This window comes from Allobosea rubneri, from assembly GCF_032464875.1.
GTDB classification, from domain to species: domain Bacteria; phylum Pseudomonadota; class Alphaproteobacteria; order Rhizobiales; family Beijerinckiaceae; genus Allobosea; species Allobosea rubneri.
On the sequence record NZ_JAWDID010000017.1, the window covers coordinates 1 to 54248 of the forward strand.

Consider the following 54248-nt stretch of genomic DNA (forward strand, 5'->3'; position numbering starts at 1 on the left):
GCGTCGCGGCGCCTTCGAACTCGCGAAACGCGGCGAAGCTGTCGGCCAAGGCCGGCTCGACGCCGAGCCGGCCCAGTGCCAGCGCCGCGCGCCGCGCATCCGGCGCCTTCAGCGAAAGCTCGCCACGAAAGCCATTGTCGCCAAGATCGCCGGTCGCTTCCAGCGTCGCATTGGCGATGCGCACATTGGCGCTCCCGCCCGAGACCCCGGTCTCGCTCAGGCGTCCGCGCAGGGCAAAACCGCTCAGATCCTCGCCGCGCCAGGCGATCTGGTCGAGATCGAGCGTAAGATCGAGCGCCCCCGGCAGCGCCTGCAGGGCACGCTCGAAGCCCGGCCTCTGCCCGAGCGCCTCGATCAACGCGTCGGCGTCGATCCGCCGTGCCCGCAGTTGAAACCCGCCGGAGCCCGTCGCCGGCAGCAGGCGGCCCTCGCCCTCCAGCCGCGCCGCCCCGCCGGCGATCTCGACCGCGAGTCCGCTGAAATCGAGCTGGCGGTGCCCGCCGCTGACTGTGCCGGAAAGGCTGAGCGCCCCGCCTGGCGTCAGCGTGAAGGCGCCCTGGAGCGATGGCTGCAGTTGCCCGCCAGCCAGCGGCAGGGCGAGCGCGCCGTCGAACGAAACCTGGTTCTGCTCGCCGGTGACGAAGATCTTGGCGCGCAGGCGGCCGTCAGCCTCGGCCTCGCCGGTGGCGAGCCGCAGCGAGGCCCCCGCGACCTCGCCCTCGACCCGCCAGGGCCCGCCGAGGCCGGCTGCGGCGAGATCGACCGAGATCGGCGCCAGCACCTGCGCCGGCTTGTCGCCCTCGCGCCAGATGATGGCCGAGCGGCGGATCGCGAAGTTGTCGATCGCGGTCGCCGCCGGCAGTCCCGTGCCATGGCGGGGCGGCATCAGCACCGCCCCATTGGGGTCTGTAACCAGGGTGAGCGCCATGCCGTCGGCTTCCGCCTCGGTCAGGCGGAAATCGCCGCGCGCCAGTGCCGACAAAGCGAGCTCGACCGTGAGGCGCTCGATTGTCGCCGCGCTGCTCTCGCCATCGGCAGCACCCAGCTTGACCCCGCGCAAGGTCAGGCGCGGCGATGGCAAAAGGCGCAGACCGATATCGCCGGCGATGCGCGTCTCCAGCCCGAGCGCCGCGCCGATGCGCTGCTCGAAAAGGTTGCGATACTCCCGCCAGTCGACAAAGCCGGGCCCGAGCAGCGCCGCCAGCAACGCCGCCACCAACAGCCCGGCCAGGAAGGTCAGGGCCTCACGCACGCTCTTGCAACATTCTGTTCATCACGCGCGCGATCATGCACCCAAGTCGCGGCAGGATCACGACCTCCCTGAAGAGATAACCCTCCTGCCGCCACCGATATTTTCACAACGTGACGATTTTACCCGGATTGAGGATGTTCTGCGGGTCGAGCGAACGCTTCAACAGGCGCATCACCGCCAGCGCCGGCGCGCCATGCTCGGCCTCGAGGTACTTCATCTTCTTCTGGCCGACACCATGCTCGCCGGTGCACGTGCCGCCCATGGCGAGCGCGCGCTTGACCAGACGGTCGATGAAGTCCTGGCAGACCGCGACTTCCTCGGGATTGGCAAGGTCGACCATCGGCTGGGTGTGGAAATTGCCGTCGCCGACATGGCCGACGATGGGCGCGATCAGCCCGAGCGCCTCGATGTCGCGCTTGGTCTCCTCGACGCAGTCCGCCAGCCGCGAGATCGGCACGCAGACATCGGTCGCGACCGATTCAGCACCCGGCCGGAGCGTGCGCGCCGCCCAGTAGGCGTCGTGCCGTGCCTGCCAGAGCTTGCTGCGATCCTCCGCCTTGGTCGCCCAGTCGAACGGTCCGCCGCCGAACTCGGCGGCGATTTCGCCGAAGCGCTCGGCCTGCTCCTTCACGCCCTCCTCCGAGCCGTGGAACTCGACGAACAGCATCGTCGTCTCCGGCAGGCCGAGCTTGGAGTGCAGGTTGACGCCGCGCATCATCACGTCGTCGACGAGCTCGATCCGCGCCACCGGCAGGCCGGACTGGATGGTGACGATGGTCGCGTCGCAGGCCGCCTTGACCGACGGGAACGGGCAGACGCCGGCCGAGATCGCCTCGGGGATGCCGTGCAGCTTCAGCGTCACCTCGGTGACGATGCCGAGCGTGCCTTCCGAGCCGACGAGCAGCCGCGTCAGGTCGTAGCCGGCCGAGGTTTTCCGGGCCCTGCTCGACGTCTTCACGATCGCGCCATCGGCCATCACCGCCGTCAGCGCGACCACATTGTCCTTCATCGTGCCGTAGCGCACGGCATTGGTGCCGGAGGCGCGCGTCGCCGCCATGCCGCCGATCGAGGCGTCGGCGCCCGGATCGATCGGGAAGAACAGGCCCTGGTCGCGCAGATGCTCGTTCAGTTCCTTGCGCGTCACGCCGGCCTCGACGACGCAGTCGAGGTCCTCCGCATGCACGGCCACGACCTTCTTCATCTGGCCCATGTCAATGCAGACGCCGCCATAGGGCGCGTTGACATGGCCTTCGAGCGAGGTGCCGGTGCCGAACGCGATCACCGGAACCCCATGCGCCGCGCAGAGTTTCACGATGGCGGACACCTCGTCGGTGCTCTGCGGGAAGACCACTGCGTCCGGCGGCTGGTTCGGAATCCAGGTCAGGGTGTGCCCGTGCTGCTGACGAACTGCCAGACTGGTTACCAGACGGTTACCGAAGCGAGCCGCGAGTTCCTGCGTGACAGCCGCAATTGCCTGGGCCGAAGGCGGCAGCTCTGCGGCAGGGACAGGGGGGGTCTGAGCCATCGCGGCGGGAGAGTGCATTGTCATGACCTGAAAGGATCGCCTAGTCTGGAATCGTTCGGCTTTCGAGCAGCCGCCATGGCGCTGTTTTCCCGCGCGCCGTGAGCAACGGCAAGTGCCAAGCTGCGAAGCCGGGCAGGTCTGTAGCGCAGGGCTCCGGGGCAGGCTCGCGATTGGTGAAGCGAGAGCAAGAGGAGGCGCCCATGCATGACGAACCCCGCACGACCGCCCTTTTCTTCGCGCCCTTTGTCTCGTCGAACATGCGCGTCGAACCGCAATGGATCGATTACAACGGTCATCTCAACATGGCCTATTACCACGTCCTGTTCGACCGGGCCGTGGACGAGCTGTTCTCGCTCATCGGCCTCAACCATGACTATGTCGAGACCCGCAACGCCTCGGTCTTCGCGGCCGAATGCCACATCCTCTACAAGCGCGAGCTGACCGAGAGCGACCAGGTCCGGGTCACCGCCCAGCTCATCGCCTTCGACGAGAAGCGGCTGCATTTCTATCTCGAGATGCGCCATGCCAGCGAAGGCTGGCTGGCGGCCACCTCGGAGAACCTCTCGCTCCATGTCGACATGGCGAGCCGCAAGGTCACGCCCTTCCCGGCCGACATCCTCGCCGGCCTCGCCTTGATGAAGGCCGCCCATGCCCGCATGCCGCTGCCGGCCATCGTCGGCCGGATGATCGGCATGCCGGTGAAGACTGCGATCACCGTCGAGTCGATGAGCGGCGAGCGCGAGAAAGAGACGCGCCACTAGGCCATCGGGTGTTGCCTCGAACTCGGCACAGCGCTCCGATCGTGCCATAGTCCCGGGATTGTCGATCCTGGACAGGTTTGCATGCCGGCTGCGGTCAACACATTCCTGATCGTGCTCGCGGCCATCTTTCCCGTGGTCAACCCACCGGGCTCGGCCCTCGTCTTCCTTGGGCTGACGCGCGGCGCAGCGGCCGAGACCAGGCGCGTTCTCGCGCGCCGCATCGCCGTGAACTCGCTCTTCGTCCTGATGGGCTCGTTCCTTCTCGGCTCGCTCGTCCTCCAGTTCTATGGAATCTCGATCCCGATCCTGCGCGTGGCAGGCGGTCTGATCGTCGCCGTCTCCGGCTGGAAGCTGCTCAACGAAGGCAGCCAGAAGGATATCGAGACAGCGGACGCTGTGCCCCGCACGGATCTGATGTCCCAGGCCTTCTACCCGCTGACCCTGCCGCTGACGACGGGCCCCGGCACGATCGCCGTCACGATCAGCATCGGGCTGTCGCGCGCGACCTTCACCGGCTCCTCCGGCGAACTCATCTTCGTGCTGGCGAGCCTGCTGGCGATCTTCGTGATCGCGCTCAGCATCTGGTTCTGCTTCGCCTATGCGGTGCGCGTGCAGAAGCTGCTCGGCAAAGGCGGCACGGAAATCGCCGTCCGTCTGTCCGCCTTCATCCTGTTCTGCCTTGGCGTCCAGATCCTCTGGTCGGGCGTGAGCGAACTGCTGACGTCGACGTTCGCGTCCCGCTGAAGCCGGCTGGACAGAAAGCCCCCTCGCCCCCGCGCCGAACCGGCCGAGCCGGGAACAAGGGCAGCCCGCTCCTCAGTCGTCGTGGTCCGGGATCTTCAGGATGTGGCCGCAGGCCTTGCAGTGCACGGCGTCCGGCTCGTGACGCTGGAGCGCGCATTGCGGGCAGGGAAAGGTCACCTTCTGCGGCCGGAACACCGCCTGCGCCAGCCGCACGAACAGCGAAATGCCGACGATCATCACCACGATCGAGGTCAGCTTGCCGCCGATGCCGGGCAGCGTGATGTCGCCGAAGCCGGTGGTCGTCACCGTGGCGACGGTGAAATAGAGGGCCTCGACATAGCCATCGAGGCCAGGGCGTCCCATGAAGAAGAAGGTGTAGACGAAGCCGGTGACCACGAAGAGGAAGGTGACGAGGTTGATCAGCGCCCGCGAGACATCCTCCCATTCGCGATAGCGCGTCTCGCGCAACTGCCCCCAGAGCAGGTTACGCTGCGACAGCGACCAGAGCCGCAGGATGCGCAGAAAGCCGAAGTTCTCCAGCCATTGCGGCGCCAGCAGCGTCGCCAGGATGAACAGGTCGAGCAGCATGCTCGGCTGCCGCAGGAGCCTCGGCACGTTGGACGAGGCCAACATCCGCGCCACGATCTCGATCAGGACGATGGTCGCGACGGCGTAGTCGAGCCAGAGAAAGGCCGGTTTGCCGCGCAGCAGCGGCGTCGCGATGAAGAAGCCGATGATCAGGAGATCGACGATCAGCGTCGCGAACTGGAAGCGCAGCGCCGCCGGGGTCCGGCCGTGATAGAGCTGGCGCAGACGGTCGCAGGTGCGTTCGAAACGCTCCGAGGGCCCAGCCTGATCCTGCGTTTCGCTCATCGCGATGGCGTATCAGGCCAAGGGCGGCGCCGTCCAGATGGCTCAACCTCGCCGGGTCGCGAGCCCTTGCACGGCATAGCCGTTATAAAGCCGCCGCGTGCTGCCACTCGCGTCGCTCTCGGTGCAGAGCTGCTCAAGTTCGGCGCCGAGCTCCGGTCGCGGCGTGACGTGGAACAGCGCCAGCCAGCGGTTCAGCAGCGCCTTGAACGGGGCCGGCAGATGCGCCTGGTCGCCGAAGTCGACGATGTGGAGCGACCCGCCGGGCGCCAGCGTCGACAGCGCCCGCGCCAGCACCGCGCGCCAGGGCGGGATCATCGACAGGGCGTAGGAGATCACGACCCGGTCGAAATCGGCCCGGCCGAACAGCGCTTCCGGCTCGAAACTCGTCGCATCAGCCTGCTTCAGGGTGATGCGGCCGGAAAGCCCGGCCTTCGCCACCTGCTGGCGCGCCGTCGCGAGCATCTCCTCGGAAACGTCGAGCCCGTAGCAGCGCGCCTGAGGATAGGCGCGCGCAATCTTGATCAGGTTTCGCCCCGTCCCGCAGCCGACCTCGAGCACGCTGCCGCCCGTCGGCGGCTGCAGGCCGTCGACCAGCCCATCGCGGCCGAGCAGGTAGAATTTGCGGGTGGCATCGTAGATGTGCCGCTGGAAGCGGTACATCCGGTCCATCAGCCCGGCTGCATCCTCGCTGTGCCGGACCGCGCTCACGCCTGCGCCCCGCCCTGCGTATAGAGATGGAAGGCGCCATAGATCGATGAGCGATCGCGCGCGCCGAGCTCGCGGCTGCGCATCTCGTGATACTGCCACTGCGACAGGATCGCGTCCGGCACCCGCCCCGGCAGCAGCCGCTCATCGGCGGCGGTGCGGAAGATCACCCGCGCGCCTGGTGCCGCCGTGCGGGTGATCTGAGACCACAGCGCCGTCAGCTCGGCATCGTTCATCCAGTCTTGCGCGTCGAGCAGGACATAGCCATGGCAGCTCGCCGCCGGCTGCTGCGCGAGATAGGCGGTGACCGAGCCCTGATGGTAGCCGACCCGGCCGGCCCGTTCGCGCACCGTCTCGAAATGGTGCGGCTCGAGATAGGGCGGGACCGAAGCATCCGGCCCCGGTCCATAGCCGCGGCCGAAGGCCTGCCAGGCGAAGTAATTGGTCTTGAGATCGAAGCCGCAGGCCAGTCGCTCCAGCCGGTGGCGCAGCACGTTGCGTATGCCGGCATCGCCATCGGCGGCCAGCGCCTCATATTGCGCCGGCGGGATGCCGAGCCCGTAGAGCGAGGCCGGCTGGCGCACCAGCCAACGCACCAGCCTCTTCTCGAAGACCGGCGCGAGATGGGCCTCGAACAGCGCCCGCTGTTCCTCCATCGACTTCGCCTCCAGCATGATCCGCGGATCGCAGCCGAGCCGGCGGCCGAGAAAATGACCGGCGCCGATAAAGCGACCGAGCAGGCCGTGGCGGTAGAAATTGCGGGCGAACGCCTCGATCCGCCGCCGCCCGGTCAGGCTCCGCCCTTCCCAATAGGCGCGACTGACCGCGTCGAGCCGCGGCGCGATGGCGCGGTCATAGAGCGCGACATTCGCCTTGGACTGTGCCTCGCCGAAGAAGCGCCGGAAGGTCGGCTGGTCCTCGATCTCGGCCAACGCCGCGAGCTTGAGGTGGCCGAGCGCGATATGGGCACCGTTGAGGTCGACGGCGCTGATCCTGGCCGGGTCGGCGGTGAGATAGGACAGGATGTTGCAGGAGCCCGAGGCGATCGCGACGAGATGGTCGCCCGGTTGCAGCGCCAGCGCCTCCATGTCGACGACCGGGTCCTCCCAGATCTGCGGGTAGACCAGACCGGAGAAGGCGAGCGTGAACATCCGCTCCAGCAGACCGGCGCGCGAGAGCGCCTTGCTGCGATGGACTGCGTTGTTGAGCCCGAGGCTGGTGTTGCGCTTGACCGCCCTGACCGTCTGCGTCACGCCTGCCTCGATGTCACGATTGCAATGGCGAGCCGACTAGAGGAGTCGCGTGACGGTTGGGTGACGCGGGACGGCGCCGGAGAAGAACTCGGTCTCGGCCGAACGCGAACGTGAAGCGGGCGACGCGCCGCCCCCCTGAAATCAGGAAGACAAATCCCCATATCTCGCGCCACACTCCCGATGAGACAGCGCGGAAAGGAGCCTTGCATGGGCCTGATGGACATGTTCGCCAAGACGGGGAAGCCGGAGCGCGAATTCCCCTTCCAGCTCAGCGACGCCGAATGGCGCGAGAAGCTGACGCCCGAGCAGTATTACGTGCTGCGTGGCCACGGCACCGAGCGCGCCGGCTCCTGTGCCCTGAACTTCGAGAAGCGTGCCGGCACCTTCTCCTGCGCCGGCTGCGACCAGCCGCTGTTCAAGGCCGGCAAGAAGTTCGAGAGCGGCACCGGCTGGCCGAGCTTCGACCAGCCGCTCCAGGGCTCGGTCGAGGAGAGCGAGGACTACAGCTTCGGGATGCACCGGGTCGAAGTGCACTGCGCCAATTGCGGCGGCCATCTCGGCCATGTCTTCCCCGACGGCCCGCCGCCCACCGGCCTGCGTTACTGCATCAACGGTGTCGCGATGAATTTCGCGCCTGAAGTGGGGTAAGCACACTTGTCGTCATGGTCGGGCTTGTCCCGACCATGACGACAAGTGCCAGCCGATAGCCCATTCTCTCGTCATCCTGTAGCTTCGCCCGAGCTGTTGCCGGAGCGCCAGGATGCGGCCACCGATCGATACCGACCTGCTCAAGACCTTCGTCACGATCGTCGAGACGCAGAGCTTCACCCGCACCGGTGACCGGCTGCACCGAACGCAGCCGGCGATCAGCATGCAGATCCGGCGGCTGGAGGAAGCGCTCGGCAAGGAGGTCTTCGACCGAACCAAGCGCCAGATCCAGCTGACGCGCGAAGGCGAGGTCCTGCTCCACTATGCCAGGCGCATCCTCCCGCTCAGCGACGAGGCAATGAGCCGCATCGACCAGGCCGGCCTGTCGGGGATCGTCCGCATCGGCACCTCCGACGACTACGCCAACATCCTGCTGCCCGAGATCCTCAGGCGCTTCGCCGAGGCGCATGCCGGCGTTCAGGTCGACATCGTCTGCGACAACGGCGTCGCCATCGAGCGCAGGCTGAAGGATGGGCTGGTCGACCTCGCCCTCGTCGCCTGCCGCGGCCCGGTATCGGAGCATGAATTGATCCGGACGGAAGAGCTGGTCTGGATCGCGGCGTCTCCATCCCTGGCCAGGGGCCGCCCCCTGCCCCTGGCCGTCTTTCCCGAGGGCTGCGTCTGCCGGACGACGATGGCGGAGGCTCTCGATGCAACCGGGCGCGATTGGCGGATCGCCTTCAGCAGCGACAATATCGGCGCGATTCATGCCGCGGTCCGCTCCGGCATGGGCATTAGCGCCGTCGAGCGCAGCCTCGTCCCGGCCGGAGTGCGGATTCTGAATCGCGCCGAGGGTCTGCCCCTGCTAGCTCCCGTCCATCTCTGCCTCAAGCTCAACCGGCACAGCGCTTCACCGGTCCTCGATGCGCTCGCCGACGAGATCCGGACCGGCCTCGCGCCAACGGCATTCCGATACGAGCCGCAAGCCATCATCATGCCTGAGGCGACACTTCCCGCTTGGGCTCGCGCGGCACCACCGCGATCGCGCTCAGGATGATGATCGCGAGCCCCACATAGGCCCAGCGATCCGGCACGTCGCCGAAGACGAGGATGCCGAGAATGGTCGCGGTGATCACCTCGGCATAGGTGAACGGCGCGAGCAGGCTCGCCTCTGCCCGCTCGAACGCTTTGATGATCAGGAAATGCGCGATCGCGGCGATGCAGCCGGTCGCCATCAGTTGCAGCCATTGGATGGCGCTCGGCGACTGCCAGACGGGGATGACCGCAATGCTGGACAGGACGCAGCCGACCAGCCCGGTCTGGTAGACCGAGACGACCGCCGGAATCCGGCTCTCAACCACCCGCGTCAGCAGCAGGAAGACGGCATAGCCCATGCCTGCCGCAAGGCCGATCAGATAGCTCCATTGCCAGTTGTCGGCACTCGGCCTGATCGCCAGGACGATGCCGAGGAAACCGACCGCTATCGCCAGCCATTGCAGCGGCGTGACCTTCTCCTTGAAGACGAGGAGCGCCAGCAGGGTCAGGAGAAAAGGCTCCACGAACCACAAGGTCAGCGCCGTCGTCAGCGGCATATGGTGGATCGCGACATAGAACAGCGCGACCGCGAGAAAGAGCGCAGCGCTCCTGGCAGTCAGCGTCCAGGACACGGTCGGCAGCAGCATGTGGGGACCGTATCGCCAGGCGCTATAGAGCCCTGTCACCAGGCAGTGGAAGAAGAAGCGCGCCCAGATCACCTGTAGGACAGGCAGCGACGCCGACAGATATTTCGCCAGCGTATCCGAGATCGGCAGAATCTGGAGCGCGATCACGAGCAGGAGAATGCCGGTCAGTTGCCGCCTGTCCATATCCGAATGCCTCACATGACATGCGGCACAGGCTCGCAGAATGGCCGGCGCTGGAGAAATCCAGAGTTTGGATGCCAGGATCAGCGGCGCTTATGGAGCCAGCTCCGGCACCGCCCTTCGCGCCAGGGCCGCCGCATCCACGCCATGGGGCAAATCTCCGAAATGGCCGGACCAGCGCCCGGCGAGCCGCGTCGCGACGAAGGCGTCCGCGACCGCATGCGGCGCGTGGCGGATCAGCAGCGCGCCCTGCAGCATCAGCGCCAGCCGCTCGGTCAGCCGTCTCGCCTGGCCCTCATGGCGGATGAGCTCGGGCAGATCGCCCTCAAGCGCCTGCAGCGCCGCGTCATAGCGCCGGTCTTGGCCCGAAACCGCGTGCAATTCCTTGAGCAGCGCCTGCAGCGAGCCCGGCTCGCGCTCGAGCGAGCGCAGCACGTCGAGGCAGATGACATTGCCCGAGCCTTCCCAGACCGAGTTGAGCGGCGCCTCGCGATAGTGCCGCGCCATCGGGCTCTCCTCTATGAAGCCGTTGCCGCCATGGCATTCCAGCGCCTCGACGATCACCGCCGGCGTGCGTTTCGCCACCCAGTACTTCGCCAGCGGCGCGCCGATCCGCGCCAGCAGCTTTTCACTCTCGGACTGCTCCTGCCGGTCGACCGCGGCGAACAGCCTGAACGCGAGCCAGGCCGCGGCCTCCGCCTCGATCGCGAGATCGGCGAGGACGTTCTGCATGATCGGCTGGTCGATCAGCAGGCGCTGGAAGGCGGTGCGGTGCTGGGCGTGATGGCCGGCGAGCATCACCGCCTGCCGCATCAAGCCGGCCGAGGCCGCGGCAATGTCGAGCCTTGTATTGTGGTTCATCGACAGCCCGGTCCGCAGGCCCCTGCCGGGATCGCCGAGCATATGGCCGATGGCACCGCGGAACTCGACCTCGGAGGAGGCATTCGAGCGGTTGCCGCATTTGTCCTTCAGGCGCTGGATCGCGATGCCGTTGCGCGCCCCGTCGGGCAGCCAGCCCGGCACCACGAAACAGGAGATGCCCTCCTCATTGCGCGCCAGCGTCAGGAAGACGTCGGAATGCGGCACCGAGAAGAACCATTTGCTCCCATGCAGCGAATAGGTTCCGTCGCGATTGTCATAGGCGATGGTCTGGGTCTGGCGGAGATCCGAGCCACCCTGCGTCTCGGTCATCGCCATGCCGACGGTGGCGCCGGTCTTGCCTGCGGCGGGGCCCTGACGCTTGTCATAGGCTGCGGACGAGATCAGCGCGCCCCACTGCGCCCAGCGCGCCCGGTCCTGCTTCAGCACCGGGATCGCCGAATAGGTCATCGAGATCGGGCAGCAGATCCCGCTCTCGCAGCCATACCAGAGATATTGCAGGGCGGCCCGCGCCACCTGCGCCCCCGGCCCCGGCCTGTTCCAGGCCAGCGCATGCGTCTCCTGGCCGATTGCCCGGCTCATCAGCGCGTGCCAGGCGGGGTGAAACTCGATCTGATCGATGCGGTTGCCGTAGCGGTCATGGCTGCGCAGCTCCGGCCCATGCCGGTTGGCGAGCCGCGCCATCTCGATCGTCTCGGCGGCACCGACCGTCCGGCCGGCCTCGTGCAGCCGCTCATCGGCCCAGCCGGCGTCGAAGGCCCTGACGGCCGCCTTCAGCACGGGATCGGCGGCGTAGGCATCGTAATCGGCCAGCGGCGGCACCTGATTGGTGACCTGGTGGGCGTGCGATGCCTGGGCCATGAGCTTCCCTTCCGATCCGCGAACCGCCCCGTGATTAACCACCAGACTATGTCGGCGCCCCGGAATTGCGAACCTGCCCGATTGCCGCCCGAGTTCGCCCGGCACCTCGCCGCGCGCGCCATGACCGGCGCGGGCCTATGAGAGAGCCTTCACGTGCTGCGACGCGTCCTGAATACCCTGGTCATCCCCCTTGTCGCCGGCTTCGGCCTCGCCGCCATGCCGGCGAACGCCCAGCCTCAATCGACCGCGAAGGCGCAGCCGGGCGAAGGCCGGCCTTATGAGGTCGCCGGCAGCGAGGTCTGGGACGTGCCCGATCCGGTCTCCGGCCGTGGCTACCAGGTCTTCGTCGCCCTGCCGCCTTCCTACGCGAAGGAACCGCAGCGGACATATCCGGTGCTGTACGTCACCGACGCGGATTACGCCTTCCCGATCATCCGCCAGATCAGCCGCCGCCTGAACCTCGACGGCCCCAAGCTCGAAGAGTTCATCCTGGTCGGTCTGTCCTATGCCAAGGGCGAGGATGGCGCGGCCAGCCGCCGGCGCGACTACACGCCGACACCGAACGGGCCGAGCAGTGCGCCGGCCGGCACAGTTCATGGCCAGGGACGAGCCTACCAGACCTATCTGCGCGATCAGGTGAAGCCATTCATCGCCGCCCGCTATCGCGCCGATCCGTCCCGGGCGCTCTTCCTCGGCCATTCCTATGGCTCCCTGCTGGGTGCGCAGATCCTCTTCACCGAGCCCGGCCTGTTCAGCGGCTACATCCTCGGCAGCCCGTCGCTTTGGTATGACAAGCGCCACGCTCTGGGCCTCGAGGCGAGCTATGCCGCCCAGAACCGCGACCTGCCGGCCAAGGTCTTCCTCTATGTCGGCGAGTACGAGGCGCTGCGCAAAGGCGACCGGCGCTACAGCCAGAGCGTCGACATGGTCGCCGACAACCGGACACTGGAGACGGCGTTGCGCGGCCGGAAGTACCCCAATCTGAGCCTGAAATCAGTGGTCCTGAACGACGAGGACCACCTCTCCGTTGCGCCGCGCGGCTTCACGCAAGGGCTGAGATACCTGCTGCCAGCGCGGTGAGCGGGCGGGTTTAGAGTGCCCCGGACGCCGTCGCGGAAAACCGTCCGCGGCGGCGAGCAATCCAGACCGCCTGCCCCTATATTGACCGTGAACGAATCACGATCACGCAGCGAACCCAAGCCAGCCCCTTGTCAGACCAGTTCACCTCCGCCCCCCTGCCCCGTCCCGGCGGCCTCGCCGCGCGCGCCGCCGCGCAGCCTGCGGCCAGCTATCTGCAGGGGCTCAATCCGGAGCAGCGCCAGGCGGTCGAGGCGACCGACGGGCCCGTGCTGGTGCTCGCCGGCGCCGGCACCGGCAAGACCCGCGTGCTCACCACCCGCATCGCCCATCTGATTTCGACGGGCCGCGCCTATCCCTCGCAGATCCTCGCCGTGACCTTCACCAACAAGGCGGCGCGCGAGATGAAGGAGCGCGTCGCAAACCTCGTCGGGCCGGTCGCCGAGGGCATGCCCTGGCTCGGCACCTTCCATTCGATCTCGGCCAAGCTCCTGCGCCGCCATGCGGAGCTGCTCGACCTGCGCTCCGATTTCACCATCCTCGACACCGACGACCAGATCCGCCTGATGAAGCAGGTGATCCAGGCCGAGGGGATCGACGAGAAGCGCTGGCCCGGCCGGATGCTGGCCGGCTTCATCGACAGCTGGAAGAACCGCGGTCTCAGCCCCAAGGACGTGCCGCCGGGCGAGGCCGGCGTCTTCGCCAACGGCAAGGGGGGCAAGCTCTATGCCGCCTATCAGGACCGACTGAAGACGCTGAACGCCGTCGATTTCGGCGATCTCCTGCTGCACTGCCTGACGCTGTTCCGCGAACATCCCGACGTGCTCGCGAGCTATCATGAGCGCTTCCGCTACATCCTGGTCGACGAGTACCAGGACACCAACGTCGCCCAGTATCTCTGGCTGCGCCTCCTGGCACAGGGCCGGCGCAACATCGCCTGCGTCGGCGACGACGACCAGTCGATCTATGGCTGGCGCGGCGCCGAGGTCGACAACATCCTGCGCTTCGAGAACGATTTTCCGGGCGCGGTCGTGGTCCGCCTCGAACGCAATTACCGCTCGACCGGGCATATCCTTGCTACCGCTGCCAAGCTGATCGCCCGCAATGAGGGCCGGCTCGGCAAGACGCTGCGCACCGAGGACGAGGCCGGCGAGAAGGTCACCATCACCGGCGCCTGGGACAGCCAGGAGGAGGCGCGCCTGATCTCGGACGAGATCGAGGCGATGCAGTCCAAGGGCGAGAACCTCGCCGAGGTGGCGATCCTGGTCCGCATCTCCGCGCAGATGCGTGAGATGGAGGAGCGGCTCATCCATGTCGGCGTGCCCTATCGCGTCATCGGCGGCCCGCGCTTCTACGAGCGCGCCGAGATCCGCGACGCCATGGCCTATCTGCGCTGCGTGGTGAGCCCGACCGACGACCTCGCCTTCGAGCGCATCGTCAATGTCCCGAAGCGCGGCCTCGGCGACGCCACCATCCAGATCCTGCACAACCATGCGCGGGCGACCGGCTTCTCGCTGATGCAGTCGGCCCGGGCCATGGTCGAGACCGATGAACTGAAGCCCAAGGCCCGCACCGCGCTCCGCGAACTGGTCGAGGCCTTCGCCCGCTGGTCGGCCCGGACCGAGAGCATGCGCCAGGGCGAGCTCGCGGAGCTCGTGCTGGAGGAGAGCGGCTACACCGAGATGTGGCAGAAGGACCGCTCGGCCGACGCCGCCGGACGGCTGGAGAACCTCAAGGAGCTGGTCCGCTCGCTCGACGAATTTCCCGACCTGCCGGCCTTCCTCGAGCACGTCTCGCTGGTCATGGACGCCGATGGCGGCGAATCCGGCGCGCGCGTCTCGATCATGACCCTGCACGCCGCCAAGGGGCTTGAGTTCGACACCGTCTTCCTGCCCGGCTGGGAGGAAGGGCTCTTCCCCAACCAGCGCGCCCTCGACGAGAGCGGCCGTGCCGGCCTGGAGGAGGAGCGCCGCCTCGCCCATGTCGGCCTGACCCGCGCCCGCAAGCGCTTGAAGCTCTATTTCGCCTCGAACCGGCGCATCCACGGCCTCTGGCAGTCGAGCCTGCCCTCGCGCTTCATCGACGAGTTGCCGGAAGACCATGTCGAGGTCGTCCAGGCGCCGACCGCCTACAGCCAGGGCGGCTACGGCGCCTCGCGCTTCGAGCGCATGGAGAGCTTCGGCTCCTCCTACCAGACGCCGGGCTGGCAGCGGGCGCAGGAGAACAAGGCGAAGTTCAATTCGGGCGGAGGCTCGGGCTTCTCCGATTCCGGCCAGCGCGGATTCGGCGGCAAGCGCGGCCCGCTGATGATCGAGGGCGAGCTGACGGCGAAATCGACCGGCGGCTCAGCCTATGAGCCCGGCGCCCGCGTGTTCCACGTCAAGTTCGGCCCCGGCTCGGTCGCCAGCGTCGACGGCAACAAGCTGACGGTGGATTTCGACAAGGCCGGGCGGAAAATGGTGCTGGACAGCTTCGTGCAGAAGGCGGGGTAGTTTTACATTTTGGAGCAAGCAATGCATGAATCGCCTGCAGCTATAGCGTCGCTAGCCGCCATGCGTGAACTGCTTGTTCTTTTAAAGAACAAAGGCATCCTGAGTTCTAATGAAATTGTAGGCATGCTCAACGCGACTGATCCAAGCATCGCCGCTGAGAACGAATTCGATCAAATGTTGTATAAAGCTTATCTTTGGCTAAAAGAACCGCATTTGGCCGATAGCCTTCTTGAGACGTTGACCAGCCGCAAAGATCCGTAAACTATCGTACTGCGCACCCAATATGCATCACAAGCGCAAACGTCCGAAGAGCGCCCGCGCCGGGTGCCTGCTCTGCAAGCCGCACAAGGCGAATGGCTACTGCGCTGATCACAAGAACATGCAGCACGGCAATCGTCGGCGCTACGAGGGCGGCCGTGATCAATTGCGCTGCGAAGGCTTGGCTGCGCACTGACCCAGCTCGTCATGCTCGCTCTTGTGGCGAGCATCCACGTCTTGACCACCGCGATCGATCAGCGAAGCGAAGACGTGGATGGTCGGGACAAGCCCGACCATGACGGAGAAGGCGGCATTCGAAGCGGGAATAGCCTACCCCTCCTCCCGCTCCCGAAAGACCCGCCGCGCCGCCGAAACCTCGGCATGATAGGTCTCCGCCCAGGTCCAGACCCCGCAGAAGGCCGCGCTGAGCTCGCGGCCGAGCTCCGTCAGCGTGTAGTCGACATGCGGCGGGATCACCGGGTGGACGGTCCTGACCACCAGCCCGTCGCGTTCCATCTCGCGCAGCGTCTTGGTCAGCATCTTCTGGCTGATCCCGCCGACGATCCGCCCGCATTCGGTGAAGCGCAACGTGCCGTGCTCCTCCAGCGCTTCCAGCACCAGCATGGTCCATTTGTCGGCGACCTGCGCGATCACCTGCCGCACCAGCGATTCCACCGCTCTCGAGACCGGCGGAATCTCCTCGCTGCGCTTGTGCATCGTCGCCATCGCCTCGCGGATCGCATGCATGCCGACACTCTCCTTTTGGTGCGTATCGAACCTTTGGGCGCCTTCTTTCCGTTGGAGAGTAGCGACGCCAGCTGATGTCTCGCAACCAGGAAAGGGATCTGCGATGAACATCACCGGCAACACCATCCTTATTACCGGCGGCGGCTCCGGCATCGGCCGGGCACTGGCCGAAGCCCTGCACAAGGCCGGAAACCAGGTCGTCATCGCCGGCCGGCGTGAGGCGCTGCTCAATGAGGTGACCTCAGCCAATCCTGGGATGGAAGCGCTTCTGCTCGACATCCAGGACAAGGACGATGTCGCCGCCTTCGCTCGGCAGGCGGTCGAGAGCTTCCCGGCGCTCAATGTCGTCATCCACAATGCCGGGATCATGCGCAGCGAGGCGGTCGCGACCGGCGATTTCCTCGCTACCGCCGAGGACACCATCGCGACCAATCTGCTCGGGCCGATCCGGCTTACTTCGGCACTGCTGCCGCATCTCCTGAAGCAGCAGCGCGCGGCGATCCTGACCGTATCCTCCGGCCTCGCCTTCGTGCCGCTGGCGACGACGCCGACCTATAGCGCCAGCAAGGCTGCGATCCATTCCTGGTCGATGGCGCTGCGCGAGCAGCTCAAGGCGACCTCGGTAGAGGTCATCGAGATCGCGCCGCCTTACGTCCAGACCGAACTGCTCGGCCCGCAGCAGGCGGTCGATCCGGCGGCCATGCCTCTGGCCGAGTTCATTGCAGAAGTGATGGCGCTGCTCGAAAGCCAGCCGGAAACGGGCGAGATCATCGTCGAGCGTTGCAAGCCGCTGCGCTTCGCCGCCGAGAACGGCCAGGTCGCCGCGATTTTCACTCAGCTGAACGCGCAGCACGGCTGAACGATCGGTTGCCCGTCGTCCCGGGGCGCGCTGCGCCCGGGACGATAGCTGACTGAGCTGCCTCCCAAGCCTGCCTCGAATCTCCAGCCCTCGTCCTGAGGAGGCCCGAAGGGCGTTCCAGCGGACTCCGGAGCCTCCTGGAACATCCTTCGAGACGCCATTCCTTCCGGAATGGCTCCTCAGAATGAGGGCTCAGGGAATTCCCGGTCAGACCCTAAGCCGCCTCGCGCCCGAATTGCAGCGCCGCCAGCCGGGCATAGAGCCCGCCCTTGGCGACGAGGGCGGCATGGGTGCCCTCCTCGACCACCCGGCCCTCCTCCATCACCAGGATACGGTCGGCCGAGAGGATGGTCGCGAGCCGGTGGGCGACGACCAGCGTGGTGCGGCCCTGCATCAGCCGGTCGAGCGCGTCCTGCACGGCGCGCTCGCTCTCGGAATCGAGCGCCGAAGTGGCTTCGTCGAGCAGCAGGATCGGCGCGTCCTTGAGGACGGCGCGGGCGATGGCGAGGCGCTGGCGCTGGCCGCCGGACAGTGTCACGCCGCGCTCGCCGATCACCGTGTCGTAGCCTTCCGGCAAGGCGCGGATGAAATCGTCGGCGGCGGCGAGCTTCGCCGCCTCCTCGATCTCGGCCCGGCTGGCGCCGGGGCGGCCATAGGCGATGTTCTGCGTCACCGAGACGCCGAACACCGTCGGCTCCTGAGGCACCAGCGCGAAGCGGCTGCGCCAGTCCGTCGGGTCGGCCTCCGGCCCGGCGACGCCGTCGACGACGACGCGCCCGGCGAACGGATCGTAGAAGCGCAGCGCCAGTTGCAGCACCGTGCTCTTGCCGGCGCCGGACGGGCCGACCAGCGCGATGCGCTCGCCCGGTCGGACGCTGATATCGAGATCGGCCAAGGCGAGATTCGTCCGCCCGGGATAGCGGAAGGAGACGTTATCGAAGGAGAGCGCCCCGACCGCCGGCTGCGGCATCGGCTTGGGATGGGCGGGGGCCGCGATCGCCGGCTTCGTCGCCAGGATCTCGCCGAGCCGCCCGGCCGCGCCCGCGGCGGCGGAGATGTCGCCATAGACCTCTGAGAGCTGGCCGAGCGAGCTCGCAGCCAGCACCGCATAAAGGACGAACTGCGACAGGCGCCCGCCGCTCATCCGCCCGGCGAAGACCTCGGTCGCACCGGCCCAGAGCACCATCACGACGCTGGCGCTGACCAGGAAGATCGCGAAGCCCGAGAGCCAGGCCCGCGAGCGGGTGGCATCGCGCGAAGCGGCATAGGCATCCTCGGACGCATCCTGGAAGCGCTTCGCCGTGTCGCGCTCGGCCCCGAAGGATTGCATGGTGCGGATCGCGCCGACCGCTTCCGAGGCGAAGGCCGAGGCGTCGGCCAGACGGTCCTGCGCGGCGCGCGAACGCTTGCGCACGGTGCGGCCGGAAAAGACCAGCGGCAGCACGACCAGCGGGATCGCGCCGATCACGATCGCCGAAAGCCGCGGGCTGGTCGCGACCATCATGGCGAGCGCGCCGAGGAACATGATGGCGTTGCGCAGCGCGATCGAGGCCGTCGAGGCGAAGGTCGACTTGATCTGGGTGGTGTCTGCGGTCAGCCGCGAGACGAGATCGCCCGCCCGGCTGGCATCGAAGAAGGCCGGCTCGAGCCGCGTCAGATGCCGGAACACATCGGCGCGCAGATTCGAAACGATGCGCTCACCGACCGTCATGACGAGATAGAATCGCGCCGAGCTCGCCAGCGCCAGCACCGCGACGACGCCGATCAGCAGGGCGAAATAGGAGTTGGCCAGCTGCTGCTCACCGCCGGAAAAGCCGGCATCGATGACCCGTCGGACCGCCAGCGGCAGCGCCAGGGTCGCCCCGGACGCGACGACCAAAGCCAGCAGAGCGAAGGCGATCCGTCGCTTCTGCGCCTTTGCATAGGGCCAGAACGAACGCAGCGCGCTGAAATCCGGGCGCTGCTTGCGGTCTTCCATCACTTCTTTCGCCACTCTCAAATATCCCGAAAAGCTTGCACCGCAGCCAAGGCTGCGCTATGGCCACGCGACTTCACGACAGGCTCGTACGAATTGTTCGAAGAGCCGGCGATGCGCGCCGCGTTCCGGCCGCCCGCTTTTCGAAACTTGAGGAATTCGCCATGAAGACCGGCATTCATCCCGACTACCACACCATCAAGGTCGTCATGACCGATGGCACCGAATACTTCACGCGTTCGACCCTCGGCAAGGAGGGCGACACGCTGAACCTCGACATCGACCCGAAGACCCACCCGGCCTGGACCGGCGGCACCCAGCACATGCTGGATCGTGGCGGCCGCGTCTCGCGCTTCAATTCGCGTTTCGGCGCCCTCGGCGCCCTCGGCAAGAAGTAATTCCCGGTTTTCCGGCCCCAACGGGACCGGATGCTCGAAATCGAAAAGCCCGGCCTCGCGGCCGGGCTTTTTGCATTGCGGCGACGAATGGCCGCGGGCGAATTTGGCCGGATTGGCCGCCGCTGCGCGCCGAGAAGGACGCGCCAGCGCCCCTCGCCCGGCGGCAGGGGTATGCTGGCGCCGGCAGCCTTCACGTCTCAGGATTTGGGAGCGGCTCCGCTCAGCCCTGCAGGGCGAGCCGGGCCTGCAGATTCGCGAGCTGTCCGCGCACCGGGTTGGCCGCCGTCGCAGGAGCCGCCGTCATCTGGGTCTCGATACGGGAAATGCGGTCCTGCAGGCGCATAGAATGGGCGATCAGGTCGCGCAGGCGCTCCGGCAGGCGGGCCGCCTCGGCGCTGGTCGGCTGCAGCATCGACTCGGCGATGCGGACCTTGTTGTTTTCGGTCCGCGCCTGCTCGGCCGTCATCTCGCCCTCGGCGACGGCGCGCTGCACCAGCAACCAGGAAGCGATCTGCATCAGCCGCGTCGTCAGCCGCATGCTCTCGGTCGCATAGATCAGCGAGACCTCGCGCGGCAGGGCCGCCGACTCCTGCCGCCCGTCCCCGTCGAGATAATTCGCCGTCGACTCGACCAAGCCCATGCCCTCGCGAAAGAGCTGCATGAAGGCGTCGGACTTGACGAAGTTGCGCGCGAACGAGATCGCTCCGTCTTCGGCCGGCAGCCTCAGCATGGGGAAATCGGTCATTGCAGCGTCTCCATTCGGCACAATGGCGTGCGTAAGCGGGACGCAGCGCCGGTTCGTGCCAGAAGCCCCGCAAGGATAGCGCCATAGCATTTGTCGCGGCCGCGGTAAGGCCTCGTTAACCTTAATAATGGCAGGTTCACGGCCGCCCTCGCAGCGAGTACCGCTTCGGAAGGCCCGAACAAAAAAGAGCCGCCCCGAAGGCGGCTCGAAGGTCAACAGGGAGGCGTCAAACAGAGTGGGCAGGAGCCACTCGACATCCAGACAAACTGGACGATCAGATTCATACTTTGGAATCGTTAAGGGCCGGTTAATGCCGCGGCCCGCATTGACGCTTCCTCGGCGCCCGCGCGCCTTGCCGCGACAGGCCACACAGCGGGCCAGATCCGGAACGAAAACGTCAGAAATCGGAACGTCGTCCCTGCCCGATCGGCACTCGCGACGGCATGCGCCGGCATCGGCGCGCGCGCCTGCTCGCAGCGATGACCGCTTGTCTTCGAACGATCTTCCGGTCTGCGTCGTGCAGCGCTGCGCGATGGACGTTTTGCGCCGCCACTTCAGGGGTCGGGCGTGCCTTGTCGCTTCAGCCCCGCTTCTGGAAGAAGGCGTCGGCGGCCGAGCGCGAGGCGTTCTTCTTTTCCCTGGCCTCGCGCAGCCGCACGATCTCGGCTTCGAGCAGGACGATGCGCTCCTCGAGCTCCGCGACGGAAAGCTGGGAGAGATCCTGTCCGATCTCATGGGCGCGCCTGGGCGCCGGGCGGTCGTCCTCGAGAAATCCAGCCATCGCAGCCTCGCCTTGCATCGGTTGCGGCGCGCAGACTAGACCATCGGCCGGAAAAATGATGCCTGTTTAAAGACCGAACGCGCGCGGACACCGCGAACGGTTGCGTATGCCAAGGCCGACCGACACCCTACCAGGAGAGCGCCATGACCGCCCTGCCGCAGACCATGACCGCAATCGGCTTCGAGGCGCCAGGCGGCCCGGAGGTCCTGAAGCCGCAGCAGCGCCCTGTGCCGCAACCCGGCCCCGGCGAGGTGCTGGTGGCGGTCGCCATCGCCGGCATCAACCGGCCGGACGTGCTGCAGCGCATGGGCGGCTACGCGCCGCCGCCCGGCGCCTCCGACATTCCGGGCCTCGAGATCGCCGGCACCGTGGTCGGCCTCGGCGAAGGCGCCTCGCGCTTCCGGCTCGGCGACCAGCTCTGCGGCCTCATCGCCGGCGGCGGCTATGCCCAATACGCCGTCGTTCATGAGAGCAACGCCCTGCCGATTCCCGCCGGCCTCTCGATCGAGGAGGCCGGCGCCATCCCCGAGACCTATTTCACCGTCTGGACCAACGTCTTCCAGCGCGGCGGCCTGAAGAGCGGCGAGAGCTTCATGGTCCATGGCGGCACCTCGGGCATCGGCACCACGGCGATCCAGCTCGCCAAGGCTTTCGGTGCGACGGTGCTGGCGACCGCCGGCTCGGAGGAGAAGTGCCGGGCCTGCCGCGAGCTCGGCGCCGACCACGCCATCAACTACCGCAGCGAAGACTTCGTCGCCGCCGCCAAGGCAGCGACGGCCAAGCGTGGCGTCGACCTGATCCTCGACATGGTCGGCGGCGACTATATCAACCGCAACTACGAGGCTGCGGCGGAGAGCGGCCGCATCGTCCAGATCGCCTTCCTCAACGGGCCGAAAGCCGAGGTCAATTTCAGCCGCCTGATGATGAAGCGCCTGACGCATACCGGTTCGACCTTGCGCCCCCGCACGATTCCCGAGAAGGCAGCCATCGCGGCAGAGCTGGAGGCCAAGGTCTGGCCCCTGCTGGCACAGGGGCGCTGCAAGCCGGTGATCCATGCCCGCTTCCCTCTGGCCCAGGCGGCAGAGGCGCATGCGCTGATGGAGAGCAACGCCCATATCGGCAAGATCGTGCTGACGGTCTGAGAATTCGCAGCCGGGCAACTGGCTCGCAGCCCATGGTTTCCATGGACAGCGATCACGGCTTTCCCTATAACGCCGCAATCCTGTTCATCGTCGATGATTTGGATGACCGGCCGGGGCGGCCGGTCGGCGCATGAGAGCTTTTGCCCGCGACACTTCAGGAGACGAGCCCGTGTCTACATCGCCGCTGATGCCGAAGGCCACCGCGGTCTGGCTGGTCGAGAACACCTCCCTGACCTTCGAGCAGATCGCCGAGTTCTGCAAACTCCACCCGCTCGAGGTGCGCGGCATCGCCGATGGCGAAGTCGCCGCCGGCATCAAGGGTCTCGACCCCATCACCTCCGGGCAGCTGACCCGCGAGGAGCTTGAGCGCGCCGCCAAGAACCCGAACCACCACCTCAAGCTCGCCGAGCGCAAGGTCAAGGTGCCGGAGATCAAGCGCGCCAAGGGGCCGCGCTACACCCCGGTGTCGAAGCGCCAGGACCGGCCGAACGCCATCCTCTGGCTGCTGCGCAACCATCCCGAGCTGAAGGACGCGCAGATCATCCGCCTGGTCGGCACCACCAAGTCGACCATCGCGCAGATTCGCGATCGTACCCACTGGAACGCCCAGACGCTCAGCCCGGTCGACCCGGTCAGCCTCGGCCTCGCCTCGCAGATCGACCTCGATTTCGAAGTCGCCCGCGCCGCCAAGGACCGTCCGGCCGCGCTCGCCGCCGAAGCCGGCTCGACCCTGCTCTCGGCCGAGGAGACCACCGCTCCCGAGCCGGTTCCGGCGAGCCAGCCCTTCGCCGACATGAGCAAGCCGAAGCGCGAGGAAGAGGCGGCGATCGACGTCGACTCCGTCTTCGCCAAGCTGAAGCAGATGAAGCGCCCGGTCGACGAGGACGACGACGAGCTCTGAGCTCGACGGAAGTGAAAGCGGGGGCGAGTGACCGTGACGACCGATCTCGCCTTCACCTTCCTCGGGACCGGCGCACCGCCGGTCAGCCTGCGCCGCGCCGGGCCAGCGCATCTCGTCGAGGCCAGCGGGACCAGCGTCCTGATCGATTGCGGCTCCGGCGTCAGCCAGCGCCTCGTCGCTGCCCGCCATGCCGGCGCCCGCATCGACGCGCTGATCGTCACGCATGAGCACTCCGACCATCTGGTCGATTTCTACCAGCTCGTCGTCTCTTCCTGGCATCAGGGCCGAGACCGGCCCTGGCGCGTGCTCGCCCCTGCCCCGGCGCTCGCCAATATGCGCGGGCAATACGAGGCCTTCGCCCGCGAGCGGGCCCTGCGCATCGCCTTCGAGAAGCGCCCGGACGCAACTGGACTAGAAGTCGTCTTCGAAGAGCTGCATGAAGGACCGATCGCCGGCCTCGGCGGCCTTGAGGTCGAAGCCTTCCTGGTCGACCACAAACCCGTCGAACCCGCCTTCGGACTGGCCCTCACGGCGCGTGCAAGCCGCATCGTCTTCTCCGGCGACACCCGGCTGACGCCTTCGTTGGCGCAGGCGGCGCAGGGCTGTGACCTCCTGGTCTGCGAGGTCTTTGTCGACAGCCAGATGCCGGTCGTCGCCGGCGTTCGCTCGGCTGAAACTGTCGCCTCGGTGCAGAGCTATCACATGACGCCGACGGTCGTGGCAGGGCTCGCCTCGCGCTCCGGCGTGAGGGCCCTGGCCCTGACCCATCTCGTCCCGCCCGGCGCCGACACCGCCGCCCTCGCCGGCGAACTCCGCGCCGGCGGCTATGCCGGCCCGCTGATCATCGGCGAGGACCTGATGCGGGTCGAGCTGCCCGGCCGCCTGCTGCGCTGGAACGGCGCGACCGTCGGTTTCTAAGTCTCCGAAGACCGCTCTCGGCCCTCATCCTGAGGAGCTGCTTCGCCAGAAGCAGCCTCTCGAAGGATGTTTCAGAAATCTCCGGAACCATCTGGACCATCCTTCGAGACGCGCCTGCGGCGCTCCTCAGGATGAGGATCCAAGCTCTGGAACTGGTGTGGCTTCAGCCCAGCCCCCGCCCTTTCAGCGCGGTTCCGATCTCGTCCAGAACAGCGAGGTCTTCGATCGTCGCGGGCACCGCATAGTCCTCGCCATCGGCGATCTTCTTCATCGTCGCGCGCAGGATCTTGCCGGAGCGCGTCTTCGGCAGGCGTCCGACGGTGATCGCGATCTTGAAGGCGGCGACCGGGCCGATCTTGTCGCGCACCAGCCCGACCAGCTCCTTCTCGACCTGATCCGGCGCCAGCGTTACCCCCGCCTTGAGCACCACGAAACCGCAGGGCTGTTCGCCCTTCAGCGCATCCTTGATGCCGACCACGGCGCATTCGGCGACGGCCGGGTGCGAGGCCAGCACCTCCTCCATGCCGCCGGTCGAGAGCCGGTGCCCGGCGACATTGATGATGTCGTCCGTGCGTCCCATGATGAAGACATAGCCGTCCTCGTCGATGAAGCCGGCATCCGAGGTGTTGTAGTAGCCGGGGTAGGCCTCGAGATAGGCGCTGCGGAAGCGGGCGTCGTCGTTCCACAGCGTCGGCAGCGCCCCGGGCGGCAGCGGCAGCTTCAGCACGATCGCGCCCATCGTCCCCGCCGTGACCGGCCTTCCGCCCTCGTCGAGGCATTGCACGTCATAGCCCGGCAGAGGCACGCTCGGCGAGCCGTGCTTGATCGGCAGCAGGCCGAGCCCGACGGGATTGCCGACGATGCAGGAGCCGGTCTCGGTCTGCCACCAATGGTCGACGACCGGCACCTTCAGCACCTCCTCCGCCCACTTCAGCGTGTCGGGATCGGCCCGCTCGCCGGCGAGGAAGAGCGTGCGGAACTGCGAGAGGTCGTAGGTCTTGAGATAGGTCGCCTGCGGATCCTCCTTGCGGATGGCGCGGAAGGCGGTCGGCGCGGTGAACATCGCCACGACCTTGTACTCCGAGATCACCCGCCAGAAGGCGCCGGGATCGGGCGTGCCGACCGGCTTGCCTTCATAGAGGATCGAGGTCGCGCCCTGCAGCAGCGGGCCGTAGACGATGTAGCTGTGGCCGACGACCCAGCCGACATCCGAAGCGGTGAACATCACCTCGCCGGGCCGGACGTCGTAGAGCTGGCTCATGGTCGCGAGCAGCATGACCATGTGCCCGCCATTGTCGCGGACCACGCCCTTGGGCTTGCCCGTCGTGCCCGAGGTGTAGAGCACATAGAGCGGATCGGTCGCGGCGACCTCGACGCACTCCGCCTTGCGGTCGTTGGCGCGGGCGACGGCGACGAGCGTGCGCCAGTTCTTGTCGCGGCTGACATGCATGGAGGCGTCGACCTGCGGCCGCTGAAGCACGAGGCAGGCATCCGGCTTGTGGCTGGCGAGATCGATCGCGGCGTCGAGCAACGGCTTGTATTCGACCACGCGCGTCGGCTCGATGCCGCAGGTCGCGGTCAGGATCAGCTTGGGCTTGGCGTCATCGATACGCGTCGCCAGCTCCTTGGCGGCGAAGCCGCCGAACACCACCGAATGCACGGCGCCGATCCGGGCACAGGCCAGCATGGCGAAGGCCGCTTCCGGGATCATCGGCATGTAGATGATGACGCGGTCGCCCTTGCCGACGCCCTGGTCCTGCAGCACGGCGGCGAGCGTCGCGACCTCGTCGAGCATCTGCGCGTAGCTGTAGGTCGCCTTGGTCCCTGTGACCGGGCTGTCATAGATCAGCGCCGCCTGTTCGCCCCTGCCATCGCGCACATGCCGGTCGAGGGCGTTGAAGCAGGTGTTGCAGCTCGCATCCGGGAACCAGCGCCCATAGATGCCGGCCTTGGCATCGAAGATCTGCTGCGGCGGCCTGATCCACTCGATCCCCCCGGCAATCCCGCGCCAGTAGCCCTCCGGGTCGCGCTGCCAGGCGGCATAGGCTTCGGCATAGCGGCTTGCATGGCTGGCAGTCATGAAATGCGTTCCTCTTCGCCGGATTTTCGGCCTAGAGCTTGGCTCCGGGCGGGCCGTCTGGGGGCCGGTTTTGGCGCGGGGGATCGTGCCCACTCTCTCCCCTCCGGCGCAAGCGCCCGGATGTCAGACTTTCAGCGCACCCCGTATGGGACGCGCTGCACCCGCCGGCCGCCCGGCCGCAGCTGTCGGTAGGCCATGAACTTCGCCCCATGAACTTCGATCTCACCTTCTTCGCCGTCATGGTCCCGGCCGTCATCCTGATGGGCCTGTCCAAGGGCGGCTTTTCGGGTCTCGGCCTGCTCTCGCTCCCCCTGATGGCGCTGATCGTCTCGCCGGTGCAGGCCGCCGCGATCATGCTGCCGATCCTGATCATCCAGGACGTCGTCACCGTCTGGTCCTATCGCCACGAATTCGATCGACGGAATCTCGCGACCCTGATCCCAGGCATGCTGCTCGGTGTCCTCGCCGGCTATCTCCTGGCGGCAAAGGTCTCCGACGCTGTGGTCGGTTTCGCGGTCGGGGTGATCTCGATCGGCTTCGCGCTTCGGCGCCTGCTTGGCGGCAAGGCCGCATCTGCACCCGTGACCAAGGCGAACTATGGGGCCGGCAGCTTCTGGGGCGTGATCTGTGGCTTCACCAGCATGATCGCCCATGCCGGCGGTCCGCCCTTCCAGATCTACGTGATGCCGCAGCGCCTGCCGCCGGCGGTCTTCGTCGGCACCGGCGCGCTGTTCTTCGCGCTGATGAACTGGATCAAGGTGCTGCCCTATTTCATCCTGGGCCAGTTCAGCCCGCAGAACCTCACCGCCTCGGCCGTGCTCTTCCCGGTCGCGATCCTCTCCACCCTCGCCGGCGTCTGGCTGGTCCGGCGCGTCCCGGCCGAGCGCTTCTACACCCTGATCTACTGGCTGCTGGTCGCGGTCGGGGTGAAGCTTGTCTATGAGGGCCTGCGGCCGCTCTTCGGCTGAGCGGCCTCCCCGCCCCCACTTTCCGAGCCGGACATTGCGCCGCATCGGCAAAAGGGATGGATTACATGGCTGCGCCGCGGCGGCTAAAGCTGCGGCGACTTTCCGGCAGAAGAGCGCCCCGATGACCGCATCGCCCTACGATACCGATCTCGACCGCAACCCCGCGAACTTCCAGCCGCTGTCGCCGCTGCCTTTCCTGGAACGGGCGGCGAGCGTCTTCCCGGAGCGGAACGCCGTGATCCATGGCCCGCTGCGCCGCAACTATGCCGAGCTCTATGCCCGCACCCGCCGGCTCGCCTCGGCACTGGCGAAGCACGGCATCGGCAAGAACGACACCGTCGCGGCGATGCTGCCGAACACGCCGGCCATGCTCGAATGCCATTACGGCGTGCCGATGTGCGGCGCCGTCCTCAACACGCTCAACACCCGCCTCGACGCGGCGATCATCGCCTTCTCGCTCGACCATGGCGGCGCCAAGGTGTTGATCGCCGACCGGGAGTTCTCGAAGACGGTCAAGGAGGCGCTGGCGCTCTGCAAGGTGAAGCCGCTGGTCATCGACTATGACGACCCGGTCTATGACGGCCCGGGCGAGCGCCTCGGCAGCGTCGAATACGAGGACTTCGTCGCGCAGGGCGATCCCGATTTCGATTGGGTCATGCCATCCGACGAATGGGACGCGATCGCGCTGAACTACACCTCCGGCACCACGGGCGATCCCAAGGGCGTGGTCTACCACCATCGCGGCGCCAACCTGCTTGCGACCTCGAACGTGCTCACCGGCGGCATGGGCCGACATCCGGTCTATCTCTGGACTCTGCCGATGTTCCACTGCAATGGCTGGTGCTTCCCCTGGACGATCTCGCTGCTCGCCGGCACCCATGTCTGCCTGCGCCAGGTCCGCGCCAAGGCGATGTACGACGCGCTCGCCGACCATGGCGTCACCCATATGTGCGGCGCACCGATCGTCATGTCGGCGCTGCTCAACGCGCCCGCCGAAGAGCGCCGTAGCTTCGCTCAGAAGGTGAACTTCTTCACAGCGGCCGCGCCGCCGCCGGAAGCCGTGCTCGCCGGCATGGCGCAGGCCGGCTTTTCGGTGGTTCATCTCTACGGCCTGACCGAGGTCTACGGCCCCGCCGTCGTCAACGAATGGAATAGCGACTGGGACGCGCTGCCGGCCTCCGAGCAGGCAGCGCTGAAGGCCCGCCAAGGCGTGCGCTACCCGGCCCTGGAAGGGCTCGACGTGCTCGCCCCCGAGACGATGAAGCCGGTCCCGCGCGACGGCCAGACTCTCGGCGAGGTGATGTTCCGCGGCAATGTCGTGATGAAGGGCTATCTCAAGAACCCGAAGTCGACCGCGGCCGCCTTCGAGGGCGGCTGGTTCCATTCCGGCGATCTCGGTGTCATCCACCCCGATGGCTACATCCAGCTCAAGGACCGCTCCAAGGACATCATCATCTCCGGCGGCGAGAACATCTCCTCGATCGAGGTCGAGGACGCGCTCTACAAGCACCCTTCGGTGCAGGCGGCGGCGGTCGTCGCCCGGCCCGACGAGAAATGGGGCGAGACGCCCTGCGCCTTCGTCGAGCTCAAGCCCGGCAAGACCGCGACGCAGGACGAGATCATCGCCTGGTGCAAGACCCTGCTCGCCTCCTTCAAATGCCCGAAGACCGTGGTCTTCACCGAGGTCCCCAAGACCTCGACCGGCAAGATCCAGAAGTTCAAGCTGCGCGAGATGGCGCGGGCGCTGTAGCGCCCCGCCGCACGGCACCGAGAGGCTGCCGTGATGCTCACCACTTCACGCCCAGAGGCGCTACCCCCTCGTGGGAAGGGAACAGCGGCAGGACCTCTTCGGCGAGCTCCTGAATGATCTCCGCGGCCGGGCGCGCGGCGAACTGCATGCCGAGCGCGCCGTGATTGACGCCGGCCTCCCGCCACTCGCCGAGCAGGTCGATCAAGCCATTGCGCCCGGTCCTCAGGACAAAGCCGCCCTGCATCGGCGTTCTCGGGAAATGCGGGTCGTCGACGAGGTCGAGCCATTCATTCGTCACATGCGGCCGGAAGCCGCCGTCCGGGACGAGATCACGCCAGGCCTTGATCTTCTGCGCGAGTTGGCGTGGTCCTTCCGGCGTGTGCGTCGCATGCGGATAGGTCAGCCAGCCATCGGCGTGTTCGGCCACCCATGACAGCGGCTGCCGACTTGAGCCGGTGACGAGGAGCGGAATGCCGCCGGCGGCCGCCTTGGGTAGAAAATCGACGCCGTTCATGTGCCCCAGCGGCGAGACGATGGAGGGCTGGCCGGGTCCGACCAGCTTCCGGAAGTATGTCACCGCCTCGGCGAAGCGTTCCCCGCGCGTCTCGCCATCGATGCCATAGGCCGGAAACTCCACCGGCCGATCGCCCGAGGCGATGCCGAGGACCAGGCGCCCGCCGGACAGATGATCGATCGTCGTCGCCATTTTGGCGAGATCGATCGGATGGCGCAGCGAGAAGATCGCGCTGCCGGTCGCCAGAGCCGTACGCTCCGTTCGCGCGGCGAGGTAGGCGAGATAGGAGAACGGATCGAAGACCTGGCCGGCATCGCCGAAACCGGGGTCGAACAGCGGCACGTCGCGAACCCAGACGGCCGCGAAACCACGCCGGTCGATATCTGCGACGAGCTCGGCCTGTCCCTCGAGAACACGCATGTCGCCCTGGAAGAAGCGCAGCGGCAGGAAAATTCCAAGCGTGAGCTGGCCCGGCGCGAACATCCGGCGATAACCGGGATGCCTCGCAAAAGCCTCTGAGGACGCGCCGCTATGGCTTTTCCCGGACGAGACGGGCCTTGTGGCGATGTTCATGGGATCAACCTCTTCGGAAGGGCTCACGGGCCTGTTGCCGGGGCGGGAAGCGCGATGCCCCGCTGAACCGCCGGGCGCTCGGCGACGCGCTCGTGCCAGCGGAAGAGATTCCGGTGGTGGGAGAAGCTGAAGCCGCAGATCGCCGCGATATGGGTCCAGCCGAAGGTCGCAATGTCGGCGACCGAATACTCGTCGCCAGCGAGCCAGGAGACACCGGCCAGCCGCGCGTCGAGCGTCGAAAAGGCCTCCTCCGTCAGGCGCCGGTAGCGTTCGACGGCCGCCGGCAGCTTCTCCTCGGCGAACATCTCGAAATGGACGCGCTGGCCGAGCAACGGCCCCATGCTCGCTGCATGGAACTGAAGCCACTTGATCGCCTCCCAGCGTGCCTTCGTCCCTTGCGGCAGCAATCGGCCGGTCTTGTCGGCGAGATAGAACAGGATCGCCGCGGATTCGAACAAGGTGACGCCGGTGTCGTCATCCGTGATGACCGGGATTCGTCCGTGCGGGTTGAGCGCCAGGAATTCGGGCCGCCGATGCGCACCATCGTCGATTTTCACATGGTGCAGACGGTAGGGCAGCGCCAGTTCTTCGAGTGCGATCGTCGCCTTGAAGCCGTTGGGCGAGGAGTCCGTATAGAGGTCGATCATCTCATGCTTTCTGCCGGCAGCTCTGCGGCGCCGGTTTCATCGGATTTGGGTGAAGGCGAGCGACGGCACCGACGAAGCGATCGGAGAGCCTCGCCACCAGAAGCGAGACCTGCTAAATCTCTTGCGCCCCTTGTTCGGATAGGTATCGAAACAAGGGAAGACCTTGAAACGACGATATCTGTGCTTAGAATTTAGCCAGACTACATTATGAACCCCGTCCTCCCGCTCCTTGCGCTACGCGCATTCGCCGAGACCGGCCGCCACGGCAGCGTCAAGCGCGCGGCCGAGGCGATGGGCGTCACCTCCGGCGCGGTCAGCCAGCAGATCCGGCAACTGGAGGAGAGGGTTGGCGTCACGCTGTTCACGCGTACGCGCTATGGCGTGCAGCTGACGGAGGCTGGCGCCAAGGTCCACCCCGCCCTGCTGAGAGCGTTCGAACAGATCGGAAGCAGCCTGGAGGCCCTGGAGGCGATCAGCGCCCGCCAGACCCTCACGGTCAGCACGGTTCCCTCGTTCGCAGCCTCCTGGCTGGTGCCGCGTCTTGGCCGCTTCAACCGCGAGCACCCTGGCATCGAAATTCGTGTCGAGGCGACGCCCGGCCTTGTCGACCATCGCCGGGACAGGGTCGACATTGCGATCCGGCACGGGTTGGGCAGCTATCCCGGCCTGATCTCGGAGCATCTGATGGCCCCGGTGTTCCTGCCCGTCGCAAGCCCGGCTCTGCTGGCGGAAGGGCCGCCAATCCGCGAACCCGCCGACTGCCTCGCCTATCCCCTGCTTCAGGATTCCGACCGGGCCGACTGGCCCCTCTGGTTCAAGGCGCTGTGTGTGACGGACGACCCACGCGCCGAGCGTGGCCCGTCCTTCGACGATGACTTCCTGCTGATCCGCGCGGCCGAAGCCGGCCAAGGCCTGGCCTTGGTACGCGATATCTATGCGCGGCAGGAGATCGCCGCGGGCCGCCTCGCTCTGGCGCTCGACCAGCCATGGCCGACCGCCTTCGCCTATTATGTCGTGACACTGCCCGACGCGGCGGGCCGCCAGCCGCTCGCTGCGTTCATCGATTGGCTGAAGCGCGAGGCGTCAGGCGGCTGAGCGGTTTCCGGGCGGCATCGCCGTCTCCTGCGCGGCGGCGCTGGGATGGCACCGCGGCGACGGCCGTCGCGCGCTGCGGGAACTGTCGCGGGCGCCGCCCGCGAAGGGCAGAGCGGACGCCTGGCAAGGACCGAAGCTAGCCGCCCATGTTCTTGGCGCGGTAGTAGGCGACGAGGGCATTGGCGTGCCCATGCCCCAGGCCATGCTCCGACTTGAGCATGGTGACCATTTCCCCGTGCTTCTTGTCTTGCGAGGCGGCCAGGATCGCGAACCAGTGATCGACCGGCTGCCCATAGGTCTTTTCGATCGAGGGGAAATACGAAGCCGGGCCTTTTACCTTCTCGGTGGTCATCAAACGCTCCTTCTCTGCCGATCTTGCACCCGTGATGCCGGAGCCTTGCGGCGCAAGGCAAACGAGATGGCCGCGCCCTCGGGCCCGACCATCCCTGAACAATCCGTCTCAGAGTCTGACCAGCATCTTGCCGGTATTGGCGCCCTTGAAGAGGCCGATAAAGGCGTCCGGCGCGCTTTCGAGCCCGTCATGGACGGTCTCGCGCAGCTTCACCTTTCCCTGCCTGATCCAATCGCCCATCGCCGCGGTGAACTCGGGGAAGACAGCGACATGGTCCGAGGCGATCAGCCCCTGGAGGCTGATCCGCTTTTCGATCGCCAGGAAGATGTTGGCCGGCCCCTTCGCCCCGCCTTCCGCGTTATAGCCGGCGATCATGCCGCACAGGACGAAGCGGGCATGGTCGTTCGCCTGCGCCAGCGCCGCCTCCAGATGATCGCCGCCAACATTGTCGAAATAGATGTCGATGCCTTCCGGGGCCGCCTCGGCCAGGGCTGCGGCGAGATCGCTCGTCTCGCGGTAGTTCACCACCGCATCGACACCGACCTCGTTCAAGAGCCACTCGGCCTTGTCGCGCGAGCCGACCGAGGCGACGACGCGCAGCCCCAGTAATTTCGCGATCTGGGCAACCGTGCTGCCGACCGCGCCGCTCGCCGCCGAAACGAAGATCGTTTCGCCAGCCTTCGCCCTGGCGATCCGGACGAGCCCGACATAGGCGGTGAGGCCGGGAAAGCCGAGCGCTCCGAGATAGGTTTGCGGTGCGATGCCATCCGCCGCGATCTTCGTGACTGCCCCGCGGTTCAGCACGGCATGCTCCCGCCAACCGGCGAAGTGGACGACCTGATCGCCGATGGCGAAGGCCGGATCGGCGCTCTCCTCGACGATGCCGACCGCAGCGCCCTCGAGAACGGCATCGAGCCGGAAGGGCGCGATATAGCTTTTGCGGTCGACCATGCGGCCGCGCATGTAAGGATCGACCGACATCCAGGTGTTGCGGACCAGTATCTCGCCGGCGGCTACAGAAGGCAGCACGGTCTCGACGATCGCAAAGGCCTCGCGCGTCGGCACTCCGGCCGGGCGGCTCTTCAGATGGATTTCACGCGTACGGGTTGTCATGGTCTTTGACCTTTCGACTTGGGGAGTTGTTCAGGCGGCGATCAGGGCGCGGCAGGGCAGCGACGCGCCAAGCGTGAATGCGGTGGCGAGGTCACGTTCGCGGGCCGCCGGATCGGCTCCCTCGACCTCCAGGAACAGATGCGTCGCCACGTCCTCGATGCCGCTGAAATGGAAGACGCCGTGCTCGATCTGGGCGGTGATCGCTGCGCGATAACCATGTTTGTCATAGGCGCGCGGCCCGGCACCGCCCGTTGCGATCAGGCGTACGGACTTGCCCGCCAGCGGCTTCGGCGACACCGCCGTCTCGAAAGCCCAGCCCTTGGTGAAGACCCGGTCGATCCAGCCCTTCAGCACGGCGGGTAGCGACCACCAGTAGATCGGGAAGGCCAGGATGACGACGTCCGCCGCCTCGATGCGGTGCTGCTCGCGGCGGACATCGTCGGGCACCGGACCGATGCCGCGATAGAGCGCCAGGTCCTCCGCCCGCAGGCGTGGGTCGAAGCCGATCGCGAGCAGGTCCAGCCACTCCGTCTCGACCTCACGGCAGGCGCCCAGGCCGTCGACATAAAGCTCGGCCAGTTTCGCCGCGAAGGATCTGCCGCGCGGCTCGGCTGTAACAATCAGGACCTTCATCTGCGTGCCCCATCGGTTTCGATGGAGCTAGAAAATCATCTGACTGATCGATATTATAGTTCGATATTTCGGCCTTAAATATCGAACAGATCGATATATGCAGCCTCGTATCTCTCTCGACCAATGGCGCGCCTTCGTCGCGGTCGTCGACGCCGGCGGGTTCGCCCAGGCCGCGGCGGCGCTGAACAAATCGCAATCGACGATCAGCTATGCCGTGCGGCAGATCGAAGAGCAGCTCGGCCTGCCGGTCTTCCAGATCGAAGGACGCAAGGCCTCGCTGACGCGCGACGGCCGGATTCTCTACCGGCGCGGCAAGGCCCTGGTCGACGAGGCCGTACGTCTCGAGCGTGCGGCCCACAACCTCGCCAAAGGCCGCGAGCAGATGCTCAGCCTCGCGGTCGAGGCGCTGTTCCCGACCTGGCTCATGCTGCAATGCCTGGACAGGTTCGGCGAGGTCTATCCGGAAACCCGGATCGAGCTCTACGAGACCGTGATGGGCGGTACCGACGAGCTTCTCCAGGCAGGCGCGGTCGACCTCGCCATCTGCGCCGACAACCTGCCTGCCGGGCATACGGGCGACGTCATCATGCGCTATCGCGCGATCTGCGCCGCAGCGCCCGGCCATCCGCTCCACCAGCAGCAGCGGCCTCTGGCGATCCAGGACCTCAAGGGCCACCGTCATCTCGTCATCCGCGACAGCGGCAGCAAGCGCGTCCGCCCCAGCGTCTGGGACGTGACCGAGCGACGCCTGACGGTGAGCCACAAGGCAACCTCGATCCATGCCGCCTGCATGGGGCTCGGCTTCGCCTGGTACCCTGAGGACTGGATCCGCGACGAGCTGCGTTCGGGAGAGCTCAAGCCGCTGCCGCTGCAGAATGGGGCCGAGCGAAGCGGCGCGCTCTACCTGGTCTATCCGGATCCCGACGGGGCCGGCCCGGGGGCGCTCGAGCTCGGCCGGATCATCCGGGAGGAAGCCGAGCGCATGCGGTTTTCTGACGGCTCGGCGCCCCCCGCCCCGCATCGGTAACCGGTTCGCGCGGGATGCGGCAGGCTGTGCAAGAGTTCCGACAGCAGGCCTGCCGCGCATAAAAAAGCCGGCCCCTCGCGGGGCCGGTGATCGCGTTGGTACGCGAGAGCGATGCGGGTCGCCGCGACCCGCCGGAAATCCTCAGTGCAACGTCGGTGCCGGCATGGTTTGCCGCACGCGCTCGATCTCATCCTTCAGCAGCAGCTTCTTCCGCTTGAGTTCGGCCACGCCGAGATCGTCCGACGAGGGGCTGGCAACCGCCTGGGCGATGGCCTCCTCGAGCTGGCGATGCTTGCGCTCGAGCTCGGCGAGATGGGTCTGCAGCGACATCTGGATCCTCCTGATGAGCGTTCTGGCAAGAGCAAGTCTGACACAGAGCCGGCTTCACGTCTGCGGGGCAGCCGTGCGGCGCAGCATGAGTTTCTGTGATCCCTTCCGGGACCTTTCCCGAGGCCCGCGAATATGAGCGAGCCACTCCTGCGTCACCGTCGCGGCGCTCTTGCCGCGCCGCTCCGGCCTGCGCATAGTCTGCAGCGATCGCGGCGATGTTGAGACGGCTTATGGGATTCGAGTTGAGCGCCGAAGAGGTCGAGGTCCTCATGGTGGAGCTGGCGCGACTGCGCGACGAGCACCGCGATCTCGACAGCGCCATCGACGCGCTCGAGCGGCTCGGCGCTATCAACCAGATCCAGGTCCAGCGCCTGAAGAAGCGCAAACTCTATCTGCGCGACCGCATCGCCCACCTCGAGGACCAGCTTACGCCCGACATCATCGCCTGAACCGGCAGGAATCGGCCCTGGCGCCGATTCCGCCCTTGCTTGCAGCGGCCCCGCCGGTCTAGATCGCCCCCTTCCCCTCCCCTCCGGGAAGCGAGCATTTCATGGCCGAGCCGACCCCTCCCGTCGCCCTCATCATGGGCAGCCAGTCCGACTGGGCGACAATGTGTCACGCCGCCGAGACGCTGTCGGCGCTCGGCATCGGCCATGAGGCGCTGATCGTCTCGGCGCATCGCACGCCGGAGCGCCTGTTCGACTTCGCCAAGGGCGCCAAGGCCAAGGGTTACAAGGTCGTGATCGCCGGGGCCGGCGGCGCCGCGCATCTGCCCGGCATGACGGCGTCCCTGACACCGCTGCCGGTCTTCGGCGTGCCGGTCGAATCCAAGGCGCTTTCCGGACAGGACAGCCTGCTCTCCATCGTCCAGATGCCCGCCGGCATCCCGGTCGGCACCCTCGCAATCGGCCGTGCCGGCGCCGTCAACGCCGCACTCCTCGCCGCCGCCGTTCTGGCCCTCAACGACGCCCCCCTCGCGGAGCGTCTCGATGCCTGGCGAAAGCGCCAGAGTGAGGCGGTCGCACTCCAGCCGGTAGACGGCCAATGAGCCGGCCCGATCCCACTGGCCTTGCGCCGGGCGCCGTGCTCGGCATCCTCGGCGGCGGCCAGCTCGCCCGGATGATGGCGCTGGCAGCGGCCGATCTCGGCTTGCGCGCCCATATCTTCGCGCCCGAGCCCGACAGCCCGGCCTATGAGGTCGCGGCCCGCCACACCATCGGCGCCTATGAGGACGAGGCGGCGCTGGCGGCCTTTGCCGATGCCGTCGACGTGGTGACCTACGAATTCGAGAATGTCCCGGCCGCAACCGCTGCCTTCCTCGCCGCGCGCACGCCGCTGCATCCCGGCGCCCGGGCGCTGGCCGTGACGCAGGACCGGCTCAGCGAGAAGCGCTTCGTCTCCGAGCTCGGCCTCGCCGTCGCGCCTTTCCGCCAGGTCGATTCGCTGGGCGATCTCGAGCAGGCCGTCGCCGCGCTCGGCCGCCCCAGCGTGCTGAAGACCCGCCGCTTCGGCTATGACGGCAAGGGCCAGGTCAAGATCACCGCCGACACCGACCTTATGCAGGCCTGGGAGGAGATCGGCCATTTCCCGGCGATCCTCGAAGGTTTCGTCAGCTTCGCCCGCGAGATCTCAGTCGTTGCGGCGCGCGGCAGCGATGGCAGCTTCGCCGCCTTCGACGTCTGCGAGAACGAGCATCGCGACCATATCCTGGCGCTGACCCGCGTTCCTGCGCGGATCGGCGCCGTGGCGAGCGCTGCAGCGATAGACGCGGCAAGGCGCATCGGCGAGGCGCTGGCCTATGTCGGCGTCTTCGCTGTCGAGTTCTTCATCGTCGAGGACGCCGCGGGCGAGCAGGTCGTCGTCAACGAGATCGCCCCGCGCGTCCATAATTCCGGCCACTGGACCAGCGAGGGCGCGCAGACCTCGCAATTCCACCAGCATGTCCGCGCCGTCTGCGGCTTTCCGCTCGGCGCTGCGACCCGGCGTGGAACGGTCACGATGGAAAACCTGATCGGCGACCGCGTCCATGACTGGCGTGCCATCCTGGCCGAGCCGAACGCTCATCTGCACCTCTACGGCAAGCGCGAGGCCAGGCCCGGCCGCAAGATGGGGCATGTCACGCGCGTCCTTCCCCAGGGTGACTGAGCGGACCAGCCGCTACTCCCGCGAATATCGACGTAATCGCATGTTTCGCGCCGCTCTGCGGCGTGGACAGGGTGCCGGAATTCTGATATCCGCACGGCCTTCTAGGCGGTTTTTCCTTGAGGGGGCACCGTCGCCGATCCAGGCCAACCAGTAAACCACGGACCAAAGACGTGCAGATTCTCGTTCGGGACAATAATGTCGACCAGGCTCTCCGCGCACTGAAGAAGAAGTTGCAGCGTGAGGGCGTCTTCCGCGAGATGAAGCTTCGCGGCCATTACGAGAAGCCCTCCGAGAAGAAGGCACGCGAGAAGGCCGAGGCTGTTCGCCGCGCCCGCAAGCTGATGCGCAAGAAGCTCCAGCGCGAGGGCCTGCTGCCCGCGCCGGTGAAGCCGAAGCGCCCCTGAGCAGCGCACCATCCCGCGCCGCCCTGCCCTGACAGGCAAACCAGTTCCATGATGCCCGACGCCCGCCCACCTTTGCGGGCGTCGTTGCTTTTTCCGGCCTCATTAACCAAAAGTTGTCACGCTTTAGGCGTTTGATCGGAGACGAACGTTTCGCCGTCAGCTGGCGCTACGAAAAGGGGCAAGACCGAGAGCGATGAGACAGAGCATCTTCCGAGGCAGGAACTGGCTGACCGCGCTTGGCCTCGCCGCCGCGCTCGCCGGCTGCGACACGGTCAGCATGAACTCCGGTGCCGGGATCGCCGAACTGCAGACCGAGAACACGGAAAACGCCAGCGTCAACATCGGCTCGTTGACCGAGGTCATCAACCGCAACCCGAACGACCCGCAGGCCTACAACACCCGCGGCGCCGCTTATGCCCGCATCGGCCGCTATTCGGACGCGATCTCCGATTTCAGCAAGGCGACCCAGCTAGACCCGAACTTCGCCCCGGCCTTCACCAACCGGGCGCTCGCCCTGCGCCAGACCGGCCGCAACGACGCGGCGCTGCAGGACTTCACCCGCGCCACCACCGCCAATCCGAATTACGGCCCAGCCTATGTCGGCCGCGCCAATCTGCTGCGCGCCCAGGGCAACAGCCAGCAGGCGCTGGCCGACCTCAACACCGCGATTCGCCTCAATCCCGAATCCGCCGAGACCTTCCATGCCCGCGGGCTGGTCTACCAGAAGGAAGGCCAGCACCAGCACGCCGTCACCGACTTCGACTCGGTGATCGACCGCAACCCCTACAACGCCCCGCCCTACATCGCCCGCGGCCAGAGCCTGAACGCGCTCGGCAAGTACGAATCGGCGCTGGAGGACTTCACCGCCGCCCTCAACGTCGACAACCGCAATGCCGAGGCCTGGGCCGGCCGCGGCTTCGCCTTCGAGAAGCTCGGCAAGAAGACCGAGGCGAGCGAGGCCTATCAGCGCGCGCTCGGCCTCGACGGCAACAACCAGACGGCCCGCGCCGGCCAGGCTCGTCTCGGCGGCGGCGGCGTGTTCCGGATGTGAGCGACCCTGCCCGGTCGGAACCTCCGGCCGGGCAACCAGAAATGCCTTTCCGGCCTGCCATTCCAAGAGGATGGTTGGCGCGGCGCAATTCCCCGCAAACTGCTTCCTACTGCCGCGGCGCTTCCTGCGTCGCCAGAATCACGTCGCTCGCCGGCAGCGCGCCCGCCGCCTGATCGGCGAGGAAGCGCCGGATTTCGGGCACTGCCCCCTGCGACACCAGATTTCCGTGATTCCCTTCCGGGAAGCGGACGAAGCGCTTCGGCGCGCTCGCCAGCGCAAACAGCGCCTCGCCCTGGCTATAGGGAATGACCGTGTCGCGCACGCCATGCAGGAACAGCACCGGCCCGCGCACCTTGCCGATCGCAAGATCCGAGCGGAACTGGTCATGCATCAGCAGGGCGACCGGCACATAGGGATAGATCTGCTGCGCCACCGCGGCGGTCGACATGTAGGGCGCCTCGAGGATCACGGCCCTGAGCGGCTTGCTGGCGGCGAGCCTGAGCACCACACCTGTACCCAGCGACTCGCCATATCCGACCAGCCTGTCGGCTCCGAAGCGGGCCATGGCGGCGTCATAGGCGGCAAGTGCGTCCTGCTCGAGCCCCGCCTCGCTCGGCGCGCCCGTCGAGCCGCCATAGCCGCGATAGTTCACCGCGAACAGCCCGGTGCCGTCCTCAGTCAGCGCCCTGAACCGGGCCTGCCGCCCCGGGCCGAAATTGCCGGCATTGCCATGGAAGAACAGCAGCACGGGCTTGCCCTCGCGCGGCGGCACCACCCAGGCGATCAGCGTCTCGCCATCCGCCGTGGTCAGCCGGACTTCCTCGACGCCGGGCAGATTGGCCGCAGCGACCTCAGCCCGCGCCGGATTGCGTGGATAGAGCAGGTCGCGCTGCTTGACGTAGAGCAGCCCCAGCACGCCGGCATAGGCGACCCCCAGAGCGAGCGTGGTGACGACGAAGAACCGCCTCATCGCAGCCGCTTGACCATTTCGACGGCGTGCGGCTGGAAGCCGAAGCCCTGGTAGAGCCGCTCGGCGCCCGCATTGCCGGCGAGCACGCCGACGCCCAGCGCCGCGACGCCCTGTCCGCGCGCATAACGCTCCGCCTCGCCGAGCAAAGCAGTGGCGACGCGGCGCCCGCGAAAAGCCTCGCCGACCACAAGGGTCGTGACATAGGCCTGGCGGCGCAGATCGGCGCGCAGGAACGGCCCGCCATCGGCGAGGACGCAGCAGACATAGCCGGCGACCGCGCCGTCGATCAGCGCGACCAGCGCGATGCCGCCGCGCTCGGCCATCTGCTTCTCGTCATCGGCGAGGCAGGCCTCGGCTGCCTCTCGGTCGAGCGCCCGGTCGCCGGATACGGTCTGCTCATGGCGGTTGAGTTCCCAATGCAGCGCGACGACCGCCTCGCGGTCCTCTGGCTCGAAAGGGCGGATCGGCAATTCAGACATGGAGTTTCCAACAAAAAAGGGCCGGCATCGAAGCCGGCCCTTTGCGACATTGCTATGGCAGGCGGCTCAGTGCGCCATCGCCTTGACGATCTCGTCGGTGACCTTCTTGGCGTCGCCGAACAGCATCATCGTATTGGGCCGGAAGAACAGCTCGTTCTCGACGCCGGCATAGCCGGCCGCCATGCCGCGCTTGATGAACAGCACGGTCTTGGCCTTCTCGACGTCGAGGATCGGCATGCCGTAGATCGGCGAGGTCTTGTCGGTCTTCGCGGCGGGGTTGGTGACGTCGTTGGCGCCGATGACGAAGGCGACGTCGGCCTGGCCGAATTCCGAGTTGATGTCCTCGAGCTCGAAGACCTCGTCATAGGGCACGTTGGCCTCGGCCAGCAGCACGTTCATATGGCCCGGCATGCGGCCCGCCACCGGGTGGATCGCGTACTTGACCTCGACACCCTCCTTCTTGAGGAGGTCGGCCATCTCGCGCAGCGCGTGCTGGGCTTGCGCCACCGCCATGCCGTAGCCCGGCACGATCAGGACCTTGCCGGCATTCTTCATGATGTAGGCGGCGTCGTCCGGCGAGCCCTGCTTGACCGGACGCGCCTCGACCGCGCCACCTGCGCCGGCCGCGGCGTCGTCGCCACCGAAGCCGCCGAGGATGACGGAGATGAAGCTCCGGTTCATCGCCTTGCACATGATGTAGGACAGGATCGCGCCGGAGGAGCCGACCAGCGCGCCGGTGATGATCAGCGCCATGTTGCCGAGGGTGAATCCGATGCCCGCTGCTGCCCAGCCGGAATAGGAGTTCAGCATCGAGACGACGACCGGCATGTCCGCGCCGCCGATCGGGATGATCAGCAGGATGCCGAGCGCGAAGGAGACCAGCACGATCAACCAGAAGACGCCATGGTACTCGGTCTTCAGGAAGGCCATCAGCAGCACGAAGAGCGCAATGCCGAGGCCGATATTGATGGCATGGCGCTGCGGCAGCATGATCGGCTTGCCGCTCATCCGCCCGTCGAGCTTGAGGAAGGCGATGATCGAGCCGGTGAAGGTGATCGCGCCGATCGCGACGCCGAGACCCATCTCGAACAGGCTGGCGCCCTTGATCTTGCCGACCTGACCGATGCCGAACGCTTCCGGCGCATAGAGGGCCGCCGCCGCCACCAGCACGGCGGCGAGACCGACCAGCGAGTGGAAGAAGGCGACGAGCTGCGGCATCTGCGTCATCTGCACGCGCTTGGCCATATAGGCGCCGAAGCCGCCGCCGATGGCGATGCCGAGGATGACGAGCAGCCAGCCGGAGAAGCCGGCCGGCGGATAGAAGATCACCGTGGTCAGCACGGCGATCGTCATGCCGATCATGCCGTAGCGGTTGCCCTGGCGCGAGGTCGTCGGATGCGACAGCCCCCGCAGGGCCATGATGAAGAGGACGCCCGAGACGATGTAAAGCAGGGCGGAGAGGTTCGCGGCCATGCGCTCAGCCCTTCTTCTTGTACATCGCGAGCATCCGCTCGGTGACGAGGAAGCCGCCGAAGATGTTCACCGAGGCGAGCACCAGGGCGATGAAGCCGAACACCTTGGCCCAGAGCGGCCCGTCGCCCAAGGCGGGCGCCGCCTGGACACCGACGGCGAGCAGCGCGCCGACGACGATGACCGAGGAGATGGCGTTGGTGACCGACATCAGCGGGGTATGCAGGGCCGGCGTCACCGACCAGACCACATAGTAGCCGACGAAGACGGCGAGGACGAAGATGGCGAGGCGGAAGACCGTCGGGTCGACGCCGGTCGCGGCGCCGGCCGCATGGGCCGCCTGCTCGGCGTACTTCTCGGCGAGCTCGGCGGCCTGCTTGGCAAGCGCGGCGGCCGAGCGGGCCTGTTCGAGCGCCTGTTCGGGGGTCGGATTAGCCATGATGTGACACTCCCTGGTCGGCCGCTCAGGCCTTGGGCGCGAAATTCGGATGGATGACGGCGCCGTCCCTGGTCAGGCAGGTCGCCTTGACCAGCTCGTCGTCCCAGTTCACCGCGAGCTTCCTCTCCTTCTTGTCGATCAGGGTCTCGACGAAGGCGAAGAGGTTCTTGGCATAGAGGCTGGACGAGGTCGCAGGCAGCCGGCCGGGTACGTTGAGATGGCCGACGATCTTGACGCCGTTGGCCGTCGCCACGGTCTCGCCGGGCTTGGCAAGTTCGCAATTGCCGCCGCGCTCGACCGCGAGGTCGACGATGACCGACCCCGCCTTCATGCTCTCGACCATGGCGGCCGAGATCAGCTTGGGCGCCGGCCGTCCGGGAATCAGGGCGGTGGTGATGACGATGTCCTGCTTGGCGATGTGGCTCGCCGTCAGCTCGGCCTGCTTGGCCTGGTATTCCTTGGACATTTCCTTGGCGTAGCCGCCGGCCGTCTGCGCCTGCTTGAACTCGTCGTCCTCGACCGCGAGGAACTTGGCGCCGAGCGATTCGACCTGTTCCTTAGTGGCGGGGCGCACGTCGGTCGCGGTGACGATCGCGCCCATGCGGCGGGCGGTGGCGATCGCCTGAAGCCCGGCGACGCCGACGCCCATGATGAAGATCTTCGCCGCCGGCACGGTGCCGGCCGCGGTCATCATCATCGGCAGCGCCCGGCCATATTCGGCCGCGGCGTCGACCACGGCACGGTAGCCCGCGAGGTTCGCCTGCGAGGACAGAACGTCCATCACCTGCGCGCGCGTGATGCGCGGCATGAACTCCATGGCGAAGGCGGCGACATTGGCCTTGGCCAGGGCGTCGACCTGCGGCTCGCTGCCATAGGGGTCCATGATCCCGACGACGAGCGCGCCCGTGGGCAGGCCGGCGATCTCGGCCTCGCCCGGGCGTCGCACCTTCAGGACGATTTCCGCCCCGGCCAGTGCCTCAGCGGCGCTTGCGGCGATTTTGGCGCCGGCCGCCTCGTACTCCGCATCGCTGATGCCGGAAGCAGTGCCGGCACCTTTCTCGACCACGACCTCGGCACCGAGGCCGATGAACTTGCGGACGGTTTCCGGCGTCGCGGCGACGCGGGTCTCCGCCCCTTGCGTTTCCGCGGGGACAGCAATGCGCATGGGGAGGCCGAGCCTTTCAGGCTTTACAGGAGGAGGAGCGCGAGCAGCATCAGGGCGAAGGGCACGGCGGGTGCGCGCCAACCCACCGACGGCGCGGCAATGCCGATGCCGGTGCCGACGAGCGTGAGCAAGGTCCCGACGATCGCGGTTCCCCAGGCATGCTTGGTGCCGCCCACGGCGAGCGCGGTGACGATGGCGAGGCAGGCAATCGTGGCGATCTCGGCGAAGCGCACGAAGCCATGATAGGTGCCTTCATGCTCCGCATAGTCCATCTGCGGAATGTCTGCGGCGTGATGTCCGTGGTCGGCCATGAAAAATGGTCCCTGCTCTATGAAAATCCTGTTGCCCTGTAGCGCACTGGCGCAGCCGATGGCAACGCATGACACCATGTCGCCCGCCTCATTGCTAGGCAACTGCAGGACGAAGCCGACGTAGCGTCAGAACATCCGATGGCGCGGGGCACGGCCGGCCGCGCTCAAGGCATCAGTTCAGGCGGAATCCGGTCCGGTTCGTAGGTTCGCGGCGCGTTCTTCTGCACCCAGCCGAAATAGCCCCAGACGAAGCCCACTCCGACGAAGATCACCCAGAGCATGCTCAGCTCGCCGGTCATCGCCAGCAGCACGACCGGCAGGGCGACCATCAGCAGACCCATGACGATGAGCATCACCTGGATGAAGGCGAAGCGCGCCTCGCTGACCCCGGAGGAATAGCGCACCTTGCCGGGCATGCGTGCGGCAAGCGTCGCGTGCAGGTCCTCGAGGAAGGCGCGATAGATCCGGTTGCGCGCCTCATCGGCATAGCCATAGGCGGTGTTGGAGCTGACGATCAGCGGCGGCGCCCCTACGAATGCGATCGAGCAGGCACCGAAATCGCCGTGTCGAGGGATATGCCCCGTCGACAGATGCACGCCGGAAATCTCGGAGAGCGGCCTGGCGACCTCGCCCTGCGGCGTGCTCCAGAACAGGAGGTCACCGTCGAGCCCGACGCCTTCAACGCTCTGCTTCAGCACGAAGCCGCTCGTGCCGCGCCGCACGAATAACTCGTAGCGCCGTCGCTCGCTGCCGGCCTTCGCCTCGGCCTTCGCCCCCTGCCCGCCCATCTCCGCCCCCTCGGCCGCACCGCAGGAAGCTTGTGCCGACATGAGGCATTATGGCGCAGGTGCTCAGGCGCCGGCCAGTCCCGCTGCGGAGAGGGCCGCAGCCTGCGCGCCGGCAACCCGCGCGACGCTGAAATCCTCGATCTCCTGCTCGAACAGCCGGTGGAAATTCAGCTCTGCGTCGAGATGCAGGAAGACGCCGCCAAGGCCGATCGCAGCGCGGTCCATGAAGACGAATTCGCGCGGCACCGTCACCGGCCCGCGAGCCTTGAGTGCGCTATGGACCTGGAAGGCCTGCTTGCGGCCGTACTCCGCCGGGCTGACGCCCTCGGCGATGCGGCGGGTGCGGTCTTCGAGCAGCGGCCCGTAGATGAAGCGCGCCCAGATGTTCAGCGTGTCTATCAGCTCCTTGGTCAGCCCCTTGAAGCCCCAGACCTCGTAGGCATGGACGACGCGTGCCTCGTCGCCCTCCAGCAGGCCGCGATAGAGGTCGACCACGCCGCCGACGAAGCTCGGCGGGAAGATCCGGATGCAGCCATAGTCGAGCAGGTTGATGCCCTTCGGCTCGCCGGCCTCCTGAAAGACCGTGTAGTTCCCGAGATGCGGGTCGCCATGGATCACGCCGTGATGGCTGAACGGCCGCCACCAGGCCCGGAACATCGCCGTCGAGATCCGGTCCCGGACCACCTGGCTCGCCTGCTTGTGGGCGAGAATCTTGTCGCCGTCGAGCCAGCGCATCGTCAGCAGCCGACGCGTCGAAAGCTCCGCCACCACGCCCGGCACCCGCACTTCCGGCGTCTCGGCGAGCATGTTTTGATAGAGCGCCGCGTGCTTCGCCTCGCGCCGATAATCCAGTTCCTCGCGGACGCGGGCGCTGATCTCCTTGGCGATCTCGCTTGTGTCGATCACCGCACCCATGCGCCGGTGCAGCCCGAACAGGATTTCGAGCTGGGCGATATCGGCCTCGACCGCCGATTCCATGTCGGGATATTGCAGCTTGCAGGCCAAAGGCGCGCCATCGAGCGAGGTCGCGCGGTGGACCTGGCCGAGCGAGGCCGCCGCCGCCGGCTTCAGCTCGAACTCGCGAAAGCGCTCGCGCCAATTGGCGCCAAGCTCGGCCTGCATGCGGCGCTTGACGAAGGCCGCGCCCATCGGCGGCGCCTCCGATTGCAGCTTCTGCAGCTCGGCGGCGTATTCGGGCGGCACGACGTCCGGAATCGTCGCGACGAGCTGCGCCACCTTCATCAGCGGCCCCTTCAGGCCGCCGAGCGCCTTGGCCAGCGCCTCGGCATTGGTCGCATTGCGCCCCTCGAGCCCGAACAGCTTCGTGCCCGCGATCCGCGCCGCGACCCCGCCGACATTGGCGCCGACACGGGCATAGCGTGCCGCGCGGGCAGAGAATCGGTTGGCTTCGCTATCGCGTTCGGACATCGGGTCTCGTTGGGCCTGAGCGGGCTTGTCCGGCCAATGTAGGTGCCGCCCCGGCCAAGCTCCAGCCCTCGCCCTCTCTCAGCCCGGCGCCAGCCCGGGCCAGTAGAGCCCGTTCGCAGTCGGGCGCTTGCCGAAGATCGCCTGCCCGACCCGGACGACGTCGGCGCCCTCCTCGATCGCCGCCTCGAAATCGCCGGACATGCCCATGGACAGCTCGCTGAGGCCCGGATGCAGCTTCACCGCCTCGTCGCGCAGCCGGCGCAGCAGGCGAAAGCACGGCCGAACCCGCTCCATCTCGTCGCTGAACAGCGCCAGCGTCATCAACCCACGCGGCCGGAGCCTCGGGAAGTCCGGCAACGCTTCGACGAAGGCCCGCAAGGCGTCGGGCTGCAGTCCGTACTTGCTCTCCTCGCCCGAGGTGTTGACCTGGACGTAGACGTCGAGGCTGCGCCCTTCCGCCGCCAGCCGGGCATCGAGCAGCGCCGCCAGCTTCAGGCTGTCCAGCGCATGGAACTCGACGGCGAAGCGCGTCAGCTGACGGACCTTGTTGCTCTGCAGATGGCCGACGATGCTCCACGCCACCGGCAGGTCGGCGAGCGCCTCCTGCTTGGCCTGCGCCTCCTGGATCTTGTTCTCGCCGAACCGGTCGATGCCGGCGGCGAAGGCGTGCCGCAGCATCTGCGCCGGCACGGTCTTGCTGATCGGCAGCAGCCGCACCGATTCCGGATCGCGCCCGGCCCGCCGGCAGGCGGCGTCGATCCGCTCCCGCACCGACGCCAGGTTCTGCCTGAACATCGCCTCGGGATCCGGGCCGAAACGGGCTGCGAGGTCGCCCGGGACCCATGTCGCGATGTTCATGACGCGCCTTCCTCCGCCACCAACTCGGCCACGACATGGTCGCTGGCGCGCTCGCCCTGCCGCAGGCCCGCGGCGACGCCGGCCCGATCCTCTGCGCTGCGGTTCTGGCTCATCTTGCGCTTGCCCATCAGCCGGGTGACCGGCATGCGCAATCCGACGATGCCGCGCAGTTGCGCCGCAACGAAGGCCTCCGGCGCATCCGACACCGCCCAGGCTTCGACGCGGGGCCGCTCGTGCAAATCCGTCAGGCGCGTCACCACCTCGCGCAGGCGCGCCGGATCGTCGAAGAACTCGACCGGCCCGGAGGCCTGCACCACGACATAGTTCCAGGTCGGGACGACCTTGCCGTGCTCGCGCTTGGCCGCATACCAGCTCGGCGTGACATAGGCGTCCGGCCCCATGAAAATCGCCATAGCCTCGCCCAGCACCGGCGCCTGCCATTGCCGGTTGGCCCGGGCCAGATGCCCGTAGAGCGTGCCGAACTCGCCCTCGCCCTCGTCGAGGAACAATGGCAGCGGCGTCGCCATCAGCCCTTCGGCCGTCGCGGTCACGAAATTGCAGAGCCGCGCCGCGCGCATCAGCGCGTGGAGCACGGCGGTGTCGTCTTCGCGAAAGGCCGGGGGCGTGTACATGGCAGGTCCTGTTGATCGCCTCTACGGTAAGCTCATACTGGACCGCTTGAAATGGCCAGTTTATGGATTTCTATCTGGTCCAGTTATGCAAGGTCATGATGTGACAACGGCTCGACCGCAGAGCGCGCGGGGCATCTACGCCGCGCTGAAGGCGCAGATTGGCACCGGCGTCTACCGCCCGGGCGCCGCCCTGCCCTCGACCCGCGCGCTCGCCACCGAGCTCGGCGTATCCCGCACCACCGTGACGGCCGCCTATGAGCAGCTTCATTCGGAAGGCTTCATCACCGGCCGCCAGGGCGCCCGCGCTCGCGTCGCCGCGCTGCCGACAGCAGCCAAGCCGGAAGCGCCCAACACAGGCGCGAGCGAGGCGAGGCCAACTCTGTCTCGCTTCGGCGAACGCGTCGCTGCGACGGTCCTTCCGGGGCGCCCGCAGGCACCTTCCGGGCTTGTCGCCGACTTCCGCTATGGCGATCTCGCCTCGACCGACTTTCCAGCCGATATTTGGAAGCGGGCCGTCGCCATGGCAGCGAGCCGGCGGCCGCGGCGGCTGAGCTATGACGCGCCGGCCGGCGCAGACGAGTTGCGCAAAGCCCTTCAAGCCTATCTCTGGCGCGCCCGCAGCCTGCGCTGCGAGATGGAGCAGATCGTCATCGTCAACGGCTCGCAGCAGGGGCTCGACCTCTGCGCCCGGCTGCTGCTCGAACCCGGCGAGAGCTTCGTCGTCGAGGACCCCTGCTATGGCATGGCGCGGCAGGTCTTCGCCGCGGCAGGCGGCATCGCCATCCCGGTCGAGGCCGACCAGGAAGGGTTGAGGACCGACCGTCTCGCCACGCTGTCCGCCCGGCTCGCCTATGTCACGCCCTCGCACCAGTACCCGCTCGGCGGGGTGATGCCGGTTGCCCGCCGGCTCGAACTGCTCGCCTGGGCGCGAAGCTGCGGCGCCTGCGTGATCGAGGACGACTACGACAGCGAGTACCGCTACGACATCGCACCGGTCCCGCCGCTTCACGCGCTCGCCGAGGGCAGCGAGATCATCTATCTCGGCACCGTCTCAAAGGCGCTCTCGCCGACGATCCGGCTCGGCTATCTCGTGCTGCCACCGGCGCTCGCCCCGGTCTTCACCACCGCTAAGGCGCTGGCCGATCGCCACGCACCCGGGCTCGAGCAGCACGCGCTGACGATCCTGCTCGAAAGCGGCGCCTATGAGCGCCATGTCCGCCGCAGCCGCAGGCGCAATGCCGAGCGGCGCGCGACCTTGCTGGCGGCCCTCGCCCGCCGGCTCGGCGACCGCGTCGTCGTCGCCGGCGCCGATGCCGGCCTGCATGTCGTGGTCTGGTTCCGCGACATCACGGCAGCGGACGAACTCGCCTTCGTCGCACGGGGTCGGGAGTGCGGCATCGGCGTCTACCCGATCGGCCCGCTCTACATGGCTCCCGAGACCGCCGCCCGGCCGGACATGGCCGGCCTCGTCATCGGCTACGCCAGCGTCGAGCCCCACGAGATCGAGCGCGGCGTCGCGATCCTGACCGAGCTGGTCGAGGCGATCAGCGCCGCGCCTTGAGGTCGGCGCGGACCTCATCGGCGCTCGCCGGCCGGCCTCCCGCCGCCTCGACGCGCGCCACCAGCTCCGCGATCAAGGCGCGATTGCTGCGCGTCTCGCCGAAATGCGCATCCTCCAGCCCGGCGCGGACATGGACGCCGCGCGCGACCGCGTGCGGGATCAGCTCGCCAAGCTCGACGCCGAGCCCGGCGATCATCACCGGAGCGCCGGGCGCGCATTCATCGAGCAGGGCAAGATGCGCCTCGAGTCCGAAGAGCTTTGGCGGAAAGCCCCAGGCGAAGGCATCGGAAAACATGAGCCGGTAGATCGGCATCGGCATGCCCGGATAGGCCTTGGCCAGCCCAGCGCCGAGCCGGGTGAAGCCCGGCTCGTAGATCGCAAAGCTCGGATGGACCTTGTGGCGTTGCGCCACCTCCATGCCCTCGCGGATATGCTCGCCCGGATTCTGGTAGATGAAGCCGGCCTCGCCCTCGGGCATGCCGGCATAGGTCATCCAGTTGCAGGAGCCGGGATCGAGCACGCCCCATTCGACGAGGCCGCGCTTCGCAAGCTCCTCAAGATGCGTGTAACGGCCGGACCCGTGCATGTCGCCGGCGTAGCCAGAGCCCATGATCGGGATGGTCGGGTAGACGATGGCGTCGACCTTTGCCCTGATCCCCTCGATCGCCCGGGCGTAGAGCTGCCAGTCGTCGCGCTGACGGCCGGTCTCGACGTCGTAGACATGCAGATGGACGATCGCCGCCCCGGCCTCGACGACCGCGATCCCGTCGGCGACGATCTCCTCGATCGCGATCGGGATGCCGGGCTGGCGCTCCTTGCCCCAGGGGCCGTTGATCGCGGCCTCGACCCAGATCGGCGTCTTCATGCAGGAGTATCCTTTGGCCAGTTGTCGCGAATCCAGCGCGACAGCCCCTCTTCGTCGACTTCGCCCGCGGCGAGAGCAAGGATGATCGCAGCCGCGTCGGCTTCGCTGGGCGCAAACGCGATCCCGTTCAGCCGAAGGAAGATGATCAGCGTCAGCAGCGAGACCCGCTTATTGCCATCAACGAACGGATGGTTCCTGGCGATCCCGAACGCATAGGCAGCAGCCAGAACAGCGAGATCCCTCTCGCCATAGGCGAACCGGTTGAGCGGACGTGCCAGGGCGGATTCCAGCAACCCCAGGTCGCGAATGCCGTCGGGGCCGCCGAAGAGCGCCAGTTGCTCGGAATGGATATCTGCGACGACGTCGGAAGTGAGCCAGAGCGGCTCGGTCATTTCGCCAGCTCGCGCAACGCATTGGCGTACTGCTTCATCGCCTTGCGTGCGATCGCCATGGTGCGCTCGTGCAGATCGTCATGCGGTGTCAGCTTGAATGCGCCTTCCGGCTGCTCGACCACCGTCAGCTTGTCGCCTTCCGCCAGCTTCAGCCGCGCCAGCAATTCCTTCGGCAGGATGATGCCGACCGAGTTGCCGATCTTGCGGACCTGCAGGACCATGGCCTGCTCGCCGGCGGGCTTTTCGGGCTTGTTCATCGCCTGCTCCGGGGTTCGCGTTGTACAGACCGTATAACAGAAAGAGCGGCGCCCGTCAGCGCCGCTCCCTCATTCAGAGCAGGTTGGCGAGCCGAACCCCGGCCCGCCGATGCCGTCGCTCACTCGCCCTTGTTGACCGAGATCGGCTTCAGGGTGTTGTCCGGCAGGCCGTACTTGGCAATCAGCGCGTCATAGGTGCCGTTCGCCTGCAGGCGCTCCAGCGCGCCCTTGACCGCATCGCGCAGCTGGCCGCCCTCGGCCGTCTTCGGGAACGGGATGCCGGCCAGCGAACGGGTGAAGGGCGTGCCGAGCACCACATAGGTGTTGGGCTCGAGCTTCTGGTTGTGGCTCATCGTCTCGCTGCCCTGGACGCCGCCCTGCAGGCGCTGCGTCTTGAGCTGGGTGCGGGCATCGACCGAGCCTTCGGTGCCGACGACGTTGATCGCCGGCTTGCCCTTGGCGACGCAGTTGGCCTCGCTCCACTCGCCGATCTGGCGGGGCCAGTTGGTCGAGCGGCTGGCGCCGACGGTCTTGCCGCAGAGGTCCTCGGGCGTCTTGATCGAGCCGGCGAGCGCGGTCACCGTGTAGAACTGCGCGCCAGACACGAGATAGTTGACGAAATCGGCGGTCTCGCGACGGGCCGGCAGGTCGCTCATTCCGGCCATCACCATGTCGACGCGCCCGGTCTGCAGCGAGGGCAGCATCTGGGCGAAGGCGGTCTCCTGCCACTCGGCCTTGACGCCGAGTTCCTTGGCGATCGCCTCGCCGAGCTCGTAGTCGAAGCCGGTCATCGTGTTGGTCGCCGGGTCCTTGTAGACGATCGGCGCGTAGTTCGGCTGGGTCGCGATGACGATCTTGCCGGCATTCTTGATGCGGTCCGGCAGGGCCTGGGCCTGGGCGGCGAGCGCGGTGCCGGCGACGAGCGCGGCTGCGAGAGAAAGGCGAAGCATGGTGATCTCCCTGTTTTCTCAGGCCGAACTGGCCTGGCTTGAATTCACTTGAGGACGGCGGCGATGAAGTCGCGGGTTCTGGCCTGCTGCGGCGCGACCAGCACCTGCTGCGGATGGCCGCGCTCGACGATCTCGCCCTTGTCCATGAAGATGACGTCGCTGGCGACCTCGCGGGCGAAGCCGAGTTCATGGGTGACGACGATCATCGTCATGCCGCTGGCGGCGAGATCCCGCATCACCGCGAGCACCTCGCCGACGAGCTCGGGATCGAGCGCCGAAGTCGGCTCGTCGAACAGCATCAGCTTCGGCTTCATCGCGAGCGCCCGGGCGATCGCGATGCGCTGCTGCTGGCCGCCCGAAAGCTCGATCGGGTAGGAGTTGCGCTTCTCCGAGAGGCCGACGCGGGCGAGCAGCTTCTCGGCCTCGGCCACCGCTTCCTGTCGCGGCCGCTTCAGCACCGTAACCGGGCCCTCGATGATGTTCTCCAGCACCGTCATGTGGTTGAACAGGTTGAAGCGCTGGAAGACCATGCCGGTCGCAAGGCGCTGCCGGGCGATCTCGGCATCGCTCAGCTCGTGCAGTTCGTCGCCCTTGATCCGGTAGCCGATCAGTTCGCCATCGACCCAGATCGCGCCCTGGTCGATCTTTTCGAGCTGGTTGATGCAGCGCAGAAGCGTGCTCTTGCCGGAGCCGGACGGCCCGATGATGCACTGCACGGCGCCCGGCGCGATGGTCAGCGAGACATCGTTCAGCGCCCGCAATTCACCGAAGCGCTTGGTGACGTTGGCGGCGGTGACGATGGCGTCCTTCGCGGCAGCGCTCATGCCCCGGCCTCCTCGGCGACCTGGACTTTGGCGCGGCGGTCGCCGCGGCCCTTGGAGAAATGGCGCTCCAGGAAGAACTGGCCGATCTGCAGGAGCGTGACGACGATCAGGTACCAGCCGGCGGCGACGATCAGCAGTTCGATGACGCGGGCATTGGCATAGTAGATCGTCTGCGCGTTGCGCAGGATCTCGGAGAACTGGATCACGCTGGCGATCGAGGTCAGCTTGACCATGCTGATCACCTCGTTGCCGACCGGCGGGATGATCACCCGCATCGCCTGCGGCAGCACGATCCGGCGCAAGGTCGTCAGCCGGGTCATGCCGATCGACTTGGCAGCTTCCGTCTGGCCGACATCGACCGAGAGGATGCCGCCGCGCACGACTTCCGCCGTGTAGGCGCCCTGGTTCATGCCGAGGCCGAGCAGGGTCGCCATGAACGGCCCGATCACGTCGATGGTGCGCCATTCGATGACGCCGGGAATGCCGATGGTCGGGAAGACCAGCGCCAGGTTGAACCAGAGCAGGAGCTGCAGCAGCAGCGGCGTGCCGCGGAAGAACCAGATGTAGAACAGCGCGACGCCGCGCAGCACCGGGTTCGGCGACATGTACATGATCGCGAAGATCACGCCGAGCGCGATGCCGAGCGCCATGGCGCAGACGGTCATGATGATGGTGTTGACGAGGCCGGCGAGAATGGCCGGAGCCGTGAAGAACTGCCCGACGACCTTCCAGTCGATCTGGCCTTCGGCGAAGGCCTTGATGATCCAGGCCAGCACCAGGATGATCAGCGCCGCCGCGACCCAGCGCCCGTAATAGCGGCGCGGCACGAGCTTCAGGCCGGCGACCCCGGCAAGATCCCGGCCTATTCCAATTCCGACTGCGCTGGTCATCTCTGCGCTCCGCGCGTCCAATCTTCAAAAGCTGCAAGCCAGATGCGGAAGCGGGCGATCTGCTCGGCCACGCGCGCTGGCGCCGTGCCGCCGAAACCGCTGCGGGCGGCCACCGCAGCATCAAGGGTGAGACAGGCCCTTACATCCTCTGTGAGGCGCGGATCAATGGCACTGAGCTCGACCGCGTCGAGATGTTCCAGCTCGCGCCCCATTTCCTCGCAATAGCGCACCAGCGATCCGGAGATCTCATGGGCCTCGGCGAAGGGCACGCCCTTGCGCGCCAGATAGTCGGCAACTTCGGTCGCGAGCGCGAAGCCGGCGCCGGCCTGCGCCCGCATCACCTCCGGCCGCGCCGCCATCGTCTCGATCATGCCGGCAAAGGCCGGCAGCACCTCGCCGAGCACGTCGACCGCATCGAAGGCTGAGCGCTTGTCCTCGGCGAGATCGCGATTATAGGCGAGCGGCAGCCCCTTCAGCGCGCCCAGCATGGCGACAAGATCGCCAGTGAGCCGCGCCGCCCGGCCGCGCGAGAGCTCTGCAATGTCCGGGTTCTTCTTCTGCGGCATGATCGAGGATCCCGTCGCGAAGGCATCGTCGAGCACGACCCAGCCGAACTGGCGCGAGGTCCAGAGCGTCACCTCTTCCGCCAGCCGGGAGAGATTGGTCGCCAGCATCGCGGCGACAAACAGGAATTCCGCGACATGGTCGCGCGCGCCGACCGCGTCGACCGAGTTCTCGCAAGGGGCGTCATAGCCGAGCGCTTTGGCGCTGAGTTCGGGCGACAGCGCGATCGCCGAGCCGGCCAGCGCTGCCGCGCCGAGCGGCGACTGGGTCGAGCGCCTGTCCCAGTCCTGCAGGCGGGTGGCGTCGCGCGACAGCGCCTGGCCATGCGCCATCAGCCAGTGGCCGAAGGTCACCGGCTGGGCGCTCTGCAGATGAGTGAAGCCGGGGCAGACCGAGGCGGCATGCCGCTCGGCCTGTCCGGCCAGCGCCGCCAGCAGTTCCGCAAGCATCGCGCCGATCAGGCGCGACTGCTCGCGCAAATAGAGCTTGAGATTGTTGGCGGCCTGGTCGTTGCGCGAGCGCCCGGCTCTAAGCTTGGCGCCGGTCGCGCCGATCCGCGCGACCAGCACGCGCTCGATGAAAGTGTGGATATCCTCGTCCTCGGGCCCGGGCAGCAGCGTCCCGGCCGCGAACTCGCCGGAAATGGCGTCGAGCGTCGCCACGATCAGCTTCATCTCGTCGGGGCTCAACAACCCGGCCCGCTCGAGCTCGGCCGCATGGGCCTTGCCGCCTGCGATGTCCTGGGGCGCGAGGCGTGAATAGGCGCCGGCGGCGCTGGAAAGCCGCATCATCCGCGGGTCCGGCGGCTTGCGGAAGCGGCCGCCCCAGAGGCGTGTGGTCTGATTCATGCTGACGGTCTCCCCTTCAGACGACACTGTCCCCTTGACCCCGAACCCGGCAAACGAAACGATCTCCGGCAGGATAGTCGCAAAAGGAATATCTGATTGGCGAGCCCGAATCTCCCGCCCTCGACTACGGCGCTGCGGGTTTTCCTTGCCGTGGCGCGATTGGGATCGACGGCGAAGGCGGCTTCGGCCGTGCACCTGACCCAGAGCGCGGTCTCCAAG

58 protein-coding genes (1 of these 58 running past the window's edge) are annotated in these 54248 nt (G+C 67.2%); 23 read left to right on the forward strand and 35 right to left on the reverse strand.

The annotated features are described in order from the left end of the window. Together RKE40_RS13045 and RKE40_RS13050 are read right to left on the reverse strand one after the other, a co-directional pair. On the reverse strand, window positions 1–1252 hold a 1252-nt coding region (locus RKE40_RS13045; RefSeq protein WP_316018671.1), incomplete at its 3' end, for an AsmA family protein. Between the two features lie 103 nt (window positions 1253–1355). Next, window positions 1356–2795 carry an FAD-binding oxidoreductase gene (locus RKE40_RS13050; RefSeq protein ID WP_390893360.1) on the reverse strand — a complete coding sequence of 480 codons (1440 nt, stop codon included), beginning with the start codon at window positions 2793–2795 and terminating at the stop codon, window positions 1356–1358. Between the two features lie 182 nt (window positions 2796–2977). On the opposite strand from RKE40_RS13050, the gene RKE40_RS13055 reads away from it, so the two are divergent. Both RKE40_RS13055 and RKE40_RS13060 read left to right on the forward strand, forming a co-directional pair. Beyond that, window positions 2978–3538 (forward strand): thioesterase family protein, encoded by a 561-nt coding sequence (locus RKE40_RS13055; protein WP_316018672.1) that lies wholly within the window; start codon window positions 2978–2980, stop codon window positions 3536–3538. 81 nt (window positions 3539–3619) lie between these two features. After that, window positions 3620–4282, forward strand: a complete 663-nt coding sequence (locus RKE40_RS13060; RefSeq protein WP_316018673.1) for a MarC family protein — start codon at window positions 3620–3622, stop codon at window positions 4280–4282. Between the two features lie 72 nt (window positions 4283–4354). Here the strand turns inward: RKE40_RS13060 and RKE40_RS13065 are convergent, their stop codons facing one another. The 3 genes from RKE40_RS13065 to RKE40_RS13075 are packed head-to-tail and all read right to left on the reverse strand — an operon-like array spanning window position 4355 to window position 7113. Beyond that, window positions 4355–5155, reverse strand: coding sequence for a potassium channel family protein (locus RKE40_RS13065; protein ID WP_316018674.1), 801 nt, complete (start codon window positions 5153–5155; stop codon window positions 4355–4357). Window positions 5156–5197: 42 nt separating this feature from the next. Next, a complete protein-coding gene (locus RKE40_RS13070) occupies window positions 5198–5815 on the reverse strand; it encodes a class I SAM-dependent methyltransferase (protein ID WP_316018762.1) in 618 nt (205 codons plus the stop codon). Window positions 5816–5859: 44 nt separating this feature from the next. Then, the gene (locus RKE40_RS13075; protein WP_316018675.1) at window positions 5860–7113 is read right to left on the reverse strand and encodes a BtaA family protein; all 1254 of its coding nucleotides are present in this window, start codon (window positions 7111–7113) and stop codon (window positions 5860–5862) included. Between the two features lie 216 nt (window positions 7114–7329). Here RKE40_RS13075 and msrB point away from each other — a divergent pair, with 216 nt between their 5' ends. Continuing rightward, window positions 7330–7761: a peptide-methionine (R)-S-oxide reductase MsrB gene (gene msrB / locus RKE40_RS13080; RefSeq protein ID WP_316018763.1), complete on the forward strand. Its 432-nt coding sequence runs from the start codon at window positions 7330–7332 to the stop codon at window positions 7759–7761. A 112-nt stretch (window positions 7762–7873) separates the two neighbouring features. Then, window positions 7874–8818 carry a LysR substrate-binding domain-containing protein gene (locus RKE40_RS13085; protein WP_316018676.1) on the forward strand — a complete coding sequence of 315 codons (945 nt, stop codon included), beginning with the start codon at window positions 7874–7876 and terminating at the stop codon, window positions 8816–8818. On the opposite strand, the gene RKE40_RS13090 is transcribed toward RKE40_RS13085, so the two are convergent. Beyond that, complete coding sequence (locus RKE40_RS13090; RefSeq protein ID WP_316018677.1) at window positions 8754–9626, reverse strand: DMT family transporter; 873 nt, start codon at window positions 9624–9626, stop codon at window positions 8754–8756. The genes RKE40_RS13085 and RKE40_RS13090 overlap by 65 nt on opposite strands. A gap of 90 nt (window positions 9627–9716) precedes the next feature. Beyond that, window positions 9717–11363: an acyl-CoA dehydrogenase family protein gene (locus RKE40_RS13095; RefSeq protein WP_316018678.1), complete on the reverse strand. Its 1647-nt coding sequence runs from the start codon at window positions 11361–11363 to the stop codon at window positions 9717–9719. A 153-nt stretch (window positions 11364–11516) separates the two neighbouring features. Between RKE40_RS13095 and RKE40_RS13100 the strand changes: the two genes are divergently transcribed. From RKE40_RS13100 to RKE40_RS13110, 3 genes are all read left to right on the forward strand, one after another. Then, a complete protein-coding gene (locus RKE40_RS13100) occupies window positions 11517–12443 on the forward strand; it encodes an alpha/beta hydrolase (protein WP_316018679.1) in 927 nt (308 codons plus the stop codon). Window positions 12444–12571: 128 nt separating this feature from the next. Next, window positions 12572–14932 carry a UvrD-helicase domain-containing protein gene (locus RKE40_RS13105; protein ID WP_390893355.1) on the forward strand — a complete coding sequence of 787 codons (2361 nt, stop codon included), beginning with the start codon at window positions 12572–12574 and terminating at the stop codon, window positions 14930–14932. Between the two features lie 21 nt (window positions 14933–14953). Continuing rightward, the gene (locus RKE40_RS13110; protein ID WP_316018680.1) at window positions 14954–15193 is read left to right on the forward strand and encodes a hypothetical protein; all 240 of its coding nucleotides are present in this window, start codon (window positions 14954–14956) and stop codon (window positions 15191–15193) included. A gap of 327 nt (window positions 15194–15520) precedes the next feature. On the opposite strand, the gene RKE40_RS13115 is transcribed toward RKE40_RS13110, so the two are convergent. Next, complete coding sequence (locus RKE40_RS13115; protein ID WP_316018765.1) at window positions 15521–15916, reverse strand: winged helix-turn-helix transcriptional regulator; 396 nt, start codon at window positions 15914–15916, stop codon at window positions 15521–15523. Between the two features lie 124 nt (window positions 15917–16040). Here RKE40_RS13115 and RKE40_RS13120 point away from each other — a divergent pair, with 124 nt between their 5' ends. Then, the gene (locus RKE40_RS13120) at window positions 16041–16796 is read left to right on the forward strand and encodes an SDR family oxidoreductase (protein WP_316018681.1); all 756 of its coding nucleotides are present in this window, start codon (window positions 16041–16043) and stop codon (window positions 16794–16796) included. A 214-nt stretch (window positions 16797–17010) separates the two neighbouring features. Here RKE40_RS13120 and RKE40_RS13125 read toward each other — a convergent pair whose 3' ends face one another. Continuing rightward, the gene (locus RKE40_RS13125; protein WP_316018766.1) at window positions 17011–18774 is read right to left on the reverse strand and encodes an ABC transporter transmembrane domain-containing protein; all 1764 of its coding nucleotides are present in this window, start codon (window positions 18772–18774) and stop codon (window positions 17011–17013) included. Window positions 18775–18935: 161 nt separating this feature from the next. On the opposite strand from RKE40_RS13125, the gene rpmE reads away from it, so the two are divergent. After that, a complete protein-coding gene (rpmE, locus tag RKE40_RS13130; RefSeq protein ID WP_066471911.1) occupies window positions 18936–19169 on the forward strand; it encodes a 50S ribosomal protein L31 in 234 nt (77 codons plus the stop codon). Between the two features lie 220 nt (window positions 19170–19389). Here the strand turns inward: rpmE and rcdA are convergent, their stop codons facing one another. Further along, complete coding sequence (gene rcdA, locus RKE40_RS13135) at window positions 19390–19914, reverse strand: protease adaptor protein RcdA (protein WP_316018682.1); 525 nt, start codon at window positions 19912–19914, stop codon at window positions 19390–19392. A gap of 580 nt (window positions 19915–20494) precedes the next feature. Next, complete coding sequence (locus RKE40_RS13140; RefSeq protein ID WP_316018683.1) at window positions 20495–20695, reverse strand: DUF1192 domain-containing protein; 201 nt, start codon at window positions 20693–20695, stop codon at window positions 20495–20497. 143 nt (window positions 20696–20838) lie between these two features. Here RKE40_RS13140 and RKE40_RS13145 point away from each other — a divergent pair, with 143 nt between their 5' ends. From RKE40_RS13145 to RKE40_RS13155, 3 genes are all read left to right on the forward strand, one after another. Then, window positions 20839–21837, forward strand: coding sequence for an NAD(P)H-quinone oxidoreductase (locus RKE40_RS13145; RefSeq protein ID WP_316018684.1), 999 nt, complete (start codon window positions 20839–20841; stop codon window positions 21835–21837). 169 nt (window positions 21838–22006) lie between these two features. Then, window positions 22007–22738 (forward strand): DUF1013 domain-containing protein, encoded by a 732-nt coding sequence (locus RKE40_RS13150; protein ID WP_316018685.1) that lies wholly within the window; start codon window positions 22007–22009, stop codon window positions 22736–22738. 33 nt (window positions 22739–22771) lie between these two features. Beyond that, entirely contained in the window at window positions 22772–23656 is an 885-nt protein-coding gene (locus RKE40_RS13155; RefSeq protein ID WP_316018686.1) for an MBL fold metallo-hydrolase, read from the forward strand. Window positions 23657–23819: 163 nt separating this feature from the next. Here RKE40_RS13155 and RKE40_RS13160 read toward each other — a convergent pair whose 3' ends face one another. After that, window positions 23820–25736: a propionyl-CoA synthetase gene (locus RKE40_RS13160; protein ID WP_316018687.1), complete on the reverse strand. Its 1917-nt coding sequence runs from the start codon at window positions 25734–25736 to the stop codon at window positions 23820–23822. A 209-nt stretch (window positions 25737–25945) separates the two neighbouring features. On the opposite strand from RKE40_RS13160, the gene RKE40_RS13165 reads away from it, so the two are divergent. Both RKE40_RS13165 and RKE40_RS13170 read left to right on the forward strand, forming a co-directional pair. After that, window positions 25946–26704, forward strand: coding sequence for a sulfite exporter TauE/SafE family protein (locus tag RKE40_RS13165; protein ID WP_316018688.1), 759 nt, complete (start codon window positions 25946–25948; stop codon window positions 26702–26704). Window positions 26705–26825: 121 nt separating this feature from the next. Further along, on the forward strand, window positions 26826–28454 hold the full coding sequence (locus tag RKE40_RS13170; protein ID WP_316018689.1) for an acyl-CoA synthetase: 1629 nt from the start codon (window positions 26826–26828) through the stop codon (window positions 28452–28454). A 37-nt stretch (window positions 28455–28491) separates the two neighbouring features. Here RKE40_RS13170 and RKE40_RS13175 read toward each other — a convergent pair whose 3' ends face one another. Both RKE40_RS13175 and RKE40_RS13180 read right to left on the reverse strand, forming a co-directional pair. After that, a complete protein-coding gene (locus tag RKE40_RS13175) occupies window positions 28492–29541 on the reverse strand; it encodes an LLM class oxidoreductase (protein ID WP_316018690.1) in 1050 nt (349 codons plus the stop codon). 23 nt (window positions 29542–29564) lie between these two features. Then, a complete protein-coding gene (locus tag RKE40_RS13180) occupies window positions 29565–30188 on the reverse strand; it encodes a glutathione S-transferase family protein (protein WP_316018691.1) in 624 nt (207 codons plus the stop codon). Window positions 30189–30395: 207 nt separating this feature from the next. Between RKE40_RS13180 and gcvA the strand changes: the two genes are divergently transcribed. After that, entirely contained in the window at window positions 30396–31283 is an 888-nt protein-coding gene (gcvA, locus tag RKE40_RS13185) for a transcriptional regulator GcvA (protein ID WP_316018692.1), read from the forward strand. A 136-nt stretch (window positions 31284–31419) separates the two neighbouring features. On the opposite strand, the gene RKE40_RS13190 is transcribed toward gcvA, so the two are convergent. From RKE40_RS13190 to RKE40_RS13200, 3 genes are all read right to left on the reverse strand, one after another. Next, window positions 31420–31635 carry a DUF4287 domain-containing protein gene (locus RKE40_RS13190; protein ID WP_316018693.1) on the reverse strand — a complete coding sequence of 72 codons (216 nt, stop codon included), beginning with the start codon at window positions 31633–31635 and terminating at the stop codon, window positions 31420–31422. 108 nt (window positions 31636–31743) lie between these two features. Continuing rightward, complete coding sequence (locus RKE40_RS13195; RefSeq protein ID WP_316018694.1) at window positions 31744–32748, reverse strand: NADP-dependent oxidoreductase; 1005 nt, start codon at window positions 32746–32748, stop codon at window positions 31744–31746. A 30-nt stretch (window positions 32749–32778) separates the two neighbouring features. Continuing rightward, window positions 32779–33381, reverse strand: coding sequence for an NAD(P)H-dependent oxidoreductase (locus RKE40_RS13200; RefSeq protein WP_316018695.1), 603 nt, complete (start codon window positions 33379–33381; stop codon window positions 32779–32781). A 97-nt stretch (window positions 33382–33478) separates the two neighbouring features. On the opposite strand from RKE40_RS13200, the gene RKE40_RS13205 reads away from it, so the two are divergent. Continuing rightward, window positions 33479–34408, forward strand: a complete 930-nt coding sequence (locus RKE40_RS13205; protein ID WP_316018696.1) for a LysR family transcriptional regulator — start codon at window positions 33479–33481, stop codon at window positions 34406–34408. 141 nt (window positions 34409–34549) lie between these two features. Here RKE40_RS13205 and RKE40_RS13210 read toward each other — a convergent pair whose 3' ends face one another. Continuing rightward, entirely contained in the window at window positions 34550–34738 is a 189-nt protein-coding gene (locus tag RKE40_RS13210) for a YdcH family protein (RefSeq protein WP_066471875.1), read from the reverse strand. Window positions 34739–34968: 230 nt separating this feature from the next. Here RKE40_RS13210 and RKE40_RS13215 point away from each other — a divergent pair, with 230 nt between their 5' ends. The 5 genes from RKE40_RS13215 (at window position 34969) to RKE40_RS13235 (ending at window position 38338) form a co-directional block, all read left to right on the forward strand. Next, a complete protein-coding gene (locus RKE40_RS13215; RefSeq protein WP_066471873.1) occupies window positions 34969–35187 on the forward strand; it encodes a YdcH family protein in 219 nt (72 codons plus the stop codon). 101 nt (window positions 35188–35288) lie between these two features. Continuing rightward, window positions 35289–35786, forward strand: coding sequence for a 5-(carboxyamino)imidazole ribonucleotide mutase (gene purE / locus RKE40_RS13220; protein WP_316018697.1), 498 nt, complete (start codon window positions 35289–35291; stop codon window positions 35784–35786). Next, window positions 35783–36883, forward strand: coding sequence for a 5-(carboxyamino)imidazole ribonucleotide synthase (locus RKE40_RS13225; protein ID WP_316018698.1), 1101 nt, complete (start codon window positions 35783–35785; stop codon window positions 36881–36883). The genes purE and RKE40_RS13225 overlap by 4 nt, the downstream gene beginning before the upstream one ends. A 170-nt stretch (window positions 36884–37053) precedes the next feature. Next, a complete protein-coding gene (gene rpsU, locus RKE40_RS13230) occupies window positions 37054–37287 on the forward strand; it encodes a 30S ribosomal protein S21 (RefSeq protein WP_316018699.1) in 234 nt (77 codons plus the stop codon). A gap of 193 nt (window positions 37288–37480) precedes the next feature. Continuing rightward, entirely contained in the window at window positions 37481–38338 is an 858-nt protein-coding gene (locus RKE40_RS13235) for a tetratricopeptide repeat protein (RefSeq protein WP_316018700.1), read from the forward strand. A 106-nt stretch (window positions 38339–38444) separates the two neighbouring features. Here the strand turns inward: RKE40_RS13235 and RKE40_RS13240 are convergent, their stop codons facing one another. The 10 genes from RKE40_RS13240 to RKE40_RS13285 form a co-directional block, all read right to left on the reverse strand. Further along, a complete protein-coding gene (locus RKE40_RS13240; protein ID WP_316018701.1) occupies window positions 38445–39308 on the reverse strand; it encodes an alpha/beta hydrolase in 864 nt (287 codons plus the stop codon). Further along, a complete protein-coding gene (locus RKE40_RS13245) occupies window positions 39305–39787 on the reverse strand; it encodes a GNAT family N-acetyltransferase (RefSeq protein WP_316018702.1) in 483 nt (160 codons plus the stop codon). Before RKE40_RS13245 ends, RKE40_RS13240 begins: the two co-directional genes overlap by 4 nt. Window positions 39788–39853: 66 nt before the next feature. Next, window positions 39854–41260 (reverse strand): NAD(P)(+) transhydrogenase (Re/Si-specific) subunit beta, encoded by a 1407-nt coding sequence (locus tag RKE40_RS13250; RefSeq protein ID WP_316018703.1) that lies wholly within the window; start codon window positions 41258–41260, stop codon window positions 39854–39856. Between the two features lie 4 nt (window positions 41261–41264). Continuing rightward, the gene (locus RKE40_RS13255) at window positions 41265–41696 is read right to left on the reverse strand and encodes an NAD(P) transhydrogenase subunit alpha part 2 (RefSeq protein WP_316018704.1); all 432 of its coding nucleotides are present in this window, start codon (window positions 41694–41696) and stop codon (window positions 41265–41267) included. Window positions 41697–41721: 25 nt separating this feature from the next. Beyond that, window positions 41722–42861 (reverse strand): Re/Si-specific NAD(P)(+) transhydrogenase subunit alpha, encoded by a 1140-nt coding sequence (locus tag RKE40_RS13260; RefSeq protein WP_316018705.1) that lies wholly within the window; start codon window positions 42859–42861, stop codon window positions 41722–41724. A 23-nt stretch (window positions 42862–42884) separates the two neighbouring features. After that, window positions 42885–43172, reverse strand: a complete 288-nt coding sequence (locus tag RKE40_RS13265; protein WP_316018706.1) for an aa3-type cytochrome c oxidase subunit IV — start codon at window positions 43170–43172, stop codon at window positions 42885–42887. Window positions 43173–43336: 164 nt separating this feature from the next. Further along, the gene (locus tag RKE40_RS13270) at window positions 43337–44002 is read right to left on the reverse strand and encodes a hypothetical protein (RefSeq protein ID WP_316018707.1); all 666 of its coding nucleotides are present in this window, start codon (window positions 44000–44002) and stop codon (window positions 43337–43339) included. Between the two features lie 21 nt (window positions 44003–44023). Beyond that, complete coding sequence (locus tag RKE40_RS13275; protein ID WP_316018708.1) at window positions 44024–45388, reverse strand: ABC1 kinase family protein; 1365 nt, start codon at window positions 45386–45388, stop codon at window positions 44024–44026. A gap of 78 nt (window positions 45389–45466) precedes the next feature. Further along, window positions 45467–46246: a YggS family pyridoxal phosphate-dependent enzyme gene (locus RKE40_RS13280; protein WP_316018709.1), complete on the reverse strand. Its 780-nt coding sequence runs from the start codon at window positions 46244–46246 to the stop codon at window positions 45467–45469. Then, on the reverse strand, window positions 46243–46878 hold the full coding sequence (locus RKE40_RS13285) for an FMN-binding negative transcriptional regulator (protein WP_316018710.1): 636 nt from the start codon (window positions 46876–46878) through the stop codon (window positions 46243–46245). Before RKE40_RS13285 ends, RKE40_RS13280 begins: the two co-directional genes overlap by 4 nt. Window positions 46879–46978: 100 nt before the next feature. Between RKE40_RS13285 and pdxR the strand changes: the two genes are divergently transcribed. Continuing rightward, entirely contained in the window at window positions 46979–48439 is a 1461-nt protein-coding gene (pdxR, locus tag RKE40_RS13290; protein ID WP_316018711.1) for a MocR-like pyridoxine biosynthesis transcription factor PdxR, read from the forward strand. Here pdxR and RKE40_RS13295 read toward each other — a convergent pair. The 7 genes from RKE40_RS13295 to argH all read right to left on the reverse strand — a co-directional run bounded on the left by RKE40_RS13295 (window position 48423) and on the right by argH (window position 54029). Next, on the reverse strand, window positions 48423–49304 hold the full coding sequence (locus tag RKE40_RS13295; protein WP_316018712.1) for a beta-keto acid cleavage family enzyme: 882 nt from the start codon (window positions 49302–49304) through the stop codon (window positions 48423–48425). The genes pdxR and RKE40_RS13295 overlap by 17 nt on opposite strands. Further along, the gene (locus tag RKE40_RS13300) at window positions 49301–49696 is read right to left on the reverse strand and encodes a type II toxin-antitoxin system death-on-curing family toxin (protein ID WP_316018713.1); all 396 of its coding nucleotides are present in this window, start codon (window positions 49694–49696) and stop codon (window positions 49301–49303) included. Before RKE40_RS13300 ends, RKE40_RS13295 begins: the two co-directional genes overlap by 4 nt. After that, window positions 49693–49953 carry an AbrB/MazE/SpoVT family DNA-binding domain-containing protein gene (locus RKE40_RS13305; protein ID WP_390893357.1) on the reverse strand — a complete coding sequence of 87 codons (261 nt, stop codon included), beginning with the start codon at window positions 49951–49953 and terminating at the stop codon, window positions 49693–49695. The genes RKE40_RS13300 and RKE40_RS13305 overlap by 4 nt, the downstream gene beginning before the upstream one ends. Window positions 49954–50072: 119 nt before the next feature. Then, window positions 50073–50903, reverse strand: coding sequence for an ABC transporter substrate-binding protein (locus RKE40_RS13310; protein ID WP_316018714.1), 831 nt, complete (start codon window positions 50901–50903; stop codon window positions 50073–50075). Window positions 50904–50947: 44 nt separating this feature from the next. Beyond that, window positions 50948–51727, reverse strand: a complete 780-nt coding sequence (locus tag RKE40_RS13315) for an amino acid ABC transporter ATP-binding protein (protein ID WP_316018715.1) — start codon at window positions 51725–51727, stop codon at window positions 50948–50950. After that, window positions 51724–52617, reverse strand: a complete 894-nt coding sequence (locus RKE40_RS13320; RefSeq protein ID WP_316018716.1) for an amino acid ABC transporter permease — start codon at window positions 52615–52617, stop codon at window positions 51724–51726. The genes RKE40_RS13315 and RKE40_RS13320 overlap by 4 nt, the downstream gene beginning before the upstream one ends. After that, window positions 52614–54029: an argininosuccinate lyase gene (gene argH / locus RKE40_RS13325; RefSeq protein WP_316018717.1), complete on the reverse strand. Its 1416-nt coding sequence runs from the start codon at window positions 54027–54029 to the stop codon at window positions 52614–52616. Before argH ends, RKE40_RS13320 begins: the two co-directional genes overlap by 4 nt. Window positions 54030–54125: 96 nt before the next feature. Between argH and RKE40_RS13330 the strand changes: the two genes are divergently transcribed. Next, window positions 54126–54248, forward strand: the beginning of a protein-coding gene (locus tag RKE40_RS13330; RefSeq protein ID WP_316018718.1) for a LysR substrate-binding domain-containing protein. The gene runs 789 nt beyond the window's last position; the window shows 123 of its 912 coding nt (coding positions 1–123); the start codon lies at window positions 54126–54128; its stop codon lies beyond the right edge, outside the window.

What these genes read in the sequence shown, in the direction of transcription:
- RKE40_RS13090 (WP_316018677.1), bottom strand. Translation starts at nt 9,626, where the DNA reads ATGGACAGGCGGCAACTGACCGGCATTCTCCTGCTCGTGATCGCGCTC.
- RKE40_RS13270 (WP_316018707.1), bottom strand. Translation starts at nt 44,002, where the DNA reads ATGTCGGCACAAGCTTCCTGCGGTGCGGCCGAGGGGGCGGAGATGGGC.
- RKE40_RS13085 (WP_316018676.1), top strand. Translation starts at nt 7,874, where the DNA reads ATGCGGCCACCGATCGATACCGACCTGCTCAAGACCTTCGTCACGATC.
- RKE40_RS13235 (WP_316018700.1), top strand. Translation starts at nt 37,481, where the DNA reads ATGAGACAGAGCATCTTCCGAGGCAGGAACTGGCTGACCGCGCTTGGC.
- RKE40_RS13050 (WP_390893360.1), bottom strand. Translation starts at nt 2,795, where the DNA reads ATGCACTCTCCCGCCGCGATGGCTCAGACCCCCCCTGTCCCTGCCGCA.
- RKE40_RS13265 (WP_316018706.1), bottom strand. Translation starts at nt 43,172, where the DNA reads ATGGCCGACCACGGACATCACGCCGCAGACATTCCGCAGATGGACTAT.
- RKE40_RS13320 (WP_316018716.1), bottom strand. Translation starts at nt 52,617, where the DNA reads ATGACCAGCGCAGTCGGAATTGGAATAGGCCGGGATCTTGCCGGGGTC.
- RKE40_RS13240 (WP_316018701.1), bottom strand. Translation starts at nt 39,308, where the DNA reads ATGAGGCGGTTCTTCGTCGTCACCACGCTCGCTCTGGGGGTCGCCTAT.
- rcdA (WP_316018682.1), bottom strand. Translation starts at nt 19,914, where the DNA reads ATGACCGATTTCCCCATGCTGAGGCTGCCGGCCGAAGACGGAGCGATC.
- RKE40_RS13285 (WP_316018710.1), bottom strand. Translation starts at nt 46,878, where the DNA reads ATGTACACGCCCCCGGCCTTTCGCGAAGACGACACCGCCGTGCTCCAC.
- RKE40_RS13115 (WP_316018765.1), bottom strand. Translation starts at nt 15,916, where the DNA reads ATGGCGACGATGCACAAGCGCAGCGAGGAGATTCCGCCGGTCTCGAGA.
- RKE40_RS13315 (WP_316018715.1), bottom strand. Translation starts at nt 51,727, where the DNA reads ATGAGCGCTGCCGCGAAGGACGCCATCGTCACCGCCGCCAACGTCACC.
- RKE40_RS13225 (WP_316018698.1), top strand. Translation starts at nt 35,783, where the DNA reads ATGAGCCGGCCCGATCCCACTGGCCTTGCGCCGGGCGCCGTGCTCGGC.
- rpmE (WP_066471911.1), top strand. Translation starts at nt 18,936, where the DNA reads ATGAAGACCGGCATTCATCCCGACTACCACACCATCAAGGTCGTCATG.
- RKE40_RS13060 (WP_316018673.1), top strand. Translation starts at nt 3,620, where the DNA reads ATGCCGGCTGCGGTCAACACATTCCTGATCGTGCTCGCGGCCATCTTT.
- RKE40_RS13170 (WP_316018689.1), top strand. Translation starts at nt 26,826, where the DNA reads ATGACCGCATCGCCCTACGATACCGATCTCGACCGCAACCCCGCGAAC.
- RKE40_RS13125 (WP_316018766.1), bottom strand. Translation starts at nt 18,774, where the DNA reads ATGGAAGACCGCAAGCAGCGCCCGGATTTCAGCGCGCTGCGTTCGTTC.
- RKE40_RS13280 (WP_316018709.1), bottom strand. Translation starts at nt 46,246, where the DNA reads ATGAACATCGCGACATGGGTCCCGGGCGACCTCGCAGCCCGTTTCGGC.
- RKE40_RS13180 (WP_316018691.1), bottom strand. Translation starts at nt 30,188, where the DNA reads ATGATCGACCTCTATACGGACTCCTCGCCCAACGGCTTCAAGGCGACG.
- RKE40_RS13245 (WP_316018702.1), bottom strand. Translation starts at nt 39,787, where the DNA reads ATGTCTGAATTGCCGATCCGCCCTTTCGAGCCAGAGGACCGCGAGGCG.
- RKE40_RS13065 (WP_316018674.1), bottom strand. Translation starts at nt 5,155, where the DNA reads ATGAGCGAAACGCAGGATCAGGCTGGGCCCTCGGAGCGTTTCGAACGC.
- RKE40_RS13140 (WP_316018683.1), bottom strand. Translation starts at nt 20,695, where the DNA reads ATGGCTGGATTTCTCGAGGACGACCGCCCGGCGCCCAGGCGCGCCCAT.
- RKE40_RS13255 (WP_316018704.1), bottom strand. Translation starts at nt 41,696, where the DNA reads ATGGCTAATCCGACCCCCGAACAGGCGCTCGAACAGGCCCGCTCGGCC.
- RKE40_RS13165 (WP_316018688.1), top strand. Translation starts at nt 25,946, where the DNA reads ATGAACTTCGATCTCACCTTCTTCGCCGTCATGGTCCCGGCCGTCATC.
- RKE40_RS13145 (WP_316018684.1), top strand. Translation starts at nt 20,839, where the DNA reads ATGACCGCCCTGCCGCAGACCATGACCGCAATCGGCTTCGAGGCGCCA.
- RKE40_RS13055 (WP_316018672.1), top strand. Translation starts at nt 2,978, where the DNA reads ATGCATGACGAACCCCGCACGACCGCCCTTTTCTTCGCGCCCTTTGTC.
- RKE40_RS13160 (WP_316018687.1), bottom strand. Translation starts at nt 25,736, where the DNA reads ATGACTGCCAGCCATGCAAGCCGCTATGCCGAAGCCTATGCCGCCTGG.
- RKE40_RS13205 (WP_316018696.1), top strand. Translation starts at nt 33,479, where the DNA reads ATGCAGCCTCGTATCTCTCTCGACCAATGGCGCGCCTTCGTCGCGGTC.
- RKE40_RS13215 (WP_066471873.1), top strand. Translation starts at nt 34,969, where the DNA reads ATGGGATTCGAGTTGAGCGCCGAAGAGGTCGAGGTCCTCATGGTGGAG.
- RKE40_RS13305 (WP_390893357.1), bottom strand. Translation starts at nt 49,953, where the DNA reads ATGAACAAGCCCGAAAAGCCCGCCGGCGAGCAGGCCATGGTCCTGCAG.
- RKE40_RS13070 (WP_316018762.1), bottom strand. Translation starts at nt 5,815, where the DNA reads ATGTACCGCTTCCAGCGGCACATCTACGATGCCACCCGCAAATTCTAC.
- RKE40_RS13110 (WP_316018680.1), top strand. Translation starts at nt 14,954, where the DNA reads ATGCATGAATCGCCTGCAGCTATAGCGTCGCTAGCCGCCATGCGTGAA.
- RKE40_RS13295 (WP_316018712.1), bottom strand. Translation starts at nt 49,304, where the DNA reads ATGAAGACGCCGATCTGGGTCGAGGCCGCGATCAACGGCCCCTGGGGC.
- RKE40_RS13095 (WP_316018678.1), bottom strand. Translation starts at nt 11,363, where the DNA reads ATGGCCCAGGCATCGCACGCCCACCAGGTCACCAATCAGGTGCCGCCG.
- RKE40_RS13310 (WP_316018714.1), bottom strand. Translation starts at nt 50,903, where the DNA reads ATGCTTCGCCTTTCTCTCGCAGCCGCGCTCGTCGCCGGCACCGCGCTC.
- RKE40_RS13275 (WP_316018708.1), bottom strand. Translation starts at nt 45,388, where the DNA reads ATGTCCGAACGCGATAGCGAAGCCAACCGATTCTCTGCCCGCGCGGCA.
- RKE40_RS13250 (WP_316018703.1), bottom strand. Translation starts at nt 41,260, where the DNA reads ATGGCCGCGAACCTCTCCGCCCTGCTTTACATCGTCTCGGGCGTCCTC.
- RKE40_RS13175 (WP_316018690.1), bottom strand. Translation starts at nt 29,541, where the DNA reads ATGAACATCGCCACAAGGCCCGTCTCGTCCGGGAAAAGCCATAGCGGC.
- RKE40_RS13195 (WP_316018694.1), bottom strand. Translation starts at nt 32,748, where the DNA reads ATGACAACCCGTACGCGTGAAATCCATCTGAAGAGCCGCCCGGCCGGA.
- RKE40_RS13210 (WP_066471875.1), bottom strand. Translation starts at nt 34,738, where the DNA reads ATGTCGCTGCAGACCCATCTCGCCGAGCTCGAGCGCAAGCATCGCCAG.
- RKE40_RS13120 (WP_316018681.1), top strand. Translation starts at nt 16,041, where the DNA reads ATGAACATCACCGGCAACACCATCCTTATTACCGGCGGCGGCTCCGGC.
- argH (WP_316018717.1), bottom strand. Translation starts at nt 54,029, where the DNA reads ATGAATCAGACCACACGCCTCTGGGGCGGCCGCTTCCGCAAGCCGCCG.
- RKE40_RS13260 (WP_316018705.1), bottom strand. Translation starts at nt 42,861, where the DNA reads ATGCGCATTGCTGTCCCCGCGGAAACGCAAGGGGCGGAGACCCGCGTC.
- RKE40_RS13300 (WP_316018713.1), bottom strand. Translation starts at nt 49,696, where the DNA reads ATGACCGAGCCGCTCTGGCTCACTTCCGACGTCGTCGCAGATATCCAT.
- gcvA (WP_316018692.1), top strand. Translation starts at nt 30,396, where the DNA reads ATGAACCCCGTCCTCCCGCTCCTTGCGCTACGCGCATTCGCCGAGACC.
- RKE40_RS13190 (WP_316018693.1), bottom strand. Translation starts at nt 31,635, where the DNA reads ATGACCACCGAGAAGGTAAAAGGCCCGGCTTCGTATTTCCCCTCGATC.
- msrB (WP_316018763.1), top strand. Translation starts at nt 7,330, where the DNA reads ATGGACATGTTCGCCAAGACGGGGAAGCCGGAGCGCGAATTCCCCTTC.
- purE (WP_316018697.1), top strand. Translation starts at nt 35,289, where the DNA reads ATGGCCGAGCCGACCCCTCCCGTCGCCCTCATCATGGGCAGCCAGTCC.
- RKE40_RS13200 (WP_316018695.1), bottom strand. Translation starts at nt 33,381, where the DNA reads ATGAAGGTCCTGATTGTTACAGCCGAGCCGCGCGGCAGATCCTTCGCG.